Below are 57,671 nucleotides of genomic sequence, written 5' to 3' on the forward strand. Positions count from 1 at the left end.
GCGGGTGCGGCCGACGGGGGACAGCAGGTTGCGGAACCTGAACCGATACCAGTAGTGGCGGCCCGGCTGCAGGCCGTGGACCTCCGGGTGCACCGAGTAGCCGAGCTCCGGCGACGCGAACACGGTGCCGGCCTTGACGACGTTGGCGAATCGCTCGTCCGTGGCCACCTGGTACTGGACCGGATACGTCGCGTTCGGCATGCCGCCCAGGCCGTCCTGGGCGAACGGGTCGACCGCGAGCCGCGTCCAGAGCACGACGCTGCCCGGTCCCGGATCGCCGGAGGCCACGCCGAGTGTGAACGGGTTCCCGGGCAGCCGCGGTGCCGAGTAGGCGATGGTGTCCCACCAGCCGGTGCCCAGCATGACGGCGGCCGCGCCGGCGCCGGAGTATCCCAGGAATCGTCGCCGGTCGAGCCGACGGCTGTGCGCGCGTTCGGACATGGGTCTCCTGTCTTGGAACTCGTCGATCTGGCGGCGAGGGTCACCGCAGGCGGGGGAGGACGGGTGACCGGCCATGCACGACCCCGGACAGTCGCGTGGTCGGGATCATGGTGAGGAGCACCAGCCTCTGTCAAGCATCTAATTCAAATTAGATTTGTGTGTGACGCACGAGAATTGTCGCGCCTACCCCTCCTACCAAGGCATTGACACGATGCTGGTGCGGCCCTACTGTGACGCTCTAATTCGAATTCGGAGGAACGTGGAGATGGCGAGAAGGCCACGGCAGCGAGACATCGCGCGGCTCGCGGGTGTCTCGCAGACCACGGTCTCGATCACCCTGAACGGCAAGACGGCCGAGCACGGGATCAACCGCGAGACCCAGCAGAAGATCATGGCGGCGGCCCGCGAGCTCGGCTACGTCCCGAATGTGACCGCGCGTGCCCTGCGTGGCGGGCGCAACGGCCTGATCGGCGTCCATTCCTTCGAGCCGCTCTTCCCCACCAGCCAGAGCAGCTACTACGAGGAGATGATGGTCGGCATCGAGCAGCAGACCATCAGGTCGGGCCAAGACCTCGTGCTGTTCACGTCGCTCCACCAGGACGACGGGCCCGCGAGCATCTTCCACGAGGGCCGTAACCGGCTACGCATCGCCGACGGCGCCATCATCCTCGGGTTCGACCAGCACGACGACGAATTGGCGCGCCTGGCCGCCGATGGCTTCCCGTTCGTGTTCATCGGCCGCCGCGAACAGGCAGCCGCGCTGATGCCGTACGTCACCGCCGACTACGACGCGGCGGTCCGCGACATGGCTCGGCGCATCCACGAGCGCGGCCACCGCGATGTCGTCTACATCGGTGTGCCCGACGACGCCGAACCGCGTGTCGAGCGCCGTCAGGCGTTCCGGGCGGCCTGCGCCGACCTCGGCCTGAATCTGGTCGAGGAGATCCTCATCGCTCCTGAAGACCTCGGGACGGACCGGCTCACCGGCGTACTCGACGCGGGGGCGACCGCCGCCGTCGGAGAGGGCGCCAGGTGGCTGGAACGCCTCAGTCAGCTGTGCGCCGAACTCGGGGTCGCCATCCCGGGGCGGCTGTCCGTCGTCGGACTCGACTCGCTCGACGCCACCACACACCCGTGGACCCACTTCGAGGTGCCGCGGCGCGACATCGGGGCGCGCGCTGTGACGCTGCTGCTCGAGGTCCTCGACGGCAGGCACGAGCTGACCTACCACGAGCGCCTGCCGTGTCGGTTCGAACCGGGGGCCACGCTCGCCTCGGCGCCCTGATCACGCCCCGTGTAACCGCATCAATCACGCCGGCGGCCGGCCCGCGCCGCATCACGCTTGCCCTTGCACGGAGGAACACCACGATGACGAGGATGATCCGGAAGGCACCTATCGGTTTCGCGGCCGGAGCCCTGGCGACGTCGCTCCTGTTCACCGCCTGTGGTGGCGGGCAGGCGGCCAGTGACAGCGGCGGCGGTGACGGCGAGGGGTCTCTCGTCGTCTGGTTCCCCGGCAACTCCGAAGCCGAGATGGCATTGGTCAACGACACGATCGTGCCGGCGTTCGAAGAAGAGACGGGCGCCGACGTCGAGGTCACGTACGTCGACTGGGCCGACATGTCGCCCAAGCTCAACGCCGCGTTCGCCGCCGGGACCGCGCCGGACGTCGTCGGCCACGGCATCGCCGCGGCGGCCGACCTGGTCGCGAACGACCGCGTCGAGGACCTCACGCCCTACGTCGAGCAGCTGGACGACGGCATGCGCGACGATCTGGCCACCGCGTTGGACGGCAGTGAGGTCGATGGACAGGTGGCCATCATGCCCCTGCTCATGACGATCCGGATGCTCGTCTACAGCGGCACCGACTTCGCCGCCGCCGGACTGGATCCGGACAGTCCGCCCACGACCTGGGAGGGTGTCAAGGACGCCGCCGAGACGCTGACCGTGCGCGAAGGCGACCGGATCACCCGCGCCGGCCTCGTCGTCCCCAGCCATCCCATCGCCGCGCAGCAGACCTTCGCGACGTTGTTGTGGTCCAACGGCGGCGAGTTCCTCAGCGAAGACGGCTCCGAGGCCACCCTCGACACCCCGCAGGCCGAGGGCGCGCTGGACTTCTTCGCCAGCCTGTACCACGGTGCCGATGCCGTGGACAACCAGCTCGGCACGGCGTGGTCGGACTCCCCGGAGGCACAGCATCCGGTGGTGACCGGCGACGCCGCCATGGAGCTCGCCAACGCCGGGTCCATCACGAAGCTCCAGGCCGCGGCGCCCGAACGCGACCTGCGCCTGATGCCGCCGCCGGCCTTCGAGGGGAACGAGCCGGCCGCGTTCGGCGGCCCGGCGAACGGCCTGATGATCAACAAGGACAGTGAGAAGAAGGAGCTGGCCTGGCAGTTCCTCGAGTACATGATCGATCCCGAGATCAACGTCCAGTACGTCCAGGCGCTCGGTGGCCTGCCGATCCACGCCTCGTCCGCGGACGCCGAGGCATTCGCCAGCAACCCGGAGCTGCGCAAGGCCGTGGAGGCGCTGTCCGCCAGCCGGGGGAACCCGAACGTCGTCGGCTGGGTCCAGATGCGCGACGCGATGAGCCAGTTCCTGGAGCGGGCGATCCACGGCGACGCCAGCCCAGCCGACGCACTGCGCGACGCCGACGCCGAGGTGGCGAAGATCATTGGCTCCTGACACCACCGCGGTGGCGGGCGGGGGCCGGGCGGCGACGGTGCCGCCCGGCCCCCGCCCGGGCCCCAGCCGGCGGCCGCTGCGCCGCCCGGCGTTCTACGGCATGCTCTTCGTACTGCCGGCCACCTTCTACGTGCTGGTCTTCCAGCTCGGCCCGGTGCTCTACGGCCTCGTCCTGAGCTTCAGCGAGTACAGCCCGCTCAGCCGCACCGGACCACAGTTCGTCGGGCTGGAGAACTACCGCTCACTGCTCGACGACCCCGAGTTCGGCCGTGCCCTGGCGGTGACCGGGCGGTACGTCCTGCAGGTGCTGCCGTTCACGGTCGCCATCGCACTCTGCCTGGCGCTGCTGTCCAACCGGGCGTTCCGCGGCATCGGGCTGTTCCGCACCGCGATGTACGTCCCGCACGTCGTCTCGCTGACCGCGGTCAGCATGATCTGGCTCTGGATCTACTCCGACCAGGGCCTGGTCAACGAGATCCTCGGGTTCTTCGGACTGTCCGACCAGCGCTGGCTCACCACCGAGAGCGCCGCCCTCAACGCCGCCTCGGCCATGCGGGTCTGGAAGGCCCTCGGCAGCAACATGGTGCTGCTGCTCGCGGGGCTGCAGACCATCCCCAGGGACCTCTACGAGGCAGCCCGCGTCGACGGCGCCAATGTCTGGCAGCAGTTTCGTTACGTGACCCTGCCTGGGCTGCGGCCGATGCTGACGTACGTCGTCGCGATGGACATCATCTTCCTCGCCCAGGGCTTCACCGAGATCTTCGTGCTGACACAGGGCGGCCCGTACGGCAGCACTACCACCGTCAACTACCTCATCTACACCGAGGCGTTCCAGTACAACCAGATGGGCAGCGCCTCGGCCATGGCCTTCGTCCTGTTCGCGTTCATCGCGGCGCTGTCGATCATCGCCATCCGCGGCGGGCGGGGGAGGCGGACATGACGACACTGCTCTCGCGGCCGCCGCTCCGCCGGCGGGCCCGGCGCTGGACGCGCCCCATCGTACTCACGGTGGTGGCCGCCCTGGTGCTGATGCCGTTCATCTGGATGATCAGCCTCGCGTTCACGCCCGAGGGCCAGACCGTCGCCGGGGCGAACCTCATCCCCGAGAACCCGACTCTGGAGAACTTCTCCGTCGCGTTCCAGGCCGCCAACCTCGGGCGGGCGTTCCTCAACTCCACGTTCGTCACGGTGATCACGGTGGCCACGAACTGCGTCGTCCCCGTCATCGCCGGTTACGCCTTCGCCCACCTGCCCTTCCGCGGCAGCAAGGTGCTGTTCTACGTCCTCATCTCCACCGCGGCGATCCCGGTGTCGGTGACGCTGGTACCGCTGTTCCTGATGGCGAAGAACTTCCCGCTGGCCGGCGGCAATGACATCCTCGGCAACGGCGGCAGCGGCCTGCTCGACACCGTCGGCGGCCTGTTGCTTCCGTACCTGGTCGGGACGTTGAACATCTTCCTGTCCCGGCAGTACTTCGCCGGTATGAACCGCGACTTCGCCGAGGCCGCCCGCATCGACGGCGCCAGCGAGCTGCGGATCTTCACGCGGGTGTACCTGCCGATGGCCAGGCCGCTGATCGCGCTGGTCGCCGTCTTCTCCTTCACCGGCGCGTGGGATGACTTCCTGTGGCCCCTGGTGGTGTCGACGTCGGAGAACAGCACCACGGTGCAACTGGCCATCACCACGTTCGCCTCCACCGGCAACGTCAAGTACGGCGCGTTGATGGCGGCGACCATCATCGTCAGCCTGCCGGTGCTGCTGGTGTTCCTGTTCAACCAGCGCAGCTTCATCTCCGGGCTGTCCGACGGCGGCGTCAAGGGCTGACGCCCGCGCCCGCCACGTCTCGACCACCAGACCCACTCAACCGACTTACAGGAACGGAAGGGCTACGTGCAGATCGACAGTGCAGATGTCCTGGTCATCGGCGGCGGGCTCGGCGGCGTGGCGGCCGCCCGGGCGGCACTGACGCTGGGCCGGCGGGTGATCCTCACCGAGTCCGGTGACTGGCTCGGCGGCCAGCTGACCAGCCAGGCGGTCCCGCCGGACGAGCACCCGTGGATCGAGAGCGAGTACGTTTCCGCTGGGTACCGCGAGCTGCGCGAACGGATCCGCGACTTCTATCGCCGCAATTATCCGCTGACGCCCGAGGCCCGCGCAGCCGAGCACCTCAACCCAGGCCTCGGGTTCGTGTCGGCACTGTGCCACGAGCCGCGAGTCGCCGCCCTGGTGCTCGAGGAGACCGTGTCGCCGTGGCTGGCCTCGGGTGCGCTCACGGTCCTGCGCGGGGTCACCCCGGTGGCGGCGACGCGGGAGGGTGACCGCGTCACGTCGGTCACCGTCCGCGACCGGTCCGGTGCGTCGACCCTGCTGCGCGGTGCGATCGTCCTCGACGCCACCGAACTCGGCGACCTGCTCGAGCTGGCCGGGGTTCCGCACGTGATCGGCGCGGAGTCGAGGAGCGAAACCGGCGAGCTGCACGCCCCCGACCACGCCGACCCGCTGGACCAGCAGGCGATCACCTGGTGCGCGGCCGTGGAGCTCCGACCGGGTGAATCGCACGTGATCCCGGAGCCCGCCGGCTACGCAGCCTGGCGCGACACCGTCGACCCGCGCTGGCCGGGTTCACAACTGTCATGGACCGATGTCCACCCGATCACACTGGAGAAGCGGTACCGCCCGCTCTTCGCCGGCACGCCGGAGCAGGCCGTCACCGGTGCCGACCGCGACCTGTGGCACTACCGCCGCATCCTGGCCCGGCGTCACCTGGACCACACCTTCGCCGGCGGCGACGTCACCTTGATCAACTGGCCGCAGGTCGACTACTGGGAAGTGCCGCTGCTCGGCGTGGACGCCGACACTCGGAAGCGGGCCCTGGCCGGCGCCCGCGAGCTCACGCTCTCCTTCGTGCACTGGGTGCAGACCGAAGCCCCGCGAAGCGACGGCGGCACCGGCTACCCGGAGCTGCGGTTGCGCGGCGACGTCCTCGGCACCGACGACGGCCTCGCCAGAGAGGCGTACATCCGAGAATCGCGCCGCATCCGTGCGGCGTTCACCGTGACCGAGGCCCACATCGGCCGGGCGATGCGCGGGCCTGGTGTCGGCGCGCAGGTGTTCCCCGACAGCGTCGGCATCGGCTACTACCGGATCGACCTGCACCCGTCGACGTCAGGCCGAAACTACGTCGATATCGCCTCCTATCCGTTCCAGATCCCGCTCGGCGCACTGATACCGGCCTCCGTGTCGAACCTGCTGCCGGCGAACAAGAACATCGGAACCACCCACATCACGAACGGCGCGTACCGGCTGCACCCGGTCGAGTGGGCGATCGGCGAAGCCGCCGGCGCGCTCGCGGCCTACTGCCTGGAGGTCGACCGGACTCCCACGCAGGTCCGTCGCGACCCATCGGACCTGCGCAAGCTGCAGGATCTGCTGGCCCAGGGCCTCGGCGTCCCGCTGGCTTGGCCCGACGACATCCGGCGCGACGGGGGAAGCGGCGAGCCCGACGAGTAGAGTGTCGGTCGACATGGGCAAACATTCCGTCGCGATCGTCACGCTGGGCTGCAGTCGCAACGAGGTCGACTCCGAGGAGCTCGCCGGCCGGCTCGACGCCGACGGCTTCCACCTCGTCGAAGACCCGGCGGCCGCCGAGACCGTCCTGGTCAACACCTGCGGCTTCGTCGAACAGGCGAAGAAGGACTCCGTCGACTCGCTGCTGGCCGCGGCCGACCTCAAGACCGGGGGCGCCACGAAGGCCGTCGTCGCGGTCGGGTGCATGGCGGAGCGGTACGGCGTCGAACTGGCGACGGAACTGCCCGAGGCCGACGCCGTGCTCGGGTTCGACGACTACGCCGCCATCGGGGACCGGCTGCGCGGCATCCTCGGCGGGGCGCAGCACGTTCCGCACGTCCCGCGCGACCGGCGCAAGCTGCTTCCCGTCAGCCCGGTGGAGCGGCAGGCCGCCGCGTACGCCGCGCCCGACCTGCCCGCGGGCATGGCCCCGGCGTCGGGTCCGCGGTCGGTGCGTCGCCGTCTCGACGGCGGGCCGATGGCGCCGTTGAAGCTCGCCAGCGGCTGCGACCGCGCCTGCACGTTCTGCGCCATCCCGATGTTCCGGGGCTCGTTCCTGTCCCGCCGCCCGTCCGACGTGCTCGCCGACGCGCGGTGGCTCGCCGAGCAGGGTGTCCGGGAGCTGTTCCTGGTCAGCGAGAACTCCACCTCGTACGGGAAGGACCTCGGCGACCTGCGGCTGCTGGAGACGCTGCTGCCCGAGCTCGCCGCCGTCGACGGCATCGCGCGGGTGCGGGTGTCGTACCTGCAGCCCGCCGAGATGCGGCCGACGCTGGTCGACGCGATGCTCAGCACCCCCGGTGTCGTGCCCTACTTCGACCTGTCGTTCCAGCACGCCAGCACGCCGCTGCTGCGCCGGATGAAGCGGTTCGGCGGCACCGAGTCGTTCCTGCAGCTGATCGACTCGGTGCGCTCCCGCGTGCCGTCGGCCGGCATCCGGTCCAACGTCATCGTCGGGTTCCCCGGCGAGACCGAGGACGACGTCGCCGAGCTCGAGTCGTTCCTCACCCAGGCACGGCTCGACGTCGTCGGCGTGTTCGGTTACTCCGACGAGGACGGCACCGAGGCCGCCACCATGGACGGCAAGCTCGACCCCGACGAAGTCACCGAACGAGCCGACCGGGTCGGCGAGCTGGTCGAGGAACTGGTCGCGCAGCGCGCCGAGGACCGCATCGGCGACATCGTCGAGGTCCTCGTCGAATCGGTCGCCGACGGCGTCGTCGAGGGCCGGGCCGCCCACCAGGGACCCGAGGTGGACGGCACGACGAAGGTGTCCGGTGTCACCGCCGCGGTGGGTGACCTGGTCGAATGCATCGTCACCGGAAGCGACGGAGCCGACCTCGTGGCCGTCGCTCGGTAGTGAGCGGCCCCGCCAGGCCCTACCCTGGGGCCGTGCCCGAACCGTCGACGGCCCCGCCGAGCCCGTGGAACATCGCGAACGCGCTGACCGCGGCGCGCATCGTGCTGGTGCCGCTGTTCGGCTGGCTGCTGCTGCGCGCAGGCGGCGAACACGACCCCTCGCGGGTCGTGGCGTTCTTCGTGTTCGGCGTGGCCATGCTGACCGACCGGCTCGACGGCGACCTCGCGCGCAAGCGCGGCCTGATCACCGACCTGGGCAAGATCGCCGACCCGATCGCCGACAAGGCGCTGACCGGCATGGCGTTCGTGGGGCTGTCGCTGCTCGGCGACCTGCCCTGGTGGGTGACGGTGGTCGTGCTGGTCCGCGAGTGGGGCATCACGCTACTGCGGTTCGCCGTCATCCGGTACGGCGTCATCCCCGCCAGCCGGGGCGGCAAACTCAAGACGGCCCTGCAGGCGCTCGCGCTCGGGCTGTACATCCTGCCGCTACCGGGATGGTTCGACCCGGTCGAGGCGACGGCCATGGCGGCCGCCGTCATCGTCACCGTCGTCACCGGCGTCGACTACGTGGTGTCGGCGGTCCGGCTGCGTCGTGGCTCGGCATCGGGGCCGGCGTGAATGCCGAAGACGCCGTCCGGGCCCTGACCGCATCCGGCCGTACCGTCGCCACCGCAGAGTCGCTCACCGGCGGTCTGGTCTGCGCCGCGCTGACGTCGGTGCCGGGCTCGTCCGCCGTCGTCCGCGGCGGTGTGATCGTCTACGCGACGCAGCTGAAGTCGTCGCTGGCCGGCGTGCCGGGCGAGCTGCTCGACCGGCACGGCCCGGTGGCTCCGGAGGTCGCCGCCGCCATGGCCGACGGTGTCCGGCACCGGCTGGGCGCCGACGTCGGCGTGGCCACCACGGGCGTCGCCGGGCCGAGCGGGCAGGACGGCCACCCACCGGGCACCGTGCACGTCGCCGTGGCCACGTCGCAGGGGACCACCGTGCGGTCGTACACCGGCGACTCCGCGTTGACCGGCGGACGGGGGGAAGTCCGGGACGCGACGGTGCGGGCCGCGCTGGAGCTGCTGTCCGGACTCTGAGACGCCGGTTCGGCGCGCGGGAATCCCCGGGCCGGCCGGCGCGTTCCACAGTGACGATGACGACTGATTTTCACCACCGCGCCCCGGCGAGGCCGGAAGCGCAAACGCTCGAACCAGAAGGTACGGTGGAGTCAAGCACAGGCGAGACGAATCGCGAGAGGGGTAGCCGATGATCCTCATCAGACGGCTCGTCGGCGATGTCTTGAGGCGTCGCCGGATCGAGCAAGGCCGCACTCTCCGCGAGATCTCGGCTGCGGCGCGAGTCAGCCTCGGGTACCTGTCCGAGGTCGAACGCGGCCGCAAGGAAGCATCGTCTGAGCTGCTCGCGGCCATCTGCGAAGCACTCGATCTGCCCATGTCGGAGGTTCTGCGCGAAGTCAGCGACGAGATGATGCGGGTGGAGGCGGCGGCCGTCGGTGCCCTCACCGAGCTGCGGCCCCGGGAGATGTCCCGGCCGCGTGACGTCGTCAAGGTCGGCTGATCTCGGCGCGGCCCGAGTCCGGGGTCGCGGCCGCTCCGGCGTTCCGCGACGCCATGGCGCGGCTCGCCAGCGGTGTGGCGTTGCTCACGGTGCTCGACCCCGTGGGGCGCGACTGCGGCCTGACCGTGACCGCGGTGTCGTCTCTGTCTCTGGACCCGCCCCTCGTCCTGGTGTGCGTCATGAAGGACCGCTTCATGCACGACACCCTCTTCGTCGCCGACGGCTGGTCGCTGACGTTCCTGGCCGCGGATCAGTTACCGCTCGCCGACTACGCCGCGCGCGACCGGCACCCAGGCGCCCGCGACGACTTCTCGGCCTGGCCCAGCCGCCGCACCACGCACGGCGAGCTCGTCTTCACCGGCGGTGTGGCGGCGGTCGAGTGCGTGCCCTATCAGCTGGTCGACGCCGGCGACCACACCATCGCGATCGGCCGGGTGGTGCGGGTCGCCCCCGACCTCACCGGCGAGGTGCCGCTGGTGCACGTCGACCGCGGCTACTACTCGCCCGGCGACCCCGTCACCTGATCGTTTGGCGAGCGGCCTGCCGGACCATGAACAATGCCGGGTCCTCCGGGGCGGCGAACCCGAGCGGCTCGTACACCCCGTGCGCGTCCGCGGTCGCCAGCATCCACCGCTCGACGCCGGCGAGGTCCGGGTGCTCCAGGACCGCCCTCACCAGGAACCGCGCGAGTCCGCGGCCACGATGCTCCGGCACCACGAACACGTCAGCCAGGTACGCGAACGTCGTCGCGTCGGTGACGACCCGAGCGAACCCGACCTGGCTGCCGTCGCCGGCATACAAGCCGATGCCCATCGACCGGGAGACGGCCCGCTCGACCGTCTCACGGGAACGGTGGGCACTCCAGTACGCGGTGCGCAGGAAGCCGGTGATGACGGCGAGGTCCAGCCGGCCGGCGTCGTCGTCGACCTCGTAGCCGCCGGTTGTCGCGAGGATCACCTCGCCAGGGTACTCAGCCGTCGCCCTGGCGCCGGGTGGCTCACCCCCTCAGCCGCAGCCCGCGAGGTGTGACGTGGAAACCGGCAGCGGTCAGTGCCTCGCCGAGCGGGGTGGTGGTGATCTGTTCGCCGTCGGCCCGTTCGACCCGCAGCGACCCCAGTGCTCCCTCGCGCACCGCCAGCGCCAAGGCGTCGGCGGTGGCCCGCAGCCGCTCGGGGTCGTCGGTCCAGGACAGCAGCGTCCGGCCGCCGCGCTCGACGTAGAGCGCAAGGTCGCCGTCGATGAGCACCACCAGCGCGCCGGCCTTGCGGCTCGGGCGGTGCCCGGAGCTGCTCGTCGCGTCGGTGTCGCGTGGGCTCCGGTCGGGCCAGGGCAGCGCGGCTCCGTACGGATTGGCCGGATCGGTGGCGGCCAGGACCACCGCGCTGGCCGGCCGGCCGTCGTCGGTGCGGGTGTACGAGCGCAGCCGGTCCACCGCGCCGGGCGTGCCGAACTGCGCCGCGCCCAGGCCGGCGACGAAGTAGCCGCGGCGGGCCCGGCCGGTGTCCTCGAACATCGAGAGCACCCGGTACGCGGCGGCGAACCCGCCGGGCAGCCGCTCGGCCGTGACCGCGCCGCGGGTGACCACGCCGTGCCGCTCGAGCAGCGCTTCGGCGGCGGCGTGCGCGCGGCGGGTGATGTCGGTATCGCGCTCGGGCAGCAGCGACCACCGCCCGGCCGCGGCCGGCGGCCCCGACCTCGACGGCATCGCGACGCGCCCGCGGGCGTACCGGGAGCGCGGCCTGGCCGGGCGGGACCGGTGCGACGACCGGGTGCCCGACAGCAGGGACCGCAGCGGCGCCAGGGTGTCGTTGGTGATCGATCCGGCCCAGACCAGGTCCCACAGCGCCGTCGTCAGCGCGGGATCGTCGGGCGGGGCGTCGAGCCGGCTGCCGACCGCATCGCTGAGCTGCCGGAAGAAGTACGCGCCGCCGCCGGCCAGCGTCTCCAGGACGGCCGTGTGCAGCCGCCCGTCCGCCTCGGCGGGGTCGACGTCGGGCAAGGTGAGGTGTGCGGTGTCGGCCAGGTGCAGGGACACCCAGCCGTCGGAGCCTGGGAGGGTCCCGTGCCCGGACCACACGACCTCGCCGGCCGCGGTCAGCTCGTCCAACCACGCCGGCGTGTAGGCCGCCACCCGCGCGGGCAGCACCAGGCTCTCCAGCGCGCTGGCGGGAACCGCGGCGCCGCCGAGCTGCTCGACCACGCGCAGCACGCCGTCGGGGCCGCGCAGTGAGCTGCCCACCGACTGCCAGGCCGGCAGGAACCGGCCGAGCGTGGCGGCGTCGACCGGCTCGACCTCCTTGCGCAAGGCCGCCAGCGACCGGCGGCGCAGCAACCGCAGGACCTCCGCGTCACACCACTCGGTGCCGGTGCCGCCAGGGCGCAGTTCGCCTTCGACCACCCGGCCCTCGGCGGACAGCCTGCGCAGCGTCGTGGTGACCACGGCGATGCCCAGGCCGAACCGCGTCGCCACGTCGGCGGCGTGGAACGGGCCGTGCGTGCGGGCGTACCGACCGACGAGGTCGCCGAGCGGATCGGGAACCGGCGCGGCGAATGCCTCGTGCACCCCGGTGGGCAGGGCCACCCCGAGCGCGTCGCGCAGCCGGGCGGCGTCCTCGACGGCGGCCCACAGTTCCTGCCCGGCGATCCGCACCGTCATGACCCGGCGTTGGCGCAGCAGGTCGTCCAAGTGCGCTGACGCGTCCTGGCCGTCCGTGCAGCGTGCCTGCACCTCCGCCGTCGTGAGCGGGCCGAGCAGCCGCACCAGGTCGGCCACCGCCTCGGCACTTCCGGCCCGCCGGTCAGGGGCGAGCCGCTGGAGCTCGGCCTCGGTGGTCTCGACGACCTCGAGATCGAGCAGCTCACGCAGCTCCGTCTGCCCGAGCAGCTCGGACAGCAGAGCCGAGTCGAGCGTGAGCGCCTGTGCGCGCCGTTCCGCCAGCGGGGAGTCGCCCTCGTACATGAACGCCGCGACGTAGCCGAACAGCAGGGACCGGGCGAACGGGGACGGCTGCGCGGTCTCGACCTCGACCACCTTGACCGACCGGTCGGCGATGTGGCGCATGATCTCGCGCAGGCCGTCCAGGTCGTAGACGTCCCGCAGGCATTCGCGCATGGTCTCCAGCAGCATCGGGAACGAGCCGTACTTCGACGCCACCTGCAGCAACTGCGCCGAGCGCTGCCGCTGCTGCCACAGCGGAGAGCGCCGGCCCGGCGTGCGGCGCGGCAGCAGCAGGGCCCGGGCCGCGCACTCGCGGAACCGGGACGCGAACAGCGCGGAGGCACCGACCTCGGTGGTGACGATCTCGTCCAGCTCGTCGGGCTCGAGGACGACCAGCCCGGCGTCGGGCGCGCGGCCCGCGTCGCCGCCCGGAGGCCGGCCGGCCCCGTCGGCCAGCGGTTCGTCGAACCCGTCGAGGGTGTCCGGGATGCGCAGGACGATGCCGTCGTCGGCGTGCGCGGCCTGCACGTCGACGCCGTACCGTTCCCGCAGCCGCGCCCCGATGGCCAGCGCCCACGGCGCGTGCACCCGGGCGCCGAAGGGGGAGTGCAGGATCAGCCGCCAGTCGCCGAGCTCGTCGCGGAACCGCTCGACCACGAGGGTGCGATCGTCCGGGACGTGCCCGGTGGCGGCGCGCTGCTCGCGGATATAGGCCAGCAGGTTGTCGACCGCCCACTCGTCGAGGCCGGCCCGGGCCGCCCGCTCTCGCGCCTTGGCGTCGGGAAGCCGGTCGATCTCGCGGACGAACGCCCCGAGCGCCGCACCCAGCTCCGCCGGCCGGCCGAGGGTGTCGCCGTGCCAGAACGGCAGCTTGCCCGGCTGGCCCGGGGCGGGGGAGACGAGCACACGGTCGTGGGTGATGTCCTCGATGCGCCAGCTGGTGGCGCCGAGAGCGAAGACGTCGCCGACCCGCGACTCATAGACCATCTCCTCGTCCAGCTCACCGACGCGGGCGCCGCCCTTACGCGGGTCCGAGCCGACCAGGAAGACACCGAACAGGCCGCGGTCGGGGATGGTGCCGCCGCTGGTGACGGCCAGCCGCTGGGCGCCGGGCCGGCCGCGCAGCACCCCCGCGGTGCGGTCCCACACCAGCCGCGGCCGCAACTCGGCGAACTCGTCGGACGGGTACCGGCCCGCGAGCATGTCCAGCACCGCGTCGAACGACGACTGGGGGAGGGAGGCGAACGGGTGCGCCCGCCGGACCGTGGCCAGCAGCTCGTCCACCGGCCAGTCGTCCATGGCGACCGCCGCGACGATCTGCTGCGCCAGGACGTCGAGCGGATTGCGCGGAACGGCCAGCTCCTCGATCTGCCCCGACCGCATCCGCTCGGCGACGACGGCGGTCTGCACGAGGTCGCCGCGGTACTTGGGGAACAGCACACCGCTGGACACCGCGCCGACCTGGTGACCCGCGCGGCCGACCCGCTGCAGCCCGCTGGCCACCGACGGCGGCGACTCGACCTGGACGACGAGATCGACCGCGCCCATGTCGATGCCGAGTTCGAGACTGCTGGTGGCGACCACCGCCGGCAGCCGGCCGGACTTCAGATCGTCCTCGATGAGGGCGCGCTGCTCCTTGCTGACCGAACCGTGGTGGGCCCGGGCGATGGCACCCGAACCGCCCCGGGTGCTGCCCGCCTGGGCCATGAGCTGCGCCGGGGGAGCAGGGTCGGGTGGCGGTCCCGCGCCGTCACGCTCGGCGGCGATCTCGTTGAGCCGAGCCGTCAGGCGCTCAGCCAGCCGCCGCGAGTTGGCGAAGACGATGGTGGACGAGTGCTCCTCGACCAGGTCGACCACCCGCTGCTCCACGTGCGGCCAGACCGACCCGGTGGCGGGGGTGCCCAGCGGCTCCGGCTCCGGCGCGGCGGCCAACTCCTCCAGGTCGGGCACCGGGACGACGACGCGCAGGTCCCAACTCTTATCCGACGGCGGCGACACCACCTCGACTGGCCGCGCCCCGCCGAGGAACCGGGCCACCTCGTCCACCGGCCGGACGGTGGCGGACAACCCGATGCGCTGGGCCGGCCGCGGCAACAGCGCGTCCAGCCGCTCCAGCGACAACGCGAGGTGGGCGCCGCGCTTACTGCCGGCGACGGCGTGCACCTCGTCGACGATGACCGTCCGCACGTGCCGCAGCGACTCGCGCGCCTGTGACGTCAGCAGCAGGAACAGCGACTCCGGCGTGGTGATCAGGATGTCGGGCGGTCGGCGGTTGAAGCGGCGGCGCTCCTCGGCCGGCGTGTCCCCGGAACGCACCCCGACGGAGATGTCCGGCTCCGGCAGCCCCAGCCGTGCCGCCGCGTGCCCGATGCCGGCCAGCGGCGCCCGCAGGTTGCGTTCGACGTCGACGGTGAGCGCCTTGAGCGGCGAGACGTAGAGCACCCGGCAGTGGTGCATGGGGTCCTCCGGCACCGGCTCGGTGGCCAGCCCGTCCAGCGCCCACAGGAAGGCGGCGAGCGTCTTGCCGGACCCCGTGGGCGCCACGACCAAGGCGCTGCGATCGGCCGCGACCGCGCGCCAGGCACCTTCCTGGGCCGACGTGGGCGCGGCGAACGACCCGGCGAACCACGCTCGCGTGGCCGGGCCGAACAGCTCGAGGACATCACCCACGCCCCCCATCATGGCCCGACCCACCGACAGGGTCGTCGAGCGGCCACAGCCGGCGGCTCCCGATCGCCTGGTTCCGTAGCGGCCGCATAGGCTTGCCGGCGTGCGGTTGACGGATTTCTGGGAGCGGATGGAGCACCATCTCGGCTCCGCATACGCCGACTCGTGGGCGCGCGACTACGTCCTCGAGGCGCTCGGCGGGCGCACGGTGCACCAGGCGCTCGCCGCCGGCGAGGACACCAAGGTCGTGTGGCGCGCGGTTTGCGACGCCCTGCGGCTTCCGCCCGGCGTCCGCTGAGCCCGCCCCCGAAACCGGGATGACCGGTGTCGGGCCCGGGCGGTAGCGTCACCAATCGTGACAGACTCCGCGGCGGCCGCCGACCCTACGCTCCACGCCGTCCAGCAGCGCACCGTGCGCACCCTGGTCGCCAGCCAGGTCGCCGGCGGGCTCGGAGTCTCGGCCGCCATCGCGGTCGGTGCCGTCGTCGTCACCGAGCTGTTCGGCCGCGAAGACCTCTCCGGGCTGGTGCAGAGTTCCCAGGTGCTGGGTGCGGCGCTGCTGGCCATGCCGGCGGCGGCGCTGGCCATGACACATGGCCGGCGGGTCGGGCTCGGTGTCGCCTACGCCGTCGGCGCCGCGGGCGCGCTGCTCGCCGTCGTCGCCGCTCAGATGCAGGTCTTCGGCCTGCTGCTGGCCGGTACCGCGCTGCTCGGCGGTGGGACGGCGGCGGGCTTGCAGGCTCGCTACGCCGCCACCGACCTGGCGCCTGCGCACAGCCGGGGGCGGGCGCTGTCGGTGGTCGTCTGGTCCACGACGGTCGGCGCCGTCGTCGGGCCCAACCTCGCCGGCCCGTCGGGGCGGCTGGCCGAGACCTTCGGCATCGAGCCACTGGCCGGGCCGTTCCTGGTGGGCGCGGTCGTCATGGGGGCCGGCGCCCTGATCGTCCTCGCCGGGTTGCGGCCGGACCCGCTGCTCACCGCGCGCGGGCGGGGGTCCACCGTGGCCCCGGTACGCCGCCGGGGAGTGCTGCGCGCCGGTTGGACGGCCATCGCCGCCAGCCCGCCGGCCGTGCTCGGCCTGGTCTCGGTGGTGGTCGGGCACACCGTGATGGTCACCGTCATGGTCATGACCCCGGTGCACATGACGCACGGCGGCGCGTCCATCTCGGTCATCGGCTTCGTCATCAGCGTGCACGTGGCCGGCATGTACGCGCTGTCACCGGTGATGGGGTGGCTGGCCGACCGGGCCGGCCGGATCCCGGTGGTGCTCGGTGGCGTGCTGACCCTGCTGGCGGCCGTGGTGCTGTCGGGCACGGCCGAGGAAGGACACTCGCCGGCGCTGACGGCCGGGCTGTTCCTGCTCGGCCTGGGCTGGTCGGCGTGCATGGTGGCCGGGTCCACGTTGCTGACCGACGCCGTGGCGCCGGACGACCGGCCGGCCGTGCAGGGCGCGTCCGATCTGCTCATGGGGCTGGCCGCGGCCGGCGGGGGAGCGCTGGCCGGCGTGGTCGTGGGCTCCTTCGGGTACGGCGTCCTGAACGCCGCGGCGGCCGTGCTGCTGGCCGCGCCGGTCGTCGCCACACTGGTTCCGGCGTGTCGCTCGCTATCGAACACTCGTTCGGTCTAGAGTCGATTCTGTCCGTACGCCGAGAGCCAGACGGCGGAGTTTCCACAGGCCGCGAATTCGTTCTCGAACCTGTCGGTGGCACCGCGTAACGTCTGACGGCGATGAACAAGAAAACGCAGGGCCGCGCGCCGGCCCGTCGACCCCAGGTGGTGCCCATGGCTGTTCCCGCGGACCGCGACAAGGCGCTGGACGCTGCGCTCGCGCAGATCGAGCGCTCGTTCGGCAAGGGCTCGGTGATGCGTCTTGGCGAAGAGGCCCGGGTGCCCATCGAGGTGATTCCCACCGGGGCCATCGCCCTGGACGTCGCACTCGGCATCGGCGGTCTGCCGCGCGGCCGGGTGATCGAGATCTACGGCCCGGAGTCCTCCGGTAAGACGACGGTCGCCCTGCACGCGGTGGCCAACGCCCAGCGCGCCGGCGGCGTCGCGGGCTTCATCGACGCCGAGCACGCCCTCGACCCCGACTACGCGAAGGCGCTGGGGGTGGACACCGACTCGCTGCTGGTCTCCCAGCCCGACACCGGTGAGCAGGCACTGGAGATCGCCGACACGCTGATCCGTTCCGGCGCGCTCGACATCATCGTCATCGACTCCGTGGCCGCTCTGGTCCCGCGGGCGGAGATCGAGGGCGAGATGGGCGACAGCCACGTCGGCCTGCAGGCGCGACTCATGAGCCAGGCGCTGCGCAAGATCGCCGGTGCGCTGAGCCAGTCGAAGACCACCGCCGTCTTCATCAACCAGCTGCGTGAGAAGGTCGGCGTCTTCTTCGGCTCGCCCGAGACCACCACCGGTGGGAAGGCGCTGAAGTTCTATGCCTCGGTCCGGCTCGACGTGCGGCGTATCGAGACGCTGAAGGACGGCACCGACGCGGTCGGCAACCGCACCCGCGTCAAGGTGGTCAAGAACAAGGTCGCGCCGCCGTTCAAGCAGGCCGAGTTCGACATCATCTACGGCGAGGGCATCAGCCGCGAGGGCAGCCTCATCGACCTCGGGGTGGAGCAGAGCATCGTCCGCAAGTCCGGGGCCTGGTACACCTACGAGGGCGATCAGCTGGGCCAGGGCAAGGAGAACGCCCGCAACTTCCTCAAGGACAACCCCGACCTCGCCGACGAGATCGAGAAGAAGATCAAGGAGAAGCTCGGCGTCGGGCCGAAGGTCGATACCGCCGCCGTGGACGAGGTCCCGGTCGACTTCTGAGCGGAGACATCGTGAGCAGGAACGCCGGCCGGGCGCGGGGGAGGCGCCGGGACTCCGAGGAGGAGCTCGACGTCGAAGCCGACCCGGCCGCGGTCGCCCGGTCGGTGGCGCTGAAGCGGCTCGCGGCCGCGCCGCAGACTCGCGCCCAGCTCGACGCCGCCATGGCTCGCAAAGGCGTGCCCGAGGAGGTCCGAGAGGAAGTCCTCGGGCGGTTCGGCGACGTCGGGCTCGTCGACGACGCCGCCTTCGCCCAGGCGTGGGTTCAGTCCCGGCACGCCGGGCGCGGCCTGGCCCGCCGGGCGCTCGGCCACGAGCTGCGCACCCGTGGTGTCGACGCGGCCACGGTGGCCGAGGCCGTCGAGGCGGTCGACCCGGAGCAGGAGGAACGCACCGCCAGGGCGCTGGTGTCGCAGCGGCTGCCCGGCACCCGGCGGCTCGACCCGCTGGCCCGGACCCGCCGGCTCACCGGCATGCTGGCGCGCAAGGGCTACCCGGCCGGCCTGGCCTTCCGGGTGGTCCGCGAGGCCCTCGAAGCCGAGGGCGTGCAGACCGAGCATTTGCCCGCCGACGTCCCCGACGACTGACGCCCCGGGTGGCTGTTCACCTGGCGTTGCTCAGATGAAGTCGCGTGGAATGCGACGGGTCCAGTCCTTGGACGCGATCCGCCGCTCGCCCTCGTACGCGTCCAGCTGGGCATGCAGGTGGAACTCGGTGGCCGTGCACGTCAGCACCGTCCGGGTGGTGGCGTGGACGCTCCAGTCGCCCCGGGTGAATCCCATGTGCCATTCGGTCTCGCCGCGCGTCGACGTGACGTCGTCGCCGACGAAGCTGTACCGCTCGTACGCCCGCCTGGTGATGTCGAGACCGATGTCGTCGATGTGCGACACCCCCAGATCCTTCACGACCTCCAGCGCCGAGGAATCCTGCGCGAGGTCACGCGTCACGGTCCATCGGTGTTCGCCCGGCTGTCGTGAGGTCACGGCGATGGGCGGCGCGCCCTCGGGCTCGTCGAAGGACGGCGCGTGCTCGTCATCGGACGGGTCGTGCTCCCGGACCGGGAGGACGAGCTGGGAGCTGCCCGTGAACACCGTCATCCGCACGGATTCCGGCGACGGCCACACCAGCGGCCAGTACGAGGTCGAGACCGACAGGCGGATCCGATGCCCAGCCGGAAACGCCTGCGCCATGCCGTTGAGCTGCACTGTCACCGCATACTGAGTTCGCGGCTCGAGCCGCTGCGGCCCGGTGGGACTGTGGTGGTGGGTGAGGTTCGCGACGCCGTAACTGACGCGAGTCGCCTTGCCGTCGGGCGCGACGTCGGAGAGCCGGACCGCCACCATGGCCAGCGGCTTGTCGGCGGCGAAACTCAGCTCGAGCACGGGCGCACCCAGGAGTTCGAGCCGGTCGGTGAGCACGTCGCTGTCGAACACCAGCGACCCGCCGTCCTCCTCCCGCTGGTCGTACGGGAGGTCCGGCGGGGCGTTGTACGAGCACCACTTGCCGGCGAACTGCCCGACCGAGAGCGGCGACTGCACCGTCAGCGGGACGACGTCGACCTGCTCGCCCGGTTCGGCGATGCGGTGGCGCGCCAGCGGATGGCGCAACGGGACGACCCGCTCGCTGGGCCATTGGTCCTCGCCGACCCACCGGCCCGGGCGTTCGGCGTACGCCGTGGACGGCGGCACGGTGTCCTGCATCCAGATGCTCAGCTGTGGGCCGTCCATGGCGCCGTTGCCGGTGTCGTCCTTGAGCCAGTGGTCCCACCAGCGCACCACCTCCTGGAGGAAGCCGATCGCCGGACCCGGCTCACCGAGGTGCGGGTACTTGTGGCTCCACGGACCGATCAGTCCCTTGCGCGGCACGTCGAGCTCGGCGAGCAGGCGGAAGACGGCGTTGGAGTAGCCGTCGGCCCAGCCGCTGGCGGCGAACACCGGACAGGTGATCGCCGAGTAGTCCTCGCAGACCGAACCGTGCCGCCAATAGTCGTCGCGCTGCTGATGGCGCAGCCACTCGTCGAGCCACAGGCCGCTGTTGTCGAGCCGCTCGAGCCACATGTCCCGCCACCGTTCACCGACGAGCGCGGGGTCGGGCGGACAGGAGTTGTAGGCGAACATCGTCGAGGCCCAGGACAGGTTGTCGCTGAGCAGGCAGCCGCCCATGTAGTGCACGTCGTCGGCGTAGCGGTCATCGGACGAGCAGACGGTGACGATGGCACCGAGGCTCGGGGGCCGGCGGGCCGCCACCTGCAAGGCGTTGAACCCGCCCCAGGAAATGCCCATCATCGAGGTCCGGCCGCTGCACCACGGTTGCTCGGCCATCCATGCCAGGATCTCCTCGGCGTCCTGGAGCTCCCGTTCCAGGTACTCGTCGGTGAGAACACCCTCGGAGTCGCCGCTGCCGCGCAGGTCGACGCGCAGGCACGCGTACCCGTGGCCGGCCATGTAGGGGTGGTGGATGGAGTCCCTCAACGCGGTCATGTCCCGCTTGCGATACGGAATGAGCTCCAGGACACCCGGCACCGGCTCGTCGTCGGAGGACTTCGGTCGCCACAACCGTCCGGCCAGCCGGACCCCGTCGGACATGGGGATCCACAGATGTTCGTCCTCGGTGACGGCGTGCGGCAGCGACGTGACGGTACGCATGCGTGACTAACTCCCGGTGGCTGGCTGTTCGTCGATCTCGAAGCGCAGTCCGCTGGTGCACTTCTCGTACTTGTCGACGAGGTCGTCCTCGTCGGCGGCTCCGATGTACAGCTGGGCGAGCCCGAAGCTGTACGAATCCTCTCCGTGCAGATCCGAGAGCCGATCGCCTTCGTCGACCTTCACGACGATCGTGCTGCCGGGGACATCCTGCTGCAGCTGGGCGATCTCGGACGGCGACGGCACCACGCGGACGACGCCGTCGGCGAAGCAGCGCAGGAACCATTTCGCGGCGACGTCGTACGGCCCCTCGCCGTAGCGGGCCTCCGGTTCGTTTCCCATCGCGAGGTCGATCATGAACTGGTGGTTGGGCAGGCCGTCCACAAGCTGGAAGAGCCTGGCGTGGGACTGCGAGTGCCGGGGGTTGATCTCGAGCAGTTCGAGCCGGCCGGTCTCGGAGTCCCAGAAGAACTCGATGTTGAACGTCGAGCGGTCCAGTCCGATGGCGCCGATGACGCGCCGGGTGACGTCGGCGATGCGGGTCGTGACCTGGTCGGGAAGCCGCGTGGGGTACTGGTAGCGCAGGAAGCTCGCGGTGCCGGGGTAGTGGACGGAGTCCACGACGCCGTAGACGGTGATGTCGCCGTCGTGGACGTAGCCCTCGACGGTGAGCTGCTGCCCGGTCGAGGCCTCCTCGACCAGGCAGGCGGTCCCGCCGACGGCGGCGATCTCCGGCGGGAGGTCCACCATCGACAGGACGGCGGAGAACGGCTCGCCCATGCGGGCGGCCGCCTCGCGGACCTTCGGCAGCTTCCGGCGCAGCTCGGTGTCGTCGGCGCACCGGTAGGCGCCTTCGGAGGACGCGGATTTCACCGGCTTGATCCACACGGGGTAGGAGAGCTCTCCGGGAAGCCGGGGATCGTCGTCGTGCACGTCGATGAGACCGAATCTGGGGTGCTCGTCGATGGCCTTCTGCTGCTCGATGCGGGACCAGTACTTGTGCTCGCACTTGAGGACCGAGGTCAGGTCCGCCGACGGCAACCCCCGCTCCGCGCACAGGATGGGAACCATGAGGCTGACCGGGAAGTCCCAGTAGCCGACGATGGCGTCGACGGTGCCGTCGAAGGCATCGAGCTGGCGGCGCGCCTTGTCCAGCAGCTCGGGCAGCGGGATCGTCGCGCCGTGCTGGAGCTCATCGATCGTCAGTAGTTGATGGAAGCGATAGCGGGACGCATCGCGCAGGGTCCGCAGGTTCGCCCGGTTGAGGTCGTCCATGCCCAACACGAATGCGTTCTTCTGCATCACTTGTACCTTCCAGTAGCCGACGTCTTGTCCGTTCCCCTGGCACCGGGAGGACAAACGGGGCGCTGGAGGAGCGCGCGCTCGTGTCACCTTGACCGCCTGTACACCCTTACGTAACCTCAAATCCAAAGGTGGAGAACAACTCCGCGACCGCGGATCGGACATAGTGAACGTGGCACGACTCGACACCGCAACACCGCCGAGGCCGGCGCAGGGCTGGTCGGAGCGGGTCAATTCGGTACGCCAGGCTCGCGTGGGTGGTGCGGCCGGCGCGGACCGGTCGGAGCATCACCGCATACTCGGGTGATCTTCGTCGGTGGTTGAGGCTCGCATCGTCCGCGGTGTGAGCGCGGTCGTGGTGCGGTTCCCGCCAGCAGATGGCCTGCTCGTCAGGTCGGATATGTGAGGGAGCCCGCCGATGGACACCGGAACGGCAACGCTGCTGGTCGGGCTGGTGATAGTCGCGCTGCTCGTGGTGGCGCTGGTCGTGATGCTCAGCCGGCTGCGCGGCGTCGAGTCGACGCGTGCGCAGTCCTCGGAGCTGTTTTCGCAGGTCGAGGCGGATGCCGTCCGGCTGCGTGCCGCGGCCCAGAGCGAGGCCGACGAGGTACGTGCGGCCGCTCGCCGTGACGCCGACGAGGCTCGGTCGAAGGCGCAGGCCGAGGCCCTCGAGATGGCCGCACGCGCCGCCGCCGAGGCCGAGCAGGCCAAACAGCGCGCCGACCGGGTCGGAGCCGACCTCCGGGAGCAGCGCGCGGACCTCGAGCGGCGGGAACAGCGGCTCACCGAGCGCGAACAGCGCGTCCTCGCCGACAGCCAGGCTCTCGAACAGCGCGTGCAGGAGGTCGAGGCGCAGGTCGCCGCTCTGGACGAGCGCACCGCGGCCCTGGACGAGCTGGAGGCAGAACGTCGTGCCATCCTCGAGCGCACCGCCGAACTGAGCGCCGCGCAGGCGAAGGCCGAGCTGGTCGCCGCCGTCGAGGAGCAGGCCAAGCGAGAGGCCGCCATCCGGGTCCGCGACATCGAGCAGGAGGCGAACGAGAACGGGCAGGCCCGCGCCCGCGAGATCATCACACTGGCCATCCAGCGCCTGGCGTCGGAGCAGACGGCCGAGTCCGTCGTGTCCGTGCTGCACCTGCCGGGCGACGAGATGAAGGGCCGCATCATCGGCCGCGAGGGCCGCAACATCCGCGCCTTCGAGCAGGTCACCGGCGTCAACCTCATCATCGACGACACCCCGGAGGCGGTGCTGCTCTCCTGTTTCGACCCGGTGCGCCGCGAGGTCGCCCGGTTGACCCTCGAGGAGCTGGTGCTGGATGGGCGCATCCACCCGCACCGCATCGAGGAGCAGTACGAGAAGAGCAAGGCCGAGGTCGAGGCGCTGTGTGTGCGTGCCGGCGAGGACGCCTTGGTCGAGGTCGGCATCACCGACATGCACCCGGACCTCATCGCGCTGCTCGGCCGGCTGCGTTACCGCACGTCGTACGGGCAGAACGTGCTCAAGCACCTCATCGAGTCCGCCCACCTGGCCGGCATGATGGCCGGTGAACTGGGCCTGGACATCAAGCTCACCAAGCGGTGCGCGCTGTTGCACGACATCGGCAAGGCGCTCACCCACGAGGTCGACGGCAGCCACGCGCTCATCGGCGCCGAGATCGCCCGCCGCTACGGCGAGAACGAAGACGTCGTGCACGCCATCGAGGCGCACCACAACGAGGTCGAGCTGCGTACCGTCGAGGCGGTTCTCACCCAGGCCGCCGACGCCATCTCCGGCGGCCGCCCCGGTGCCCGGCGGGAGTCGCTGGAGGCCTACGTCAAGCGGCTGGAGCGGCTGGAGGAGATCTCCATGAGCCACGACGGCGTCGAGAAGGTCTTCGCCATGCAGGCCGGCCGCGAGATCCGGGTCATGGTGCTCCCGGACGTCGTCGACGACATCCAGGCCCAGGTGCTCGCCCGCGACATCGCCAAGCAGGTCGAGGAGGAGCTGACCTACCCCGGCCAGATCCGCATCACCGTCGTGCGCGAGTCCCGGTCGACGGAGTTCGCCCGCTGAGGGCTGGCGCCCGCTGAGGGCTAGTGTCCGTCCGGCCGACGTCCGTCCGGTCGGGGTCCGCCCGTACACCACCAGGCGTGTTACCGCTTCAGCAGGCAAGCATTCCTGGTGAGGCGGTAACACCCATCCTGGACGTGATCATTTCGGGGCGGATCAGATGGGGTTGCCGCCGGTCAGGCCGGTGGCGGACGTGCCGGCTATCTGGGCCTGGTCGGCCTTCGCCGTGCCGCCGGCGGCCTTCTTGGTGCCGCGCCGCTCGAGGTAGACGGCCAGCCGCGACAGCGTGAAGTTCACCGCGATGTAGATGGCGGCGCCGACCACGAAGAACTGGAACCAGTAGCGCTGGCCGAAGAACTGGGTGTTCGTCTGCAACTGACGTAGCAGTTCGGCGTACGCGATGATGAAGCCGAGCGAGGTGTCCTTCAGCAGCACCACCAGCTGACTGATCAACGACGGCAGCATGCGGCGCACGGCCTGGGGGAGCAGCACGGTGAACAGCGCCTGCCACCGGGTGAGCCCGACGGCGTAGGCAGCCTCGGACTGGCCCTTGGGCAGCGACACGATGCCTGCCCGCAGGATCTCGGCGAAGATCGCGCTGTTGTAGATGACCAGGCCGAAGACGACGCCCCAGTAGAACGACAGTCCCAGGGCGAACACGCCGAAGAACATCAGCAGCACGACCGGGAGCCCGCGGAAGAACTCGACGACGGTCGTGACCGGCCATCTGACCAGCCGGGACGTCGACATCCGCAGGACCGCGAGAATCAGCCCCAGCGTCAGCGCGATGACGGCGGCGGCCCCGGCGGCGCGGAGCGTCGCGCCCAAACCCGTGACCAGCAGCGAGCTCCAGACGTCTTCGGCGCTCTGGCCCATCGGCGGATCCCAGAAGATCTGCCAGCGCTCGGTCTCCCACTGCCCCTGCTCGTCGAGCTGGCGGTACGCCAGGAACAACACGGCGAGGACGAACAGACCGCCGACGATCGACCAGATGAGCGTGCGCCGCCGGGTCCGAGGACCGGCGGTGTCGTACAGGACCGAACTCATCGGGCGAACGCCACCTTCCGCTCGACGTAGCCGGCGACGAGACCGGACGGGATGGTGATGATCAGGTAGAAGACGCCGACGAAGAGCAGGACGGCGATGACGTCACCCGGATGGGCGTTGGTCAGTTGCCGGCCGACGCCGAACAGCTCGGCCACGAAGAAGCCGCCGGCGACGGAGCTGTTCTTGGTCAGCGCGATGAAGATGTTGATCAGCGGCGGGATGACGGTCCGGAACGCCTGCGGCAGGACGATGAGCCGCAGTGTCTGCAGGAACGTCAGGCCGATGGCGCGGGCGGCTTCGGCCTGCCCCTGGCCGACGCTGTTGATGCCCGAGCGCACCGCTTCGCACACGAACGCCGCTGTGTACACCGCCAGCGCGGCCACGGCCGGGGCGAAGAAGTCGCTGGGTCTCCAGCCGAGCTGGGGCGCCACGAAGACGAAGAAGATGAATACCAGTGTCAGCGGGGTGTTCCGGACGATCTCGACGTACGCGGTGCCGAACCAGCGCAGGGTGGGCACCGGCGAGACTCGGAAGGAGCCGAGAATCGTCCCCACCACCAGCGCGATGACCGCGGACAGCAGCGTGAGCGCGAGGGTCGTGCGGAAACCCTCCCAGTAGAGTGGAAGCTCGTCGAGGACGGCGTCCATCGGGCAGCCCCTTCCAGAACCGTGCGACCGAACAGGTCACGCCGGGGTGGGCCGCTGCATCAGGCAGCGAACCCACCCCGAGCGGCATCCGTCAGTAGCGGTCGACCTCCGGCGGCTCCGGGGTGTCCAGGACGGCGCCGGCGGTGTTCTCCCACGCCTCTTCCCAGCGGCCGTCCTCGAAGGACTCCTCGAGGACGTCGTTGATCCAGTTGCGGAACTCGGTGTCGCCGAGCGCCAGGCCGATGCCGTACGGCTCCTCGGTGAACTGCTCGCCGACCAGCTTGAACTCTCCGGAGTTCTGGTCGACGAAGCCGGACAGGATGACGTTGTCGGTGGTGACGGCGTCGACCTGGCCGTTGCGCAGCGGCTCGAGGCAGTCGGAGTACGCACCGGTCGGGAAGAGCTCGGCCTCGGGGTAGTTGGTGCGGATGTTCTCGGCCGGGGTGGAGCCCTCAGCCGAGCAGACCCGCTTGCCGGCGAGGTCGTCCGGACCGTTGATGTCGGTGTTCTCCTCGAGCACCATGAGCATCTGGCCGGCCTCGTAGTACGGCCCGGCGAAGTCGACCAGCTGCTTGCGCTCGTCGTTGATGGTGTAGGTGGCGACGACGATGTCGACGCGACCGTCCTCGATGAACGACTCACGGTTGGCCGAGATGGTCTCGACCCACTCGATGTTGTCCTCGGTGATACCGAGCTCGGTGGCGATGATCTTGGCGATCTCGACGTCGAAGCCGACGGGCACGCCGTCCGGGCCCACCAGGCCGAACAGCGGCTGGTCGAACTTGGTGCCGACGGTGATGCTGCCGGCCTCGGCCAGCTCGGCCATGGTGCTGCCCTCGGGGAAGTCGGCGGCCTCGGCGGTGGGCTCGTCGTCGCCGCCGCCGTTGTCGCCTCCGTCGTCGTCACCACAGGCGGTGAGAACGAGCGACGCGGCCAGCGCGGTGGCGGCCACGGCGCTGTAGCGGCGCAGTATCGATCGGGTACGCATTGTCGTGCTCCTCTACGTGCGATAAGGCTCAGTGAGTCAGGATCTTGCTGAGGAAGTCCCGGGCCCGGTCGCTCCGCGCATTGGTGAAGAACTCCTCGGGTGTGGCTTCTTCGACGATGCTGCCGGCGTCCATGAATATCACCCGGTTGGCGGCTCGGCGGGCGAATCCCATCTCGTGGGTGATCACCATCATCGTCATGCCGTCCTGGGCCAGGTCGGTCATGACGTCGAGCACCTCGTTGATCATCTCCGGGTCGAGGGCCGACGTGGGTTCGTCGAACAGCATCACCTTGGGCCGCATGGCCAGCGCGCGAGCGATGGCCACCCGCTGCTGCTGGCCGCCGGATAGCTGCGCCGGCAGCTTGCCGGCCTGGTCGGCGACGCCGACGCGTTCCAGCAGCTCCATGGCCAGCTTCTCCGCGTCGGCCTTGCGGGCGCCCTTGGCCTTCATGGGGCCGAGGGTGACGTTCTGCAGGACCGTCTTGTGCGCGAACAGGTTGAACGCCTGGAACACCATGCCGACGTCAGCGCGGAGCTTGGCCAGCGCCTTGCCCTCGGCCGGCAGCGGCTGGCCGTCGAGCGTGATGGTGCCGGAGTCGATGGTCTCCAGCCGGTTGATGGTGCGGCACAGCGTCGACTTGCCCGATCCCGACGGCCCGATGACGACGACGACCTCGCCACGGTCGACGGTGAGGTTGATGTCTCGCAGGACGTGCAGGTCACCGAAGTGCTTGTTGACGTCGCGCAGCTCGACGAGCGGCGCGCCGTCCCGGGCGTCGCTCATCGGGCGGCACCGGGCTTGCCGTGACGACTCATGGGACTCACACCACCACCTCACCAGGTTCCACGTGGGACAAGCGTCAACGGTATGAGGCAGATGACGTGCTGTCATGCCCTTTGAGCAGCGGTTGCGGTCACTGGTTGATAACGGTCTGACAACACCGGCCGAATCAGCCCAACGGCCAGACCCGAACGTGCGCTCTGACACCTTGCTCGCCGGACGCGATGTCCGGGCGAGCGCTTATCCTGGGTGACGATATGAGCGCGCGCACGTACGAGGTCCGCACCTACGGGTGCCAGATGAACGTCCACGACTCCGAGCGGCTGGCCGGGCTGCTGGAGGACGCCGGCTATGCCAGGGCGGAGGCGGGAGCGCCCGCCGACGTCGTCGTGCTGAACACCTGCGCGGTGCGGGAGAACGCCGACAACAAGCTCTACGGCAACCTCGGTCACCTGGCGTCGGTGAAGGCAGGCCGCGACGGCATGCAGATCGCCGTCGGTGGCTGTCTGGCTCAGAAGGACCGTTCGGAGATCGTGCGGCGGGCGCCGTGGGTGGATGTCGTCTTCGGCACCCACAACGTCGGCTCGTTGCCGGCGCTGCTGGACCGCGCCCGCATCGAGGCCGAGGCGCAGGTCGAGATCGTCGAGGCGCTGGAGACGTTCCCGTCCAACCTGCCGTCGCGGCGGGAGAGCCCGTACGCGGCCTGGGTGGCCATCAGCGTCGGCTGCAACAACACCTGCACGTTCTGCATCGTGCCGGCGCTGCGCGGGCGTGAGCGGGACCGCCGCCCGGGCGATGTCCTCGCGGAGGTGCAGGCGCTGGTCGCGGAGGGCGTCATCGAGGTCACGTTGCTGGGGCAGAACGTGAATGCGTACGGCGTGGAGTTCGGCGACCGCTACGCGTTCGGCAAGCTGCTGCGTACCGTCGGCGGCGTCGACGGGCTGGAGCGGGTCCGCTTCACCAGCCCGCATCCGCGTGACTTCACCGACGACGTCATCGCCGCCATGGCCGAGACACCCGCGGTGATGCCGCAGCTGCACATGCCGCTGCAGTCCGGGTCGGACCGGGTGCTGCGGGCGATGCGCCGCTCGTACCGGCAGGAGCGCTACCTCGGCATCGTCGAGAAGGTGCGTGCGGCGATGCCCCACGCGGCCATCACCACCGACATCATCGTCGGGTTCCCCGGCGAGACCGACGACGACTTCGAGCAGACGTTGCAGGTCGTCCGCGAGGCCCGGTTCGCCTCGGCGTTCACGTTCCAATACTCCAAGCGGCCGGGCACCCCGGCGGCCACCATGGACGACCAGGTGCCGGCCGAGGTGGTGCGCGAGCGCTACCAGCGCCTCGCCGCCCTGGTCGAGGAGGTCGCCTGGACCGAGAGCCGCGCCTTCGTCGGCCGCGACGTCGAGGTGCTGGTCGCCGAGGGCGAGGGCCGCAAGGACGGCGCGACGCACCGGCTGTCCGGCCGGGCCCGCGACAACCGTCTGGTGCACTTCTCCGTACCGGACGGGGCGACGCCGCCGCGGCCCGGCGACATGGTGACGGTGCGGGTCAGCTACGCCGCCCCGCACCACCTGGTGGCCGACGGGCCCACCTACGAGCTGCGCCGCACCCGCGCCGGCGACGCCCACGAGCGGGCAACGGCGGCACCGTCGGCGCTGTCACCAGCCTCGCCGGGGGTGCTGCTCGGCATGCCCACGGTGGGTGCCCCCGCCCCGTCGCCGGCGGGGGCCACCGCACCGGCCTGCGGTCACCATTAGGGGCGCTACAGGTCAGTAGCGCAGTGTGCGCAGCGCCTGGAAGCTGTTGCGGGCGGTGCTGAACGCGTCCTGCGGGTTGTCGTGCTCGACGAGGAACTGGCGGACGCCGCCGCGGTGGGCGTCCCGGAACATCGTGGCGAAGTCGAGCACACCGGAGCCCACGTCCGCGAAGCCGCCGTCGGGCGCCATGTCCTTGACATGCAGGGCGGGGAAGCGAGCCGGGTAGCGGACGAAGTAGTCGGCCGCGTCGTAGCCGCCCCTCGCCGCCCAGTAGACGTCGAGCTCGAAGCCGACGTAGTCGGGGTTGGTCTCCTCGATCAGGATGTCGTAGAGAACCCGCCCGCCGTCGGTGCGGAATTCCGCGTCGTGGTTGTGGTGCAGCACCTTCAGCCCGTAGGTCGCGGCAACCTCGCCGGCCCGGTTGAACGCGGCGGCCGCCTGGCGGATGCCGTCGGCGGTGTACAGCGACCCGGGCAGGCTGGAGGTCACCACCCAGTGGCCGCCAAGGGTGACGACGTCCTCGCAGGCGCCCTCGAGGTTGTTCGTGAGCCGGTCGTAGCCGACGTGCTCGAGGACGGCCTTCAGCCCGGCATCGTCGAGTATGGACCGGATCTCGGCGGCGCTGTGGCCGTGCCGGCCGCTGACGCCCACGGTTGCGTAGCCGATGTCGGCGAGTGCCTGGATGGTGCCGGCGAAGTCGGCGGCGAGGTCGCGACGCATCGTGTACAGGTGCATGCCGATGGCTGGGCGCGGGATGATGCGGCGCGGGCCGGTCGCGTGGGCCGGGACGGCGGCCGAGAGGGCCGCGGTGGCGCCGAGTGCGGCGGCGCCGGTGGCGAGGGAGGAGCGCAGGAACGCGCGGCGGTCGAGAGAGGGCATGGGAGTTCCACCTTCCGGGTTCGACGGTGAACAGCTGACGGTGGCGATGCGGCTGCGGATTCTGGTGCGGGCAAGCGCTTTCCGAAAACCAAGCTAGCGACGCCGGTGCCCCGCGTCAACGCCCCCGCCACGACGCTGTACGGGCGGTTTCAGCCGCGGGCGCGATACGTCCGGTGTGCGTGCAGCGCGGCGGTGCACTGGACCGCGGCCAGCAGCGCCGCCAGCGGCGCGCCGGGCACGTCGGCGACCGTGAGCGCGATGCCGAGGACCGCCGCTGGCAGCCAGGCGGCGGCCGTCACCCGCCGGGGTTCCCGGCGCCGGCGCCGCCTGGCCCAGGCCTCCCAGGCCAGCGGCACCACCAGCGGCGGCAGCACGGCGGCCAGGATGGTGAGCCAGGGGAGCAGCGCGGACTCGAACCCGCCGATCGCCAGCACCAGCCCGGCGGCGCCCACCAGCAGCATCGCCCGCGATTCAGGCAGCCGCGTGACCGACCGCAGCGCCAGGCCGCCGGAGTGGTACGCCGTGAGGCACGGCGCGATCACCGCCACGACGACCAGGACGGTGCCGACCTGCGACGTGCGCAGGTGCCCGACCAGGTCCGAGGACCCGCTGTCCAGGGCGATGGTGGTGCCGGCAGCAGCCGCCACCAGGGTGGGCAGCACGAGGATCCCGGCACACGCCCACAGGTCGGTCCGGCTGCGCAGTCCGGCGGTGAAGTCGGGCGCGCGCAACGCGAACACGGAGACGTAACCGACGAACACCGCGACGTCGGCGAGGAACGACCCGGCCGGCCCGAGCTCGGCCGTGATGGGTGGCTGGTCACCCGGTGACCCGCGGGCGGCGATCATCACGATCAGCGCCAGCGCGGCCGCCGTCGTCACCATCGCCAGGGCGTTCCAGCGCGGCTGCCCGGCCAGCGCCAGCGCCGTCAGCGGCAGGCCCAGGGCCACGATGCCCAGCCACCGGGGAACGTCGAGCGCGGACGCCAGCGCCGCGCCGCCCAGCCCGGCGTTGAACCCGAGCCAGCCGACCATCGCCAGTGCCATGAGCGCCGCGACCAGGGTCCGGTCGCGGCGCGGCAGGTAGCCGTCGAGCACCTCGGCCAGCGCCCAGCCGTCGCCGCGCGGCGGGCGCAGCCCGAACCGGCCCTGCAGCAGGAGCAACACCGCCATCGCCACGCCGCCGGCCAGCAGCGCGACCAGTGGCATCGGCCCGCCGTGCCGGTCGGCGACGCCCGCGCCGAGCACCAGGGCCGCCGGCGACGTCCCGATGGCCAGCCACGCGCCGGCGGTGTTCCACCAGCGCCGCTCCGCGACGGCCGGTTCGACCGCCGTCATCCGTGGTGGGCGCTGGCTCCGAGCAGCGTCCGGATCTCCTGTGCCAGTGTCTCGAACGTCGCGCTGGACATGGTGGCACCGTAGTCACGCTCAGCCGGCAGGTCGACGTCGTAGATCCGCTCGATCCGGCCCGGTCGCGGTGTCATCACCACCACCCGCTGGCCGAGGTAGACGGCCTCGGCGATCGAGTGCGTGACGAGGACGACCGTGGTGCCGGTCTCGCGCCAGATGCGGTGCATCTCGACGTTCATGTGCTCGCGGGTGAGCGCGTCGAGGGCGCCGAACGGCTCGTCCATGAGCAGCACCGGCGGCTCGTGCAGCAACGCGCGGCACAGTGCCACCCGCTGCTGCATGCCGCCGGAGAGCTCGTGCGGCAGCGCGCTCTCGAACCCGGTCAGCCCTGTCATCTCGATGAGGTGGTCGGCCCGCTCCGCGGCACGGCGCTTGTCCATGCCGCGCATCTCTGCCTGGAGCAGGATGTTCGCCCGGACGCCACGCCACTCCAGCAGTGCGGCGCGCTGGAAGGCGAAGCCGATCTCCCGCTGCGGCTCGGTGACCGGGCGGCCGAGAAGCTCCACGTCACCGTGGCTCGGCGGCACCAGCCCGGCGACGATCTTGAGCAGGGTGGATTTGCCGCACCCGGACGGCCCCACGATGCTCACGAACTCGCCGGCTCCGACCCGCAGCGACACGTCCGACAGCGCCGTCGTGCGCTTGCGCTTGGAGCTGAACGTGCAGCTGAGGTTGCGGATGTCGATGGTGTCGGTGCCGGCGGCCGCGGCCGGTCCGGTGGTGTTCGTCGTCATGGTGTCCGACATCGTTCCCCTCATTCCGTCGCCTGCACCCGTCCGTCACTCCGCCGCGCCGAACGAGGAGTCCCAGTACGTCGCCGGGTCGCCCGGGTCGGACAGGTCGGCGTGCTCGGCCAGCAGGTCGATGGTCTCCTGCCACTGCTCCTCGGTGTTGACGCCCGGTGCGGCGGCCTCGTCGAGCCGCAGCAGCGCGATGCTCTGCTCCAGCTGGGCCCGCAGCACGTCGGCCGGCGGGGTCTCGTCGGCGCCGTCCTCCATGGCGGCCGCGGCGCCGTCCAGGTCCTCGGCGGCGGCCTCCCACGACCGGGCGGTGGCGCGGACGAACGCCTCGACCAGCTCGGGGTCCTCATCGATGGTGTTCTGGTGGGCGACGATGCCCGTGCCCAGGAGGTTCATGCCCCAGTCGGCGAAGGGCAGGGCGTCGACCTCCTGGCCGCTGATGTTCTCGATCGTGGGCGCCTGGTCGTGGTGGAACCCCTGGATGACGTCGGCGCGGCCCTCGACGAGTGCGGCGATCTTGCCGGCCGGGTCGACGTTGACCACCTCGACGTCGTCGGGGTCGACGCCGTTGATCTCCAGCCAGGCGGGGAACGTCGCGTACATGGCATCGCCGGGTGTTCCGGCGACGACCTTCCCCACCAGGTCCGCCGGCTCGCTGATGCCCTGGTCGCTGAAGAACTCCACCGACGACGGGCCGATCTGCAGGAACACGCCGACGCTCTTGACCGGCATGCCTTCGCTGATGCCGTTGAGCAGTGGCGGCGTGTCCGCCCAGCCGAAGTCGGTCTGCGACTGCGCCACCTGCTGCACTGTGGTGCCCGAGCCGTTGCCCGGCCGGATCTCCAGGTCGATGCCCTCCTCCTCGTAGATGCCCTCGGCGACGCCGTAGTAGAACGGCGCGTGCTCGCCGTAGGGCACCCAGTTGAGGGTCAGGGTCACCGGGGTGAGCTCACCGTCGCCGGTGGACGCGGTCGGGTCGTCGTCGCCGCTGCAGGCGGAGAGGACGAGAAGGGCCACCGCCGAGGTGGTCAACAGGCTGCGTCGCATGGTGCGGCACCTTTCGTGGCGGATGCGGTAGGAGGTGGTCAGGAGGTGGTGAGCGGTGTGCCTTGCCGCCGGCTGGCATGCCAGGGGATGAGCAGTGCTTCGGCCGCCTCGACGAGGACGAACAGGATGACGCCGAGGGCGGACATGAGTATCAGGTCGGCGAACAGTAGTGCGGAGTTGAGATTGCCGCTGGCCAGCAGCAGGACGTAGCCGAGGCCCTCGTCCGCGCCGACGAACTCGCCGACGACGGCGCCGACGACGGCCAGCGTCACCGCCACTTTCAGGCCGGACATCAGGTGGGGCAGCGCACCCGGGAACCTGATCTTGCGGAACGTCTTCCAGCGGCTGGCGCCCATGGTGGCGGAGAGGTCCAGCAGCTCCGGGTCGGTGGAGCGCAGCCCGGCCACGCCGGACACGACCACCGGGAAGAACGCGATCAGGACGGCCAGGATCACCTTCGGCGTCGGCCCGAAGCCGAACCACACGACGAGGATCGGCGCGATGGCGATCTTGGGGATGACCTGGGCGAACAGGATCAGCGGGTAGAGCGCCTTCTCCAGCGTGGGTGAGTAGACGATGAGCACGGCGGCCAGCATTCCGAGCGCCGCCGCGAGGATGAAGCCGATCACCGTCTCGTACGCGGTGACCCAGGTGTGCCCGGCGAGCATCCCCCAGTCCTCGATCAGCGTCGACCAGACGTCGCCCGGCGCGGGGACGAGGTAGGCCGGGAAGACCTCCGCAACGGTGATGATCCACCACGCGAGGACCAGGAGCACCAACAGGAGGGCGGGGCGCCAGGCGGCCGAGAGCAGCTGCCTGGTCCGCTCGGCCACTTGGCGGCCCAGCTCGGGGCGCCTTTCGCCGTCGTCGTCGGGTGTGGTGCCCGGCGTGGTCACGGGCTGGGCGGCGACGTCAGGCATCGGCGCTCCCGTCCGTGCGGCGGGTCGTAGGAATGGCAAACATGGCGCCTCCAGCGGAAAACGCTTTCCTCGTGGTGGGCGACGTTACCCGGCCGTCGGCGGGACGGTCAAGAGTCCGGCGCAGGTCGGCAGTGCGGTGCCGCCACGACCCGGGTCACGGGGCGGGCGGTGCCGACCGTTGGGGGACCGGCGGGCCGAACCGGCGCCGGATGGCCTCGCGCAGCCGCACGCGGGAACGGTCGGCGATGGCCACCGTGGCCAACGCGCCGGTGACCCCGACGACCAGCGCGGCCACCGCCCGCAGCTCGTCGGGCATGCGGGACAACGGGCCCCAGCCGTCGAAGGTCGCGAGCGTGACGAGGCCGGTGACGACGGCGGCGGTGACGAGCCCGCCGCGGCGTGGGCGGGGCATCTCCGGTGGCGGCTGGCCCTCCCAGCCGATCAGGACGCCCATGGCGGCCAGGGACAGCCCGAGCACGCTACCGACGCCGCCCCAGTCGGCGATGGCCATGATCGCCCCGGCGGTGCCGAACCCGCGAGCGGGAAGCCCAGCGGGATCGCGTCGGGTGGCCGGCAGCCAGGCGATCGAGCAACTGATGCCGATCAGCAGGACGACGCCGGCCATGACGAGGCGGAGGCTGTGGTCGGCGTCGAACATATGCCTCATATTCGACCACGTTCCGCCGCCTGTGACGAGCCGGAGCGGCGCGTAGTCTGAGCGATGTGCTGATCTCCGCGGCCATCTGCCCGCATCCGCCGCTGCTGGTGGCTGGCGTCGGGCCGGCGTCCGACCCCCAGCTGGACCGTCTGCGGCAGGCCTGTTGGACCGCGGTCGACGAGCTGCGCGCCGGCAGCCCCGACGCTCTGGTCGTCATCGGTTCCGGGGTCACGACCACCCACGACGCGCCACGTTCCGGCACGCTGGCGCCCTATGGCGTCGACCGGGCGGTCGCGCTGCCGGGCGCAGAGGGCTCCGGCACCACCGGCTCCGGCGGCTCCGGCCGCTCCAGCGCGGAGCTGCCGCTGTCGTTGTGCGTCGGCGCCTGGCTGCTGGAGCGGGACGGGTGGGACGGCGCGGTGCACGCGGCGACGGTGGCCGGCGACGGAGCGGAGTCCGACTGTGTCGAGCTGGGGGAGCGGCTGGCCGGGCTGGCCGACCGGGTCGCTCTGCTGGTGATGGCCGACGGGTCCGCGTCGCGGGCCGACACGTCACCCGCCGCGGTGCGCGAGCGGTCGGCCCGGTTCGATGCCGCGATGGCGCGGGCGGTGCGCGACGGGGACCCCCAACAGGTGCTCGCACTGGACGGCCAGCTCGGCGCGGAGGTCGGATCGAGTGGAGTGAACCCGCTGCGGGTCCTGGCCGGTGCGGCTGAGGACGCGGTGTTCGACGCCGACGTCCTCTATGACGACGCACCCTATGGCGTGGGTTACGTGGTAGGGGTGTGGGAGCGGCACGGCTGAACCGGTCGCCGCTCCCACGGTGATGCCCCTGGCGCGTCAGGCCGGGTTGTCCCGGTCCTTGTCGCCGTCCAGGCCGTCGAGGAAATCGCGGGCCTTGTCGTCAGCGGTCTCCAGGTGCTCGCTGTACTTGCCGCCGGTCTTGTCGTCGATGAAGTCGGTCGCCTTGTCCACGCCGTCGCCGACCTTGTCGGCGTTGCCGGACACCGCGTCGGTGATCTTGTTCTTGATCTCGTCGAAGCCCATCTTGCGCACTTCCCCTCGTTGACGATGGGGCCGCGGCCGCCTGGTGCGGCTCGACCAGCACCCACGGCCTTCATACCCCGCTCGGGTGACGCCCGCAACGCGTTCGGAGATTCTCGTGGCCGGACCGCTGCGCGGTCAGATCGACAGTGGAATGGCACCGAGGCAATGTTGGGTAACAAACCAACCATACAGCACGTCTTCGTCGGCGGATTTGCACCCCCGCGACTCCAGTGATCTTCAGCGGCGAATTCGCGATAACTGTCCATGAATCCGCTGGTCAGCGGAGAAAATTGTCTGGATCTTGCCATATCGATTCGAACCCCCTAACTTGGATGCAGGCACGGCGGCCCGTACCGGTGTAATGGCGCCGATCCGTGCCGCTGCTGGGCCCCAGCGAGTCGTCGACGATTGTCGGGCGATGTGCGGGTGTGTGAGACACCTGCTGCGCCGTGCGCTTGATCTGCGGATTTCCGACGTGTTGGCGGGCCGAGGCCGGCGCAATGGCGCGCTGGCGCAGTCGCGAGAATTGTGCCGCTCGAGAAACTGGTGGGAGTTTTGCATGCCCGAAAGTGACCAGATCGGCGTCCGACAGAATACCGAGAACGCGGAGCAGGCCGGGTCATCGCCCGGCCAGGACTTCGGCACGAACCCGCTCGAAGTCCGTACCACTGATCATTACACAGCTGAATACGTCACCAGCTTCGTCGAGAAATGGGACGAGCTGATCGACTGGAAGAGGCGCTACGAGAGCGAGGGCAGTTTCTTCATCGATCAGCTCCGGGCGCGGGGCGTCCGGAAGGTCCTGGACGTGGCCACCGGCACCGGGTTCCATTCGGTGCGGCTGCTGGAAGAAGGCTTCGAGACGGTCAGCGCGGACGGCAGCCCGGAGATGCTGGCCAAGGCGTTCGCCAACGGCCTGTCCCACGGTGGGCACATCCTGCGGGTGGTGAACGCGGACTGGCGGTGGCTGAACCGTGACGTCCACGGGGAGTACGACGCGATCGTGTGCCTCGGCAACTCGTTCACGCACCTGTTCTCCGAGCGGGACAGGCGCAAGGCGCTGGCTGAGTTCTACGCCATGCTCAAGCACGACGGCGTCCTGATCCTGGATCAGCGCAACTACGACGCCATCCTCGACGACGGCTTCTCCAGCAAGCACACGTACTACTACTGCGGTGAGGACGTCTCGGCCGAGCCCGAGCACATCGACGACGGCCTGGCGCGATTCCGCTACCGGTTCTCGGACGGGTCCGAGTACCACCTGAACATGTTCCCGCTGCGCAAGGACTACGTCCGCCGGCTGATGCGCGAGGTCGGATTCCAGAAGGTCGAGACGTACGGGGATTTCCAGCAGACCTACGCCGACGAGAAGCCGGACTTCTACATCCACGTCGCCGAGAAGCATTACCTTCCCGATGACGAACTCGCGGAGATGTACTCGACGGCGGTGCACACCGCCCGCGACTACTACAACTCCTCCGACGCGGACAACTTCTACGCCACCGTGTGGGGTGGCGAGGACATCCACGTCGGCACCTACGCCGACGCCGCCGAGGACATCGCGACAGCGAGCCGGCGGACCGTGTCGTCGATGGCTGAGCTGGTCGACATCGGCCCCGACACCCGTGTTCTGGACGTCGGCGCCGGCTTCGGCGGTGCTGCCCGGTACCTGGCGAAGACCTACGGCTGCAAGGTCACCTGCCTGAACCTGAGCGAGATCGAGAACCAGCGCAACCGTGCGCTGAACCGCGAACAGGGCGTCGACGGCCTCGTCGACGTCATCGACGGGTCGTTCGAGGACCTGCCGTTCGAGGACCGTTCGTTCGACCTGGTGTGGTCCCAGGACGCGTTCCTGCACAGCGGCGATCGCGGCCGGGTACTCGACGAGGCCGTCCGTGTGCTCACGCCCGGTGGTGCCCTCGTCTTCACCGACCCGATGAGTGCGGACGGCGCGCCGCCGGAGGCGCTCACACCCATCCTGCGGCGCCTGCACCTGGAGTCCATGGCATCGCCGGAGTACTACAGGGGTGAACTGGCCCGCCTCGGCATGAAGGACGTGGAGTTCCACGAGCGCGCGTCCGACCTCGCCCGGCATTACCAGCGGGTTCTCGAGGAGACGGACCGCCGCGCGGGCGACCTGCGTGGCCTGGTCAGCGACGAGTACCTCACCCGGATGAAGGCCGGACTCCAGCGCTGGGTCGACGGAGGCCGTGCCGGGCACCTGACCTGGGGCATCTTCACCGCGCGAGTGTGATCCCCGCCGCCACCGCCGCCATACCCCCGCCGTACCCCTGTTGAATCCCGCCGCGACGTCGCGCCTGCCGCGTGGCGACGCCTGCCTGTGACCGCATGCCCGCCTTCGCGCGGCGACGATGTGAGGAAGTGCTGAGAGATGACTTTTCGACGTCTGTTCACGAGTGAATCGGTGACCGAGGGCCATCCCGACAAGATGGCGGATGCGATCAGCGACTCCATCCTGGACGCGATGCTGGCGCAGGACGCTCGCTCGCGGGTCGCCGTGGAGACGCTGATCACCACGGGCCAGGTGCACGTTGCCGGCGAGGTCACCACCAGCAGCTACGTCGACATCCCCGCGATCGTGCGGGACCGGATCCTCGAGATCGGCTACGACTCGTCGGTCAAGGGTTTCGACGGCGAGTCCTGCGGCGTGAACGTCGCGATCGACGCGCAGTCCGCCGACATCGCCCAGGGCGTGGACACCGCGCACGAGGCGCGGGTCGAGGGCGCCACGGACGAGATCGACGGTCAGGGCGCGGGCGACCAGGGGCTGATGTTCGGCTACGCGTGCTCGGACACTCCCGAGCTGATGCCGCTGCCCATCGCGCTGGCGCACCGGCTCTCGCGGCGGCTGACGGCCGTCCGCAAGGAGGGCGCACTGCCCTACCTGCGCCCGGACGGCAAGACCCAGGTGACGGTGGAGTACGAGGACGAGCGGGCGGTGCGCCTGGACACCGTCGTCGTGTCCAGCCAGCACGCCGCCGACATCGACCTGGAGCGGATGCTCGCCGTGGACATCCGGGAGCAGGTGATGGCGCCGGTGCTGAAGGATGTCGACCTCGACGTCGCAGACGCCCGGCTGCTGGTCAACCCGACCGGCCGGTTCGTGGTGGGTGGCCCGGTCGGAGACGCGGGCCTGACCGGCCGGAAGATCATCGTCGACACCTACGGCGGGATGGCGCGCCACGGCGGCGGCGCCTTCTCCGGCAAGGACCCGTCGAAGGTGGACCGCTCGGCCGCGTACGCGATGCGCTGGGTGGCGAAGAACGCCGTGGCGGCCGGGCTGGCCGCTCGCATCGAGGTGCAGGTGGCCTACGCCATCGGCAAGGCGGCACCGGTGGGCCTGTTCGTGGAGACGTTCGGCACCGAGGCGGTGGACCCGGCGAAGATCCAGCTGGCCATCGAGGAGGTGTTCGACCTGCGTCCGGCGGCGATCATCCGCGACCTCGATCTGCTGCGACCGATCTACGCGCAGACGGCGTCGTACGGGCACTTCGGCCGCGCCGACCTCGACCTGCCGTGGGAGCGGACGAACCGGGTGGACGAGCTGCGGGTGGCGGCTCGGCTCTGACCCCGCAGTCCGACCCGTTCCCACCAGCCGAGGAGACTTCCATGCGTATCGCCGTGACCGGATCGATCGCCACCGACTACCTGATGGTGTTCCCGGGCAGGTTCACGGACCAACTCGTCGCCGACCGGCTCGAGCACGTGTCCCTGTCGTTCCTCATCGACCGCCTCGACGTCCGCCGCGGCGGCGTCGCGGCCAACATCTCGTACGGGCTGGGCGCCCTGGGGCTGCGGCCGGTCCTGGTCGGCGCCGTCGGCGCGGACTTCGAGGAGTACCGGACCTGGCTGGAGGCGCACGGCGTGGACACCACGTCCGTCCGGGTGTCCGAGGAGCAGCACACGGCGCGCTACCTGTGCACCACCGACAGCACCAACAACCAGATCGCCTCGTTCTACACCGGAGCGATGGCCGAGACCCGCGAGATCGACCTTGCCGCCGTGACCGCCCAGGCGGGCGGCCTCGACCACGTGATCATCGGAGCCAGCGATCCGGAGGGCATGATCCGGCACACCGAACAGTGCCGTCAGCTGGGCCTTCCGTTCACTGCCGACTTCTCCCAGCAGATCGCCCGGATGAGCGGTGAGGAGGTCGCCTCACTGGTGCCGGGCGCTCGGTACCTGTTCACCAACGAGTACGAGGCCGGCCTGCTGATGGAGAAGACCGGGTGGTCGCACGAGCAGGTCCTGGCGCGTGTGGGCAGCTGGATGACGACACTGGGCAGTGGCGGCGCGCGGCTGGAGGCGACCGGTGCGCCGCCGGTCACGGTGCCGTGCGTGCCGGCCAAGCGGGAGGTCGACCCGACCGGCATCGGCGATGCCTTCCGAGCCGGCTTCTTCGCCGCGCTGTCCTGGGGCGTTCCAGCCCTCCGGGCGATGCAGACCGGATGCCTGCTGGCCACGATCGTGCTGGAGGCGCGCGGGCCGCAGGAGTACCAGCTGGATCCGTCGACGTTCGTGCGCCGGATGGCCGATGCCTACGGCGAGGACGCGGCGGCGGAGATCACGTCGTTCCTGCCGGTGGCCGCGTGAGAGGAGACGGCGTGTCTGCCGACACCTTCCTGGACGCCCTGAGCCGCCGGGTGCTCGTGGCCGACGGCGCCATGGGCACGATGCTGCAGGCTCACGACCTGACCCTGGACGACTTCGCCGGCCTGGAGGGGTGCAACGAGATCCTCAACGTGACCCGCCCCGAGGTCGTCCGATCGGTGCACCGGGCGTACTTCGAGGCGGGTTCCGACCTGGTCGAGACGAACACGTTCGGCGCCAACTGGGCGAACCTCGCCGAGTACGACATCCCCGACCGGATCGGCGAGCTCGCCGAAGCGGGCGCCCGGCTGGCGCGAGAGGCGGCCGACGAGTTCTCCACGCCTGACCGGCCGCGGTTCGTGCTCGGGTCGATCGGGCCGGGCACGAAGCTGCCGACTCTCGGGCACGTCCGCTACGCGCACATCCGCGACGCCTATGCCGAGCAGGTGGCGGGCATGCTGGCCGGCGGTATCGACGTCGTGCTCGTGGAGACCAGCCAGGACCTGCTGCAGACGAAGGCGGCGGTCCTGGGTGCGAGGCGGGCGATGCACGCCGCAGGGCGCGAGGTACCCATCATCGCCCAGGTGACGGTGGAGACCACCGGCACGATGCTCGTCGGCAGCGAGATCGGTGCCGCCGTGACGGCGCTGGAGCCGCTGGGCATCGACCTTATCGGCATGAACTGCGCCACCGGTCCGGCCGAGATGGGCGAGCATCTGCGGTACCTGTCGCAGCACGCCCGGGTGCCGCTGTCGGTGATGCCGAACGCCGGCCTGCCGGAACTCGGCCCGGACGGCGCGGTGTACCCGCTGGGGCCGGACGAGCTCGCCGAGGCACTCGCCGGTTTCGTGGGCGACTACGGCGCGAGCCTGGTGGGCGGCTGTTGCGGTACGACGCCGGATCACTTGCGTGCCGTGGTGGACGCGGTCCGTGAGCTGCGCCCCGCCGAGCGCGCGCCCGAGCGGGATGCCGCCGTGGCTTCCATCTACCAGTCGGTGCCGTTCCGTCAGGACGCCAGCGTGCTGATGATCGGGGAACGGACCAACGCCAACGGCTCCAAGGCGTTCCGGGAGGCGATGGCGGCGGAGAAGTGGGACGACTGCGTCGAGATCGCCCGGGCGCAGACCCGGGAGGGCGCCCACCTCATCGACCTGTGTGTCGACTACGTCGGGCGCGACGGCGTCGCCGACATGGACACCCTGGCGCACCGGCTGGCGACGGCATCGACGCTGCCGATCATGCTCGACTCCACCGAACCGGCGGTGATCCAGGCCGGCCTGGAGCGCATCGGCGGCCGCTGCGTGATCAACTCGGTGAACTACGAGGACGGTGCCGGGCCGGACTCCCGGTTCCAGCGCGCGATGCGCATCGCCTCCGAGCACGGCGCCTCCGTGGTCGCGCTGTGCATCGACGAGGAAGGCCAGGCCCGCACCGCGGAGTGGAAGGTCCGCGTCGCCGTCCGGCTGATCGAGGACCTCACCACCAACTGGGGCATGAACGTCGAGGACATCATCGTCGACACGCTGACGTTCCCGATCTCCACCGGGCAGGAGGAAGTGCGCCGCGACGCCGTCGAGACCATCGAGGCGATCCGGCAGCTGACCGAACGGTACCCGCAGGTGCAGACCACCCTGGGCGTGTCGAACGTGTCGTTCGGGCTCAACCCGGCGGCGCGGCAGGTGCTGAACTCGGTCTTCCTGCACGAGTGCGTGGAGGCCGGCCTGACGACGGCCATCGTGCACGCCTCGAAGATCCTGCCGATGTCGAGGATCCCGGACGAGCAGCGTGAGGTGGCTCTGGACCTGGTCTACGACAGACGTCGCGAGGGGTACGACCCGCTGCAGACGTTCATGGAGCTGTTCGAGGGCGCGACGGCGTCGTCCAACCGGGAGACCCGGGCCGAGGAGCTGGCCGCGCTGCCGCTGGCCGAACGGCTGGAGCGGCGCATCGTCGACGGCGAGCGCAACGGCCTCGAGGCGGACCTGGATGAAGCCATGAAGGAGCGCAAGCCGCTCGAGATCGTCAACGACACCCTGCTGAGCGGCATGAAGACCGTCGGTGAGCTGTTCGGCTCCGGGCAGATGCAGCTGCCGTTCGTGCTGCAGTCAGCCGAGGTGATGAAGGCAGCGGTGGCGCATCTCGAGCCGCACATGGAGAAGGACGGTTCGGGTGGAAAGGGCAAGATCGTCCTGGCCACCGTCAAGGGAGACGTCCACGACATCGGCAAGAACCTCGTCGACATCATTCTGTCGAACAACGGCTACGAGGTGGTGAACCTCGGCATCAAGCAGCCGATCAACACCATCATCGAAGCCGCGGGCGAGCACAAGGCCGACGCCATCGGCATGTCGGGGCTGCTCGTCAAGTCGACGGTGATCATGAAGGAGAACCTCGAGGAGATGAACGCCCGCGGGGTGGCCGAGAGCTGGCCGGTGCTGCTGGGCGGTGCGGCGCTGAACCGCACGTTCGTCGAGGACGACCTCGCCGAGGTCTACAAGGGCGAGGTCAACTACGCGCGTGACGCCTTCGAGGGACTGCGGCTGATGGACTCCCTGATGGCCCGCAAGAAGGGCGGCGTCATCGAGGCAGACACAGTGGCGGACTCGAAACGCGCGGAACGACGGGCCCGCCGGGAGCGCTCCAAGAAGATCGCCGAAGCGCGCCGCTCCGAGCAGGAGGTCGAGCTGCCGCCCGGCGGCAGGTCCGACATCGCCGCCGACGTCGCGGTTCCCACGCCGCCGTTCTGGGGCAGCAAGGTGGTGCGCGGCGTCGCCGTGGCCGACTACGCCGCGTTGCTGGACGAGCGTGCGACGTTCCTGGGCCAGTGGGGCCTGCGCGGCTCGAAGGGCGGCCAGGGGCCTAGCTACGAGGAGCTCGTCGAGACCGAGGGACGGCCGCGGCTGCGGTACTGGCTGGACGAGCTCACCACTCGCGGGGTGCTCGCGCACGCCGCGGTCGTGTACGGCTACTTCCCGTGTGTCTCCGACGGCGACGACCTGATCGTCCTGGCGGAGCCGGCGCCGGATGCCGGTGAGCGATTCCGGTTCTCGTTCCCGCGGCAACGCCGGGACCGGCGGCTGTGCCTGGCGGACTACTACCGCTCGCGTGAGCTCGCCGCCCGCCACGGCCAGGTGGACGTCCTGCCGCTGCAGCTGGTGACGATGGGGCAGCCGATCGCGGACTTCGCCAACGAGCTGTTCGCGGCGGACGCCTACCGCGACTACCTGGAGGTGCACGGGCTGGGTGTCCAGCTCACCGAGGCGCTGGCCGAGTACTGGCATCGGCGGGTCCGGCAGGAGCTGCGCTTCGCAGAGGGCACCGCCGTCGCGGCCGAGGACGCCGACGACGTCACCGAGTTCTTCCGGCTCGGCTACCGGGGCGCGCGGTACTCGCTGGGATACGGAGCCTGCCCCGACCTCGCCGACCGGGAGAAGATCGTCGCCCTGCTGGAGCCGGAGCGCATCGGAGTGCGGCTGTCGGACGAGCACCAGCTGCACCCGGAACAGTCGACCGACGCCTTGGTGGTCCACCACCCCGAGGCCAGCTATTTCAACACCTGAGGATTCAAGGAGTGCCGATCCATATGTCTACTGTCCCGTTCCGCAGCCTGAACGGCATCGACTTCGCCGTGGCCGACCTGGGCCTGGCCGAGTTCGGCCGCAACGAGATCCGGCTGGCCGAGCACGAGATGCCCGGCCTGATGGCCCTGCGCCGCGAGTACGCGGAGACCAAGCCGCTGCTGGGCGCCCGCGTCTCCGGCTCACTGCACATGACCGTGCAGACCGCCGTGCTCATCGAGACGCTGGTGGTGCTGGGCGCCGAGGTCCGGTGGGCGTCGTGCAACATCTTCTCCACCCAGGACCACGCCGCCGCGGCCGTCGTCGTCGGCCCCACCGGCACACCCGACGCTCCCGCGGGCGTCCCCGTGTTCGCCTGGAAGGGCGAGTCACTGGAGGAGTACTGGCAGTGCACCGAGCGGATGCTGACCTGGCCGGAGCTCGAGGGCCCGAACATGATCCTCGACGACGGCGGTGACGCCACCCTGCTCGTGCACAAGGGCGCGGAGTACGAGAAGGCCGGCGCGGTGCCGTCGGCCAGCGGCGACGACTCGGCGGAATGGACGGTCGTCCTCGACCTGCTGCGCGCCTCCGTCGCGGCAGACCCGTCCAAGTGGACGACGGTGGCGGCGGGCATCCGCGGCGTCACCGAGGAGACGACCACCGGCGTGCACCGCCTCTACCAGCTCGCCGAAGCGGGGGAACTGCTGTTCCCCGCCATCAACGTCAACGACGCGGTCACCAAGTCCAAGTTCGACAACAAGTACGGGTGCCGGCACTCCCTGATCGACGGCATCAACCGTGCGACCGACGTCCTGATCGGCGGCAAGACCGTTGTCGTGTGTGGATACGGTGACGTCGGCAAGGGCTCCGCGGAGTCGCTGCGGGGCCAGGGCGCCCGGGTCATCGTCACCGAGATCGACCCGATCTGCGCCCTGCAGGCGGCGATGGACGGCTACGAGGTCAACACCCTCGACGACGTCGTCGACCGCGCCGACATCGTGATCACCACCACCGGCAACAAGGACGTGATCACGATCGAGCACATGGTGAAGATGAAGCACCAGGCGATCGTCGGCAACATCGGCCACTTCGACAACGAGATCCAGATGGCGGAGCTCGAGCAGTATCCAGGTGTCAAGCGCACCACCATCAAGCCCCAGGTCGACGAGTGGACCTTCCCCGACGGGCACTCCATCATCGTGCTGTCCGAGGGTCGGCTGCTGAACCTCGGCAACGCGACCGGGCACCCGTCGTTCGTCATGTCCAACTCGTTCTCCGACCAGACCATCGCGCAGATCGAGCTGTTCACCAAGCCGGAGCAGTACGAACGCCAGGTCTACGTGCTGCCCAAGCACCTGGACGAGAAGGTCGCCCGCATCCACCTCGAGGCGCTGGGCGGCAAGCTCACCGAGATGAGCAAGGACCAGGCCGACTACCTCGGCGTGCCGGTCGAGGGGCCGTACAAGAGCGACCACTACCGCTACTGATCCGCCGCGCATCGAGAGGTCGGAGGTGACGCCGTGACGACCGTCGTGGATCGACTAGCCGAGCGTCGGCCGGTCTTCTCCGTCGAGTTCTTCCCGCCGCGCGACGACGCCGACGAGGAGGTGTTGTGGACCGCGATACGCCAGCTCGAGCCGCTGGACCCGGCGTTCGTGTCGGTGACGTACGGCGCCGGGGGAACCAGCCGCGGGCGGACCATCCGGACCACGGCCCGCATCGCCGGTGAAACCACCCTGGTGCCGGCGGCCCACCTCACCGGCGTCGGTCACTCCCGCCGCGAGCTGCGCAACGTGGTCGGCTGGTACGCCGAGAACGGTGTCCGCAACGTCCTGGCCATCCGCGGCGACCCACCGGGCGGACCGGCCGGCGTGTGGGAGCCCCATCCCGAAGGCATCACCTACGCCGAGGAGATGGTGCGCCTGGTCGACGAGCTCGGCTCGTTCTGCATCGGGGTCGCGGCGTTCCCGCACGGCCACCCGGACTCCGCGGACCTCGACACCGACACCCAGCGCCTGGTGGACAAGATCCGCGCCGGCGCACACTTCGCGGTCGCGCAGATCTGCTTCGACCCGGAGTACTTCCTGCGCCTGCGGGACCGGCTCGCGGCGCTCGGGTGCGACGTGCCGCTGCTGCCCGGCGTGATGCCGCTGACGACGAAGCGGACGCTGGCGAAGTCGGTCGAGCTGTCCGGCGTGGAGGCGCCGCCGGCGCTGGAGCGCAGGCTGGCCCGGTTCGCCGACGACGCGCCCGGCTTCCGGGCCGAGGGCATCGACGTGACGACGGAGAACTGCGAGCGCCTGCTCGCCGAGGGGGTGCCGGGGCTGCACTTCTACACGCTGAACCGGTCCACGGCCACCCGCGAGATCGTCGGCCGCCTGGGCCTCGGGCAGGACAGGCCGATGGTGGGGGGACTCGCGCAGGGGTAGGCTCGGGCGTCCGAGCGAGGAACGAGCGAGGCGGGCGGGGCAGGCGTCCCCCCACCGTCGGCCACACGACTGGTGGGAGACTGGCGACCGTGCGGACCGGCAGTGACACCCCCGTCGTCGCGGTCGTCGGCCCGACCGCGGCGGGCAAGAGCGACCTGGCCGTCGAGCTGGCGCTACGGCTGGGCGGCGAGGTCGTGAACGCCGATTCCATGCAGCTCTACCGCGGCATGGACATCGGCACCGCCAAGCTCACCGTCGCCGAGCGCCGCGGCGTCCCGCACCACCTGCTGGACATCTACGACGTCACGCAGCCGGCCACGGTCGCGGAGTTCCAGGGACTGGCCCGCGCCGCCATCGACGACTGCCACCGGCGCGGTGTGGTCCCGGTGCTGGCCGGCGGCAGCGCGCTGTACGTGCGGGCGGTGCTCGACCGGTTCGAGTTCCCGGGCACCGACCCGCGGATCCGCGAACGGCTGGAGGCGGAACTGGCCGAGGTCGGAGCGGCGCAGCTGCACAGCCGGCTGGCGGTGCACGACCCCGCGGCGGCCGCGGCCATCCTGCCCACGAACGGCCGGCGGGTAGTACGGGCGCTGGAGGTCATCGAGCTGACCGGCCGGCCGTTCACGGCGACGCTTCCGCCCCGCACCTACGCCTACGACCACGTGCTCCAGATCGGTCTGGACGTCCCGCGCGACCAGCTCGACGCCCGGATCGAGCGGCGCGTGGACATCATGTGGGAGCGCGGCCTCGTCGACGAGGTGCGGCGACTGGCCGAGAACGGGCTGCGCGAGGGGCCCACCGCCAGCCGGGCCCTGGGGTACGCGCAGGTGCTGGCGTTCCTCGACGGCGGGGACACCGGATACACCGAGGAACTGGCCCGTACGGAGACCGTGCAGGCCACCCGCCGGTTCGCGCGCCGTCAACACGGCTGGTTCGGCAAGGACGACCGCGTGGTGTGGCTGCCGTTCGATGCCGATGACCTGACCGAGCAGGCCCTGGCCTACCATCGGCGGTCGTGACACCGGCCGGGCCGAGCCCCGGCTCGGACCCGACCCGGCCCCGACCCGGAGAGACCCGTGAGCATCAGCTTCATCAAGGGACACGGCACGGAGAACGACTTCGTGCTGGTGCCCGACGCCGGCGGCACCCTCGCCGACCGCCTCGACGAGCTCACGGTGCGCCGGCTCACCGACCGGCACTCAGGCATCGGAGCCGACGGCGTCATCCGGGTCACCCGCACCGAGACGATGGCCGAGTTCGCGGCGCTGGCCGACGACGCCGAGTGGTTCATGGACTACCGCAACGCCGACGGTTCCGTCGCCGAGATGTGCGGCAACGGCGTGCGCGTGATCGCCCGTTACCTGTGGGAGGAGCGGCTGGTCGACGGCCCGGTGCTGGCCGTGGCCACCCGCGGCGGCGTGCGGACCGTGCACGCCGAGGCCGACGGCACACTCACCGTCGAGATGGGGCACGCCAAGCCGGCGTCCACCCGGCAGATGTCGTTCGTCGCCGTCGGCGGGCGCACGTGGGAGGCCACCCCGGTGTGGGTGCCCAACCCCCACGCCGTCGTCTTCGTCTCCGACCTCGCCGAGCCGGGGCGCTTGGTGGAACCGCCGGAGCTGCGCCCGGCGTCGGTCTTCCCGGAATCGGCGAACGTCGAGTTCGTCGCCGACCGGGGGCACAAGCACATCGCGCTGCGCGTCTGGGAGCGCGGGGTCGGCGAGACCCGCTCCTGCGGCACCGGCGTGTGCGCGGCCGCGTGGGTGGCGATGCGCCGCGACGGGGTCGGCGCGGGGGCTCGGTACGTCGTCGACGTGCCCGGCGGCCGGCTCACCGTGACCGAGCGGCCGGACGGAGAACTGCTGCTCACGGGGCCGGCCGTGCTCGGCTTGCGCGGTCAGGTCGACGTTTGACGCCTGGTCGCAGGGCATGTGATGTTCCTCACAGCATCCTGCGACCCCTCCGGGACGTCTCCTTCAGTAGAACGAGCACGACGTCAGTCTCGCGGTCGACGCGACGTCTTCGAAGCGGGCCTAACGTTGTGAGCGTGGCGGCAACGAGGCCGGCCGCGCCCCGATGGGAGGCGGTGTGATGAGCGGAACGCAGAGGCAACGACGCGAAGCCGTGCTCCAGGAGGCAGCTCGACGAGCGCAGGAGCGCTCCACCGGAAAGGCCGGCCGCCGCGCGGCCACGCTGCGCGCGGCCGCGAAACTCAGATGGGCAGCATCGACCGGACCGAGCTACGGTCGTTCTGTAGGCGCGTAACACCGGAAAACTCGGGTGACCGCATGGCGGTCTCCGTGTCATCCTGGCTGCACGCGACCACATCTCAGACGCAGGAGGCCGACCATCAGCCCAGGTCACGCTTACAACCCCTACGACGACGACGCCGACCGGCTGCCGGACGTTCCGGAGCTCGACGGTGCCGACGACGCCACCACCGGGGATTACGACCTGGACGAACGGCACTCGCTGCGCCGGGTCGCAGGGCTGTCCACCGAGCTCGAAGACGTCACCGAGGTCGAGTACCGGCGGCTGCGCCTGGAGCGCGTGGTCCTGGTGGGTGTCTGGCCCGGCGGATCCTTCGCCGACGCCGAGAACTCCATCGCCGAGCTGGCCGCGCTCGCCGAGACGGCCGGATCCCAGGTGCTCGAAGGGCTCGTGCAGCGGCGGCTCAAGCCGGACCCGGCCACGTTCATCGGCTCCGGCAAGGTCGAGGAGCTGCGCGACGTGGTCCTGTCCACCGGTGCCGACACGGTCGTCGTCGACGGCGAACTCACCGCTTCGCAGCTGCGCAACCTCGAGGACCGCGTCGGTGTCAAGGTCGTCGACCGCACCATGGTCATCCTCGACATCTTCGCCCAGCACGCCAAGAGCCGGGAGGGCAAGGCCCAGGTCGAGCTCGCCCAGCTGGAGTACCTGTCCCAGCGGCTGCGCGGCTGGGGTGCCAGCCTGTCCCGGCAGGCCGGTGGCCGGGCCGGCGGCGCGGGCGGCGGCGTCGGAACCCGCGGTCCCGGTGAGACCAAGCTCGAGACCGACCGGCGGCGCATCCGCACCCGGATGGCCAAGCTGCGCCGCGATCTCGCCGGCATGCGCACCGCGCGCGACACCAAGCGAGCCGACCGGCGGCGCCATGCCGTCCCGGCGGTGTCCATCGCCGGTTACACCAACGCCGGCAAGTCGTCGCTGCTCAACCGGCTCACCGGTGCCGGCGTCCTGGTCGAGAACGCGCTGTTCGCCACGCTCGACCCGACCGTGCGCCGCACCCAGACGTCCGAGGGGCGGGTCTTCACGCTGGCCGACACCGTCGGATTCGTCCGGCACCTGCCGCACGAGCTCGTCGAGTCGTTCCGCTCCACGCTCGAGGAGGTCGCCGATGCCGACCTCGTCGTCCACGTGGTCGACGGTTCCCATCCCGACCCCGAGGGCCAGCTCAGCGCCGTGCGTGCGGTGCTGTCCGACATCGGCGCCGGCGGCGTGCGCGAGATCGTCGCGGTGAACAAGGCCGACATCGCCGATCCACTGGTGGTGGCGCGGCTGCTGCGCAACGAGCCGCACGCCGTCGCGGTGTCCGCCCGCACCGGCGCAGGCATCGACAAGCTGCGCTCGGTCATAGAGAACGAGCTGCCGCAGCCGCCGGTCGAGGTCGACGTCGTCGTGCCCTACGACCACGGTGAGCTGGTGGCCCGGGTCCACACCGTCGGCGAGGTGCTGTCCATCGAGCATGAGGCGGCCGGCACCCGGGTGCACGCGCGCGTCCCGGAGAGCCTGGCAGCGGCGCTGGAGCCGTACGCCGTCGCCGCCCCGTAACCAGCGGGTATTAAAAGATGATCACGTCCACCATGGTTACTCCCGCTTCACCAGGAATGCTTGCCCCAGGAGGGACACGCAAGACCGGTGAAGCGGGAGATCACCTGGTGACGGCTCAGTCCTGGCTGCGCCCGCCCAGGTGCGTGGCCAGGAACGCCTCCGCCGCGGCGTAGAACCGCTCCCGGTTCTCCGGCTTGGCCAGGCCGTGACCCTCGTCCTCGAACAGCAGGTACTCGTGGTCCAAGCCCTTCTCGGCCAGGGCGGCGACGATCTGCTCGGCCTCCGCGATCTTCACGCGGGGGTCGTTCTTGCCCTGTGCTACCAGCACCGGGATGCGGATCTGGTCGACCTTCGACAGCGGTGAACGCTCCCACAGCATGTCGCGCTCGGTCTCGGGGTTGCCGACGCGCGCGTGCATCAGCGCGATCTGCGGTTTCCAGTACTCCGGTACCGACTCCAGCAGCGTGAGCAGGTTGGACGGGCCGACCATGTCGACGGCGCACCGGAACACCTCCGGCGTGAACGCCGCCCCGGCCAGTGCCGCGTATCCCCCGTACGACCCGCCGTAGATGCCGACCCGCTCCCGGTCGATCAGACCGCGGCCGACCAGGTGGTCGATCGCGTCGAGCAGGTCGGTGTGCATGGCCCGGCCCCATTCCTTGTTGCCGGCGTTGCCGAAGGCCTTGCCGTAACCGGTGGAGCCGCGGAAGTTCACCTGCACGCAGGCGTAGCCGCGGTTGGCGAACCACTGCGACTCGGGGTCGTAACCCCAGGTGTCACGCGCCCAGGGGCCGCCGTGGACGTTGAGCACGGCCGGCAGCGCCTCACGCGCGACGCCCGGCGGGAACGTCACGTACCCGTGCACGGTCAGGCCGTCGCGCGCGGTGTAGGAGAACGGCTCCATATCGGCGAGGTCGTACTGTTCCAGCTCGGGGCGGTGCGAGAAGAGGAACGTCAGCTCGCCGCTGTCGCGGTCGTACGTGTAGTAGCGGACCGGGCCGTCGGACAGCACGTCGTGCACCAGCCAGGTACGGTCGTCGCGGACCGGCCGCGAGATGCCTACCTCGCCGTGCAGCCGCTCCCGCAGCCGGTCGACCTCGGCCCCGAACTGCGGGTCGAGGTAGGACCACTCCTTGCGCTCCTTGATGTACGTGACGGCCTGCGGTTCCAGCGTCTCCGGATGCCGGGCCACACCGGCGACGTCGTACTCGGCGTCCTCGGCCAGGACCGTCTCCTCGCCGGTGGCGAGGTCGACCTCGAGCAGCCGGGCGGCGTTGACGCCGGAGCTGGAGAGCAGGTAGGCGGTCTTGCCGTCCCGGCTGAAACCGGTGACGTCGGTGGTGACGATGTCGTCCGGGCCGATCTCGAACCACGGCTCGTCGCTGCCGGTATCGGTGCGCCGGTAGACGACGGCCCCGCCGTCCTCGGTCATGGCCACCGCACCGCGGATGTTCTGGTCGGAGTCGACCAGCCAGCCCGCGTAGCCCGGGTTCGTCTCGACCTTCACCAGTTCGCGGGTGGTGAGGTCGAGCCGGTAGACGTCATGCAACTGCGGGTTGTCGGCGTTGAGCGCGACGAGCATGGTGGTGGGGTGCCAGCGGTTGTGCTCCAGGACGCCGGCCGTGACCCCGCTCTGCGGGGTGAGCAGCGTGACCTCCAGCGTGTCGAGGTCCATGGCGTAGAGCCGCCAGTCCTCGTCGCCGTCGGTGTCCTGCAGATAGACGAGTGTTCGGTCGTCGTGACAGAACATGAACGTGCGGATGCCGCGGTGCCGGTCGTGGGTGACCGGCCGGGCGGCGGACGGGTCGTCGGCGGGTCCGATCCAGACGTTGAGGACGCCGTCGTCGGGCGCGACGAAGCCGAGGCGGCTGCCGTCGGGCGAGAGGGTGGGCAGGACGCGCTCCGGATTGCCGAAGAGCACGTCTCGAGGAATCAGCGGCACGGCGTCATACGTCATTTGCGCATTCCATCATGGCCGCGGACAACGCCGCCGCCGTGGCCTGTGGACGACGCCTCCGGGTGCCGGCGAGGCGTGTAGTGTCGGGCCGGTGAGTCCGGGCGACGTGACGGTGGAAAAACTCCTCAGCGCAGCCGTGGCGGCCGTCGGCGGCACTCAGCGCCCTGGTCAGGTCGAGATGGCCGAGGCGGTGGCCCAGGCCGTCACCGACAGCGAGCACCTGCTGGTCCAGGCCGGCACCGGCACCGGCAAATCGCTGGCCTACCTGGTGCCCGCACTACTGCATGCCGACTCCACCGACGGCCCGGTCATCGTCGCCACCGCCACGTTGGCGTTACAGGCGCAGCTGGTCGACCGCGATCTTCCCGCACTCGCCGAGGCTGCCACGCCATTGCTGGGCCGGCGGCCGACCTGGGCCACGCTGAAGGGCCGAGCGAACTACGCGTGCCTGCACCGCGTCCGTGAGGGCGCGCCGGACGACCAGGGCGAGCTCGTGCCGGTCGAGGAGATGCCGGCCGGGCCGCTGGGCACGGAGGTCCTGCGGGCCCGCGAGTGGGCGGAATCTCAGGCGGCCTCCGGCGGGTCCGGCGACCGCGACCGGCTCGAACCCGGCGTCAGCGACCGCGCCTGGGCTCAGGTCTCGGTGTCGTCGCGCGAATGTCTCGGCGCGTCGCGATGCCCGTACGGCCAGGAGTGCTTCGCCGAGGTGGCCCGAGCGCGGTCGGACGGTGCGGACGTCGTCGTCACCAACCACGCCCTGTTGGCCATCGACGCTCTGGAAGGGCTTCCGGTGCTGCCCGATCACGACGTCGTGGTGGTCGATGAGGCGCACGAGCTGGCCGCCCGTGTCACCAGTGTCGCCACCGCCGACCTGTGGCCCGGAGTGGTGGACCGCACGGCGGTGCGGGTCCGCTCTCATGTCGACGACGGCGACGCCGAAGAGCTCCGCGCGGCCGGCGAACACCTGCGGCAGGCTCTGCTCGACGCGCCCGTCGGCCGGCTGGACACGCTGCCCGAACGGTTGCTGACGGCACTGGTCGAGCTGCGCGACGCCGCCCGGGCGGTGCAGTCCGGCTTCGCGTCGTCGGCGCGCGAGGAGCGCTCGGCGGAGGCCGAGGCGGCTCGGCGGGCCGCCAAGACCATGGTCGACGACGTGTACGGCACCGCCGAGCGGTTGGTCGCCAACAGCGAGTACGACGTCATGTGGGTCGAGGAGCGCGAGCGCGGTGGCCGGTCACTGCGAGTGGCGCCGCTGTCGGTGGCCGGGCTGCTGCGTGAGCGGCTGTTCGGTGAGAACACCGTGGTGGCGACGTCGGCGACGCTCGAGCTCGGCGGCTCGTTCGACTCCGCGGCCGGCGCGTTCGGGCTGCTGGGGGAGGAGGCGCCGGAGTGGAAGGCGCTGGACGTGGGTTCGCCGTTCGACTACGGCAAGCAGGCGATTCTCTACGTGGCCCGCGACCTGCCTACCCCCGGCCGCGACGGCCTGCGACCCGAAGCGGTGGACGCGCTGGTCGAGCTGATGTCCGCGGCCGGCGGCCGGACACTCGGCCTGTTCTCGTCGCGGCGCGCGGCGAACGAGGCCGCGGAGGCGGTGCGCAAGCGGCTTCCGGATCTTCCGGTGCTCTGTCAGGGCGACGACGTGGTGGCCACCTTGCTACGCACGTTCGCCGGCGACGACCGCACCTGCCTGTTCGGCACGTTGTCGCTGTGGCAGGGCGTGGACGTGCCCGGTGGCGCGTGCCAGTTGGTGGTGATCGACCGGATCCCGTTCCCGCGACCGGACGAGCCGCTGTCCTCGGCACGACAGCGGGCGGTGGAGAAGGCCGGCGGCAACGGGTTCATGAGCGTGGCGGCCAACCACGCGGCACTACTGCTGGCCCAGGGGACGGGACGGCTGATCCGCAGGTCGAGCGATCGTGGCGTGGTGGCGGTGCTGGACCCGCGGCTGGTGACAGCCAGGTACGGCAGCTACCTGAGGGCGTCGTTGCCGCCGATGTGGTTCACCACCGACCGGTCGGTGGTGACCGGAGCGCTGCAGCGACTCGCGTCGTCGGCGTGAGGGCGCCGGCCAGACGGCCGAGGTAGTGCTCGGCCGGCGCCGCCGACGTCCTCACATGCGCCGCATCACCGCCACGACCCGGCCGAGAATGACCGCGTCGTCGCCGGGAATGGGCTCGTAGGCCGGGTTGTGCGGGAGCAGCCAGATGTGCCCGTCGCGCTTCTTGTACGTCTTGACCGTCGCCTCGCCGTCGATCATGGCGGCCACGACCTCGCCCTGCTCGGCCACGGGCTGCTGGCGCACGACCACCCAGTCGCCGTCGCAGATGGCGGCGTCGACCATGGAGTCACCGGCGACCTTCAGCATGAACAGCGTCCCCTCGCCGACCAGTTCGCGGGGGAGCGGGAAGACGTCCTCGACCGCCTGCTCCGCGAGCACCGGGCCACCGGCGGCGATGCGCCCCACCATGGGCACGTATGACGGTGCGGGCAGCGACGCGGTCTCCTCCGGCGCCTCCTGACCGCGGGTGAAGTCGCCCGGAGCGGTGCCCGGCGGCAGGACTTCGAGCGCGCGGGGGCGATGCGGATCGCGCCGGATGTACCCCTTGGCCTCGAGCACACCCAGCTGGTGGGCCACGCTGGACGGGCTGGAGAGCCCCGCGGCCTGGCCGATCTCACGCATGCTGGGCGGGTAGCCGCGGCGGCCGACCGACTCGCGGATGACTTCCAGCACCTTGCGCTGCCGGACGGTCAGGTCGGCCGGATGCACGTGCGTCTCCGGGAACGTGTGGACCGAAGCGCCCTCGGCCTCCGAGTCCTCCTGTTTGGCCACCACGCCACCTCCTGGTCGAAAGGTCATGACCCGCGGGAAGTCCGGCACTCGTTCGAAAACGCCCCGCACGGTCGGTCTATGGAAGTCACATTAGCCCCAGCGAGCGACACGATCAAACATCTGTTCGAACGTGTCTCGACTTTGTCAGTGGCGGGGTGTACAACCATTCGTACAGTCGTTCTATCGAACGGTTGTGCGGACTTCGACCGGAGGCTGACATGGCGAGCACGACGTACATCCCGACGTTCGAGCCGCGCACGCGGGTGGTGATCGAGCCCGAGCGCGTCGACGCACCGCCGCGACGGCATGTCGCCAGACGGCGGCTGGCGGGCCGGCCGGCGCCGGCGGCGTGCGCCGGCTCGGCCGAACCGAGCTTGCACGGTTCTCGGCTGACCCGGCGTGGCCGCGTCGTCGTAGCGCTGGCGTGGCTGGTGCTGCTGGCTGCTGGGGCGTTGGCGTTCGTGAAGCCGTGGGACGCGTCCGCGCCCGCCGCCACCGACACCACCACCGTCTCGGTCCAGGCCGGCGACACGCTGTGGGAGCTGGCGGGCCAGATCGCGCCGGCGGCGGATCCGCGCGACACCGTCGCCGCCATCATGGAGCTGAACGGGCTCAGTTCGGCCACCGACATCCGCCCCGGCGACACCCTGCGCGTCCCCGCCGCTCACTGATCCGCTCGGGCCCGCGCCGGGGGACGTACGCCTCCACGTCCGCCGGCGCCCGGTGTCCAGGTGGTCGAGCTCGACTTTCGCACACCAAAACCGCGCATAGCTCCCGGGACGGGAGTCCGTGCGCGGTTTCGGCATTCGTGGCCTCGCGTGAATCGCCGCGCCCGCAGTGCCCCGCCCGTTCAGCTCTGCGTGAACCCTCCCGGCGACGCGCCGACGCCGTTGATCGACGTCGCACATGACCAGCGGGTTTGAAAACCGGTCCGGGCAGTCCGTCGATGTCGGTTGCAGTCGGCCTCCGGCGCGACGTACCGTACCCCTATATCTAGTAGTTACACAGCTGTAAGCTGTCCACAAGTTGTGGTCGAGAGTGCACAGGTTGTCCCCAACTTGTCCACAGGCCCACGAAAGGGGGAGTGAGCGTGCACTGTCCGTTCTGCCGCCACGCCGACAGTCGTGTGGTGGACAGTCGCACCGCTGACGAGGGCACCGTCATCCGTCGTCGGCGGCAGTGCCTGGCCTGTGAGCGCAGGTTCACCACCGTCGAGCAGTTGACGCTCGCGGTCGTGAAGCGTTCGGGGGTCACCGAACCGTTCAGCCGCGAGAAGGTCGTCGCCGGGGTGCGCCGGGCGTGCCAGGGCCGAGGCGTCAGCGAGGACGCACTGGCCCGGCTGGCCCAGCAGGTCGAAGAGCAGTTCCGGGCGGCGGGGGGTGCCGAGATCCCGAGCCGCGAGGTGGGTCTGGCCATCCTGACCCCGCTGCGCGAGCTGGACGAGGTCGCGTACCTGCGCTTCGCCAGCGTGTACCGCGACTTCGAGAGCCTCGACGACTTCGAGCACGAGATCGCCACGCTGCGGGCCGACCGTGAGCGGGCGGCGCACCGTCCCGACGACGACGGCGCCGCCGCGCCCGACGGCCGGGCCGACGCCACGCTGACCGTCGCCGAGACGTAGCACCACTGCACCAGGAACGAACTGAAGTGACAGCCCGGAGGAAACCGGGTGAGCCGGGGGAAGTGAGGAAGGTTCATGACTGAGACGGTGAGCGGGCCGAGCCGGGGCACCGGGAGCAAGCCGGTCGGCAGGTCGAAGAAGGCTCGGGGCCTGAGCGTCGAGCGCATCTACACCACAGCCGGCGTGCACCCGTACGACGAGGTCACCTGGGAGCGGCGCGACGTCGTCCAGCAGAACTGGAAGACGGGGGAGACGGTCTTCGAGCAGAAGGGTGTGGAGTTCCCGTCCTTCTGGTCGCTGAACGCCTCCACCATCGTCACGACGAAGTACTTCCGCGGTGCCGTGGGCACCGACGCGCGTGAATGGAGCCTGCGCCAGCTCATCGACCGGGTGGTCAACAAGTACCGCACCACCGGTGAGGCGGAGGGCTACTTCGCCACGACCGCCGACGCTGACGTCTTCGAGCACGAGCTGACCTGGATGCTGCTGCACCAGGTGTTCAGCTTCAACTCTCCGGTGTGGTTCAACGTCGGTACCAAGTCGCCGCAGCAGGTCTCGGCGTGCTTCATCCTCTCCGTCGACGACTCCATGGAGTCGATCCTCAACTGGTACCGCGAAGAGGGAATGATCTTCAAGGGCGGCTCGGGGGCCGGCCTGAACCTGTCGCGCATCCGCTCCAGCAAGGAGCTGCTGTCCTCCGGCGGGACGGCGTCCGGCCCGGTCAGCTTCATGCGCGGCGCCGACGCCTCGGCGGGAACCATCAAGTCCGGTGGCGCCACCCGGCGCGCGGCCAAGATGGTCGTGCTCGACGTCGACCACCCCGACGTCGAGGAGTTCATCACGACGAAGGCGCGCGAAGAGGACAAGATCCGGGCACTGCGCGACGCCGGGTTC

General features: G+C 70.7%; 47 protein-coding genes and 1 pseudogene (2 of these 48 cut by a window edge). 30 read left to right on the forward strand and 18 right to left on the reverse strand.

Annotated features, from left to right (window positions below):
- Positions 1-441, reverse strand: the 5' end (the start) of a protein-coding gene (locus JIAGA_RS0110200; protein ID WP_026875583.1) for an alkaline phosphatase D family protein. 1,137 nt of this gene lie to the left of the window's left edge; the window shows 441 of its 1,578 coding nt (coding positions 1-441); its start codon is at positions 439-441; its stop codon lies off the left edge, out of view.
- Between the two features lie 265 nt (positions 442-706).
- On the opposite strand from JIAGA_RS0110200, the gene JIAGA_RS28875 reads away from it, so the two are divergent.
- The 10 genes and pseudogenes from JIAGA_RS28875 (at position 707) to JIAGA_RS28895 (ending at position 10,142) form a co-directional block, all read left to right on the forward strand.
- Entirely contained in the window at positions 707-1,726 is a 1,020-nt protein-coding gene (locus JIAGA_RS28875; RefSeq protein ID WP_051425928.1) for a LacI family DNA-binding transcriptional regulator, read from the forward strand.
- A gap of 83 nt (positions 1,727-1,809) precedes the next feature.
- Entirely contained in the window at positions 1,810-3,129 is a 1,320-nt protein-coding gene (locus tag JIAGA_RS0110210; protein ID WP_084469606.1) for an ABC transporter substrate-binding protein, read from the forward strand.
- Entirely contained in the window at positions 3,119-4,069 is a 951-nt protein-coding gene (locus JIAGA_RS0110215; RefSeq protein WP_026875585.1) for a carbohydrate ABC transporter permease, read from the forward strand. Before JIAGA_RS0110210 ends, JIAGA_RS0110215 begins: the two co-directional genes overlap by 11 nt.
- Entirely contained in the window at positions 4,066-4,953 is an 888-nt protein-coding gene (locus tag JIAGA_RS28880) for a carbohydrate ABC transporter permease (protein WP_051425930.1), read from the forward strand. Before JIAGA_RS0110215 ends, JIAGA_RS28880 begins: the two co-directional genes overlap by 4 nt.
- A gap of 66 nt (positions 4,954-5,019) precedes the next feature.
- Positions 5,020-6,639, forward strand: a complete 1,620-nt coding sequence (locus JIAGA_RS28885; protein WP_035812365.1) for an FAD-dependent oxidoreductase — start codon at positions 5,020-5,022, stop codon at positions 6,637-6,639.
- Between the two features lie 13 nt (positions 6,640-6,652).
- Positions 6,653-8,056 (forward strand): 30S ribosomal protein S12 methylthiotransferase RimO, encoded by a 1,404-nt coding sequence (rimO, locus tag JIAGA_RS0110230; protein WP_035813875.1) that lies wholly within the window; start codon positions 6,653-6,655, stop codon positions 8,054-8,056.
- Positions 8,005-8,673, forward strand: a complete 669-nt coding sequence (pgsA, locus tag JIAGA_RS0110235) for a CDP-diacylglycerol--glycerol-3-phosphate 3-phosphatidyltransferase (RefSeq protein WP_084469607.1) — start codon at positions 8,005-8,007, stop codon at positions 8,671-8,673. Before rimO ends, pgsA begins: the two co-directional genes overlap by 52 nt.
- Positions 8,670-9,137: a CinA family protein gene (locus JIAGA_RS0110240; protein ID WP_026875588.1), complete on the forward strand. Its 468-nt coding sequence runs from the start codon at positions 8,670-8,672 to the stop codon at positions 9,135-9,137. The genes pgsA and JIAGA_RS0110240 overlap by 4 nt, the downstream gene beginning before the upstream one ends.
- A gap of 169 nt (positions 9,138-9,306) precedes the next feature.
- Positions 9,307-9,576, forward strand: a pseudogene (locus JIAGA_RS28890) (helix-turn-helix domain-containing protein); the annotation flags it as partial.
- Between the two features lie 95 nt (positions 9,577-9,671).
- Positions 9,672-10,142, forward strand: a complete 471-nt coding sequence (locus JIAGA_RS28895) for a flavin reductase family protein (RefSeq protein WP_035812367.1) — start codon at positions 9,672-9,674, stop codon at positions 10,140-10,142.
- Here JIAGA_RS28895 and JIAGA_RS0110255 read toward each other — a convergent pair.
- Positions 10,135-10,575, reverse strand: a complete 441-nt coding sequence (locus JIAGA_RS0110255) for a GNAT family N-acetyltransferase (RefSeq protein WP_245597151.1) — start codon at positions 10,573-10,575, stop codon at positions 10,135-10,137. The genes JIAGA_RS28895 and JIAGA_RS0110255 overlap by 8 nt on opposite strands.
- 40 nt (positions 10,576-10,615) lie before the next feature.
- The gene (locus tag JIAGA_RS0110260; RefSeq protein ID WP_026875590.1) at positions 10,616-15,235 is read right to left on the reverse strand and encodes an ATP-dependent helicase; all 4,620 of its coding nucleotides are present in this window, start codon (positions 15,233-15,235) and stop codon (positions 10,616-10,618) included.
- 91 nt (positions 15,236-15,326) lie between these two features.
- Between JIAGA_RS0110260 and JIAGA_RS0110265 the strand changes: the two genes are divergently transcribed.
- The 4 genes from JIAGA_RS0110265 to JIAGA_RS0110280 all read left to right on the forward strand — a co-directional run bounded on the left by JIAGA_RS0110265 (position 15,327) and on the right by JIAGA_RS0110280 (position 18,630).
- On the forward strand, positions 15,327-15,521 hold the full coding sequence (locus tag JIAGA_RS0110265; protein WP_026875591.1) for a DUF3046 domain-containing protein: 195 nt from the start codon (positions 15,327-15,329) through the stop codon (positions 15,519-15,521).
- A gap of 54 nt (positions 15,522-15,575) precedes the next feature.
- Positions 15,576-16,850, forward strand: a complete 1,275-nt coding sequence (locus JIAGA_RS28900) for an MFS transporter (protein WP_035812368.1) — start codon at positions 15,576-15,578, stop codon at positions 16,848-16,850.
- Positions 16,851-17,005: 155 nt separating this feature from the next.
- Positions 17,006-18,046, forward strand: a complete 1,041-nt coding sequence (recA, locus tag JIAGA_RS0110275; protein ID WP_026875592.1) for a recombinase RecA — start codon at positions 17,006-17,008, stop codon at positions 18,044-18,046.
- Positions 18,047-18,057: 11 nt separating this feature from the next.
- On the forward strand, positions 18,058-18,630 hold the full coding sequence (locus JIAGA_RS0110280) for a regulatory protein RecX (protein ID WP_211239598.1): 573 nt from the start codon (positions 18,058-18,060) through the stop codon (positions 18,628-18,630).
- Between the two features lie 30 nt (positions 18,631-18,660).
- Here JIAGA_RS0110280 and JIAGA_RS0110285 read toward each other — a convergent pair whose 3' ends face one another.
- Both JIAGA_RS0110285 and JIAGA_RS0110290 read right to left on the reverse strand, forming a co-directional pair.
- Positions 18,661-20,688: a CocE/NonD family hydrolase gene (locus JIAGA_RS0110285; protein WP_026875594.1), complete on the reverse strand. Its 2,028-nt coding sequence runs from the start codon at positions 20,686-20,688 to the stop codon at positions 18,661-18,663.
- A 6-nt stretch (positions 20,689-20,694) separates the two neighbouring features.
- Positions 20,695-21,987, reverse strand: coding sequence for an ATP-grasp domain-containing protein (locus JIAGA_RS0110290; protein WP_026875595.1), 1,293 nt, complete (start codon positions 21,985-21,987; stop codon positions 20,695-20,697).
- A 490-nt stretch (positions 21,988-22,477) separates the two neighbouring features.
- On the opposite strand from JIAGA_RS0110290, the gene rny reads away from it, so the two are divergent.
- Entirely contained in the window at positions 22,478-24,040 is a 1,563-nt protein-coding gene (gene rny / locus JIAGA_RS0110295; protein ID WP_425402782.1) for a ribonuclease Y, read from the forward strand.
- A 153-nt stretch (positions 24,041-24,193) separates the two neighbouring features.
- On the opposite strand, the gene JIAGA_RS0110300 is transcribed toward rny, so the two are convergent.
- The 4 genes from JIAGA_RS0110300 to JIAGA_RS0110315 form a co-directional block, all read right to left on the reverse strand.
- Positions 24,194-25,084: an amino acid ABC transporter permease gene (locus JIAGA_RS0110300; RefSeq protein ID WP_026875597.1), complete on the reverse strand. Its 891-nt coding sequence runs from the start codon at positions 25,082-25,084 to the stop codon at positions 24,194-24,196.
- Positions 25,081-25,731 carry an amino acid ABC transporter permease gene (locus tag JIAGA_RS0110305; RefSeq protein WP_026875598.1) on the reverse strand — a complete coding sequence of 217 codons (651 nt, stop codon included), beginning with the start codon at positions 25,729-25,731 and terminating at the stop codon, positions 25,081-25,083. The genes JIAGA_RS0110300 and JIAGA_RS0110305 overlap by 4 nt, the downstream gene beginning before the upstream one ends.
- Positions 25,732-25,822: 91 nt before the next feature.
- On the reverse strand, positions 25,823-26,719 hold the full coding sequence (locus JIAGA_RS0110310) for a glutamate ABC transporter substrate-binding protein (protein ID WP_035812371.1): 897 nt from the start codon (positions 26,717-26,719) through the stop codon (positions 25,823-25,825).
- Between the two features lie 28 nt (positions 26,720-26,747).
- Positions 26,748-27,503: an amino acid ABC transporter ATP-binding protein gene (locus JIAGA_RS0110315; RefSeq protein WP_026875600.1), complete on the reverse strand. Its 756-nt coding sequence runs from the start codon at positions 27,501-27,503 to the stop codon at positions 26,748-26,750.
- 254 nt (positions 27,504-27,757) lie between these two features.
- Between JIAGA_RS0110315 and miaB the strand changes: the two genes are divergently transcribed.
- Complete coding sequence (gene miaB, locus JIAGA_RS0110320) at positions 27,758-29,260, forward strand: tRNA (N6-isopentenyl adenosine(37)-C2)-methylthiotransferase MiaB (RefSeq protein WP_026875601.1); 1,503 nt, start codon at positions 27,758-27,760, stop codon at positions 29,258-29,260.
- A gap of 12 nt (positions 29,261-29,272) precedes the next feature.
- On the opposite strand, the gene JIAGA_RS0110325 is transcribed toward miaB, so the two are convergent.
- The 6 genes from JIAGA_RS0110325 to JIAGA_RS0110350 all read right to left on the reverse strand — a co-directional run bounded on the left by JIAGA_RS0110325 (position 29,273) and on the right by JIAGA_RS0110350 (position 34,922).
- The gene (locus JIAGA_RS0110325; protein ID WP_035812374.1) at positions 29,273-30,139 is read right to left on the reverse strand and encodes a sugar phosphate isomerase/epimerase family protein; all 867 of its coding nucleotides are present in this window, start codon (positions 30,137-30,139) and stop codon (positions 29,273-29,275) included.
- 149 nt (positions 30,140-30,288) lie between these two features.
- On the reverse strand, positions 30,289-31,476 hold the full coding sequence (locus JIAGA_RS0110330) for a purine-cytosine permease family protein (RefSeq protein WP_026875603.1): 1,188 nt from the start codon (positions 31,474-31,476) through the stop codon (positions 30,289-30,291).
- Entirely contained in the window at positions 31,473-32,282 is an 810-nt protein-coding gene (locus JIAGA_RS0110335; protein WP_026875604.1) for an ABC transporter ATP-binding protein, read from the reverse strand. The genes JIAGA_RS0110330 and JIAGA_RS0110335 overlap by 4 nt, the downstream gene beginning before the upstream one ends.
- Positions 32,283-32,327: 45 nt before the next feature.
- Complete coding sequence (locus JIAGA_RS0110340) at positions 32,328-33,335, reverse strand: ABC transporter substrate-binding protein (RefSeq protein WP_026875605.1); 1,008 nt, start codon at positions 33,333-33,335, stop codon at positions 32,328-32,330.
- Between the two features lie 38 nt (positions 33,336-33,373).
- Positions 33,374-34,255 (reverse strand): ABC transporter permease, encoded by an 882-nt coding sequence (locus JIAGA_RS0110345; protein ID WP_026875606.1) that lies wholly within the window; start codon positions 34,253-34,255, stop codon positions 33,374-33,376.
- Positions 34,256-34,409: 154 nt separating this feature from the next.
- Complete coding sequence (locus JIAGA_RS0110350) at positions 34,410-34,922, reverse strand: hypothetical protein (RefSeq protein WP_157552970.1); 513 nt, start codon at positions 34,920-34,922, stop codon at positions 34,410-34,412.
- A 56-nt stretch (positions 34,923-34,978) separates the two neighbouring features.
- On the opposite strand from JIAGA_RS0110350, the gene JIAGA_RS0110355 reads away from it, so the two are divergent.
- A complete protein-coding gene (locus tag JIAGA_RS0110355) occupies positions 34,979-35,716 on the forward strand; it encodes a class III extradiol ring-cleavage dioxygenase family protein (RefSeq protein ID WP_026875608.1) in 738 nt (245 codons plus the stop codon).
- Between the two features lie 36 nt (positions 35,717-35,752).
- On the opposite strand, the gene JIAGA_RS0110360 is transcribed toward JIAGA_RS0110355, so the two are convergent.
- Positions 35,753-35,959 (reverse strand): antitoxin, encoded by a 207-nt coding sequence (locus tag JIAGA_RS0110360; protein ID WP_026875609.1) that lies wholly within the window; start codon positions 35,957-35,959, stop codon positions 35,753-35,755.
- Between the two features lie 559 nt (positions 35,960-36,518).
- Between JIAGA_RS0110360 and JIAGA_RS0110365 the strand changes: the two genes are divergently transcribed.
- The 9 genes from JIAGA_RS0110365 (at position 36,519) to hflX (ending at position 50,369) form a co-directional block, all read left to right on the forward strand.
- Positions 36,519-38,213 carry a glycine/sarcosine N-methyltransferase gene (locus JIAGA_RS0110365; RefSeq protein WP_026875610.1) on the forward strand — a complete coding sequence of 565 codons (1,695 nt, stop codon included), beginning with the start codon at positions 36,519-36,521 and terminating at the stop codon, positions 38,211-38,213.
- 138 nt (positions 38,214-38,351) lie between these two features.
- Positions 38,352-39,548, forward strand: coding sequence for a methionine adenosyltransferase (gene metK / locus JIAGA_RS0110370; protein WP_035812375.1), 1,197 nt, complete (start codon positions 38,352-38,354; stop codon positions 39,546-39,548).
- Between the two features lie 41 nt (positions 39,549-39,589).
- A complete protein-coding gene (locus tag JIAGA_RS0110375) occupies positions 39,590-40,573 on the forward strand; it encodes a carbohydrate kinase family protein (RefSeq protein ID WP_026875612.1) in 984 nt (327 codons plus the stop codon).
- 71 nt (positions 40,574-40,644) lie between these two features.
- Entirely contained in the window at positions 40,645-44,130 is a 3,486-nt protein-coding gene (metH, locus tag JIAGA_RS0110380; RefSeq protein WP_425402783.1) for a methionine synthase, read from the forward strand.
- 23 nt (positions 44,131-44,153) lie between these two features.
- The gene (gene ahcY / locus JIAGA_RS0110385; RefSeq protein ID WP_035812380.1) at positions 44,154-45,617 is read left to right on the forward strand and encodes an adenosylhomocysteinase; all 1,464 of its coding nucleotides are present in this window, start codon (positions 44,154-44,156) and stop codon (positions 45,615-45,617) included.
- 33 nt (positions 45,618-45,650) lie between these two features.
- Complete coding sequence (locus JIAGA_RS28905; protein WP_051425932.1) at positions 45,651-46,559, forward strand: methylenetetrahydrofolate reductase; 909 nt, start codon at positions 45,651-45,653, stop codon at positions 46,557-46,559.
- Between the two features lie 89 nt (positions 46,560-46,648).
- Positions 46,649-47,578: a tRNA (adenosine(37)-N6)-dimethylallyltransferase MiaA gene (gene miaA / locus JIAGA_RS0110395; RefSeq protein ID WP_035812381.1), complete on the forward strand. Its 930-nt coding sequence runs from the start codon at positions 46,649-46,651 to the stop codon at positions 47,576-47,578.
- Between the two features lie 57 nt (positions 47,579-47,635).
- Complete coding sequence (gene dapF / locus JIAGA_RS0110400; RefSeq protein WP_026875615.1) at positions 47,636-48,472, forward strand: diaminopimelate epimerase; 837 nt, start codon at positions 47,636-47,638, stop codon at positions 48,470-48,472.
- 484 nt (positions 48,473-48,956) lie between these two features.
- Positions 48,957-50,369 (forward strand): GTPase HflX, encoded by a 1,413-nt coding sequence (gene hflX / locus JIAGA_RS28910; protein ID WP_035813881.1) that lies wholly within the window; start codon positions 48,957-48,959, stop codon positions 50,367-50,369.
- Between the two features lie 115 nt (positions 50,370-50,484).
- On the opposite strand, the gene JIAGA_RS0110410 is transcribed toward hflX, so the two are convergent.
- Positions 50,485-52,326, reverse strand: a complete 1,842-nt coding sequence (locus JIAGA_RS0110410; protein ID WP_026875616.1) for a S9 family peptidase — start codon at positions 52,324-52,326, stop codon at positions 50,485-50,487.
- 91 nt (positions 52,327-52,417) lie between these two features.
- Between JIAGA_RS0110410 and JIAGA_RS0110415 the strand changes: the two genes are divergently transcribed.
- Entirely contained in the window at positions 52,418-54,385 is a 1,968-nt protein-coding gene (locus tag JIAGA_RS0110415) for an ATP-dependent DNA helicase (RefSeq protein ID WP_026875617.1), read from the forward strand.
- A gap of 51 nt (positions 54,386-54,436) precedes the next feature.
- Here JIAGA_RS0110415 and lexA read toward each other — a convergent pair whose 3' ends face one another.
- A complete protein-coding gene (lexA, locus tag JIAGA_RS0110420; protein WP_051425933.1) occupies positions 54,437-55,183 on the reverse strand; it encodes a transcriptional repressor LexA in 747 nt (248 codons plus the stop codon).
- Positions 55,184-55,374: 191 nt separating this feature from the next.
- On the opposite strand from lexA, the gene JIAGA_RS35240 reads away from it, so the two are divergent.
- The 3 genes from JIAGA_RS35240 to JIAGA_RS0110435 form a co-directional block, all read left to right on the forward strand.
- Positions 55,375-55,827 (forward strand): LysM peptidoglycan-binding domain-containing protein, encoded by a 453-nt coding sequence (locus tag JIAGA_RS35240; protein WP_051425934.1) that lies wholly within the window; start codon positions 55,375-55,377, stop codon positions 55,825-55,827.
- Between the two features lie 419 nt (positions 55,828-56,246).
- Entirely contained in the window at positions 56,247-56,777 is a 531-nt protein-coding gene (nrdR, locus tag JIAGA_RS0110430) for a transcriptional regulator NrdR (protein ID WP_026875620.1), read from the forward strand.
- A 75-nt stretch (positions 56,778-56,852) separates the two neighbouring features.
- Positions 56,853-57,671 carry the 5' portion of a vitamin B12-dependent ribonucleotide reductase gene (locus tag JIAGA_RS0110435; protein ID WP_026875621.1) on the forward strand. The gene runs 2,055 nt beyond the window's last position, so only the first 819 of its 2,874 coding nucleotides appear in the window; it begins with the start codon at positions 56,853-56,855; its stop codon lies beyond the right edge, outside the window.

The sequence above is a fragment of the Jiangella gansuensis DSM 44835 genome (assembly GCF_000515395.1).
Taxonomy (GTDB): Bacteria; Actinomycetota; Actinomycetes; order Jiangellales; family Jiangellaceae; genus Jiangella; species Jiangella gansuensis.

Coding starts and splice junctions, on each gene's coding strand:
- JIAGA_RS0110290 (WP_026875595.1), bottom strand. CDS start 21,987: ATGCAGAAGAACGCATTCGTGTTGGGCATGGACGACCTCAACCGGGCG.
- rny (WP_425402782.1), top strand. CDS start 22,478: ATGCTCAGCCGGCTGCGCGGCGTCGAGTCGACGCGTGCGCAGTCCTCG.
- rimO (WP_035813875.1), top strand. CDS start 6,653: ATGGGCAAACATTCCGTCGCGATCGTCACGCTGGGCTGCAGTCGCAAC.
- JIAGA_RS28875 (WP_051425928.1), top strand. CDS start 707: ATGGCGAGAAGGCCACGGCAGCGAGACATCGCGCGGCTCGCGGGTGTC.
- JIAGA_RS28895 (WP_035812367.1), top strand. CDS start 9,672: ATGGCGCGGCTCGCCAGCGGTGTGGCGTTGCTCACGGTGCTCGACCCC.
- lexA (WP_051425933.1), bottom strand. CDS start 55,183: ATGACCTTTCGACCAGGAGGTGGCGTGGTGGCCAAACAGGAGGACTCG.
- JIAGA_RS0110375 (WP_026875612.1), top strand. CDS start 39,590: ATGCGTATCGCCGTGACCGGATCGATCGCCACCGACTACCTGATGGTG.
- JIAGA_RS0110335 (WP_026875604.1), bottom strand. CDS start 32,282: ATGACGACGAACACCACCGGACCGGCCGCGGCCGCCGGCACCGACACC.
- JIAGA_RS0110365 (WP_026875610.1), top strand. CDS start 36,519: ATGCCCGAAAGTGACCAGATCGGCGTCCGACAGAATACCGAGAACGCG.
- JIAGA_RS0110345 (WP_026875606.1), bottom strand. CDS start 34,255: ATGCCTGACGTCGCCGCCCAGCCCGTGACCACGCCGGGCACCACACCC.
- JIAGA_RS0110325 (WP_035812374.1), bottom strand. CDS start 30,139: ATGCCCTCTCTCGACCGCCGCGCGTTCCTGCGCTCCTCCCTCGCCACC.
- JIAGA_RS0110410 (WP_026875616.1), bottom strand. CDS start 52,326: ATGACGTATGACGCCGTGCCGCTGATTCCTCGAGACGTGCTCTTCGGC.
- JIAGA_RS0110285 (WP_026875594.1), bottom strand. CDS start 20,688: ATGCGTACCGTCACGTCGCTGCCGCACGCCGTCACCGAGGACGAACAT.
- JIAGA_RS0110360 (WP_026875609.1), bottom strand. CDS start 35,959: ATGGGCTTCGACGAGATCAAGAACAAGATCACCGACGCGGTGTCCGGC.
- JIAGA_RS0110330 (WP_026875603.1), bottom strand. CDS start 31,476: ATGACGGCGGTCGAACCGGCCGTCGCGGAGCGGCGCTGGTGGAACACC.
- recA (WP_026875592.1), top strand. CDS start 17,006: ATGGCTGTTCCCGCGGACCGCGACAAGGCGCTGGACGCTGCGCTCGCG.
- JIAGA_RS35240 (WP_051425934.1), top strand. CDS start 55,375: ATGGCGAGCACGACGTACATCCCGACGTTCGAGCCGCGCACGCGGGTG.
- JIAGA_RS0110315 (WP_026875600.1), bottom strand. CDS start 27,503: ATGAGCGACGCCCGGGACGGCGCGCCGCTCGTCGAGCTGCGCGACGTC.
- ahcY (WP_035812380.1), top strand. CDS start 44,154: ATGTCTACTGTCCCGTTCCGCAGCCTGAACGGCATCGACTTCGCCGTG.
- JIAGA_RS0110305 (WP_026875598.1), bottom strand. CDS start 25,731: ATGGACGCCGTCCTCGACGAGCTTCCACTCTACTGGGAGGGTTTCCGC.
- pgsA (WP_084469607.1), top strand. CDS start 8,005: ATGCATCGTCACCGGAAGCGACGGAGCCGACCTCGTGGCCGTCGCTCG.
- JIAGA_RS0110210 (WP_084469606.1), top strand. CDS start 1,810: ATGACGAGGATGATCCGGAAGGCACCTATCGGTTTCGCGGCCGGAGCC.
- JIAGA_RS0110350 (WP_157552970.1), bottom strand. CDS start 34,922: ATGAGGCATATGTTCGACGCCGACCACAGCCTCCGCCTCGTCATGGCC.
- miaB (WP_026875601.1), top strand. CDS start 27,758: ATGAGCGCGCGCACGTACGAGGTCCGCACCTACGGGTGCCAGATGAAC.
- JIAGA_RS0110260 (WP_026875590.1), bottom strand. CDS start 15,235: ATGGGGGGCGTGGGTGATGTCCTCGAGCTGTTCGGCCCGGCCACGCGA.
- JIAGA_RS0110310 (WP_035812371.1), bottom strand. CDS start 26,719: ATGCGTACCCGATCGATACTGCGCCGCTACAGCGCCGTGGCCGCCACC.
- metH (WP_425402783.1), top strand. CDS start 40,645: ATGGGCACGATGCTGCAGGCTCACGACCTGACCCTGGACGACTTCGCC.
- JIAGA_RS28880 (WP_051425930.1), top strand. CDS start 4,066: ATGACGACACTGCTCTCGCGGCCGCCGCTCCGCCGGCGGGCCCGGCGC.
- JIAGA_RS0110340 (WP_026875605.1), bottom strand. CDS start 33,335: ATGCGACGCAGCCTGTTGACCACCTCGGCGGTGGCCCTTCTCGTCCTC.
- metK (WP_035812375.1), top strand. CDS start 38,352: ATGACTTTTCGACGTCTGTTCACGAGTGAATCGGTGACCGAGGGCCAT.
- JIAGA_RS0110300 (WP_026875597.1), bottom strand. CDS start 25,084: ATGAGTTCGGTCCTGTACGACACCGCCGGTCCTCGGACCCGGCGGCGC.